This window comes from Amycolatopsis sp. CFH S0740, from assembly GCF_004522315.1.
GTDB lineage: Bacteria > Actinomycetota > Actinomycetes > Mycobacteriales > Pseudonocardiaceae > Amycolatopsis > Amycolatopsis nivea.
In genome coordinates, this window is record NZ_SDLS01000010.1 from 166,382 (window position 1) to 221,533 (window position 55,152).

Here is a 55,152-nt window from a genome sequence, read left to right on the forward strand (position 1 = left end):
CCGTGTCGACCTCGGGCGGGCACGGGTTCGCCGCGATGAGCCGCAAGCGGCTGCTCGCGATCCTGCAGCAGCGGTGTCGCGAAATGGGCATCGATGTCCGATTCCGCACTGTCGCGCCGGATCCCGCCGAACTGGCCGCTTCGTCGGACCTCGTGGTCGCGGCGGACGGCGTGAACTCCGCGGTGCGCACGGCGTTCGCCGATTCGTTCCGGCCGAGCGTCGAGACCCGGCAGTGCCGCTACATCTGGCTCGGCACCGACCTCGTGTTCGACGCGTTCAAGTTCTACGTGCTCGAAACCCCGCACGGCATCATGCAGGTCCACGGCTATCCGTACGGCCGCGACGGCAGCACGTTCATCCTGGAGATGCACGAGGACGTGTGGCAGCGGGCATTCGGGCCGATCGCCGCCACCGGACTCGGTCCGGGCGAAAGCGACGAGAAGTCGATCGAGCTGATCCGCGAACTGTGCGGCGACATTTTCGACGGACATCAGTTGCTGGCCAACAACTCCAAGTGGGCCACCTTCGGCACGGTTCGTTGCGATAACTGGGTCCACGACAATGTCGTGCTGCTCGGCGACGCGGCGCACACCGCGCATTTTTCGATCGGATCGGGCACGAAGCTCGCGATGGAGGACGCGCTCGCGCTCGCCGCGTGCCTGCACGAACAGCCGACTGTTCCGGAAGCCCTTGCCGCGTATGAAGAAGAGCGCCGTCCGGTCGTCGCTTCCACGCAGCGTGCGGCGCAGGCGAGCCTGGAGTGGTTCGAGAATCTGGCGCAGTACACGCATCAGGAACCGGAGCAGTTCGCGTTCAACCTGCTTACCCGCAGCCGTCGCGTCACCTACGACAACTTGAAGCTGCGGGACAAGGAATTCGCTGCCTCGCTGGATCAGTGGTTCGCCGATTCGCTCGGCACGTCCGTCGCGCCGCCGATGTTCCAGCCGGTGCGGATCGGTTCGCTGGAATTGCCGAACCGGATCGTCGTGTCGCCGATGGACATGTACTCCGCGGTCGACGGCGTGCCCGGCGAATTCCACTTGGTGCACCTGGGAAGCAAGGCACTCGGCGGAGCCGGGATGGTCATGACCGAGATGATCTGCGTGTCCGCCGAAGGCCGGATCACGCCGGGTTGCCCCGGGTTGTACAACTCCGAGCAGGAAGCCGCGTGGAAGCGGATCGTCGAGTTCGTGCACCGCGAAACCCCGGCGAAGATCGGGTTGCAGCTGGGGCATTCCGGCCGCAAGGGCTCCACGAAACTGATGTGGGAAGGCATCGACGACCCGCTGCCGGAGGGCAACTGGGAGGTCTGCGCGCCGTCCGCGCTGCCGTACTCGCCGAACAACCAGACGCCGCGCGAGCTGTCCGTCGCCGAACTGGGCGAGATCAAGGACCAGTTCGTGTCGGCCGCGGAAGCCGCCGCACGCGCCGGGTTCGATTTGCTGGAACTGCACTGCGCGCACGGCTATCTGCTGTCGTCCTTCCTGTCCCCGCTCACCAACCAGCGCACCGATTCCTACGGCGGCTCCCCGGAAAACCGGCTGCGCTTCCCGCTGGAAGTCTTCGACGCGGTCCGCGCCGTGTGGCCGGATGATCGTCCGCTGACCGTCCGGATCTCCGCCACCGACTGGTTCGAGGGCGGCAATGACGCCGACGAAGCCGTGGCCATCGCGCAAGCTTTTGCCGAGCATGGTGCGGCCGCGATCGACGTGTCGACCGGCCAGGTGGTCAGCGAGGAGAAGCCGAAGTTCGGCCGCAGCTACCAAACGCCGTACGCCGACCGGATCCGCAACGAAGTCGGCCGCCGCTACGGCACCGCGGTGATCGCTGTGGGCGCGATTTCCTCTTACGACGACGTGAACTCGCTCATCCTGGCGGGCCGCGCCGATCTGTGCGCACTCGGCCGCACCCACCTGTTCAATCCACAATGGACCCTGCACGCGGCCGCCGCGCAGGAGTATCCGGTGGCGTGGCCGAAACAGTGGGCAGCGGGCAAGCGCCCGCCGCAGACCGGCCGCACCGACGGTCCGGAACCACGCCTCGACCTGGTCCGCACCGGCGGCCACCAGACCGCCCATGCCCGCTGGCGACCGGAGGACGCCCGATGAACGCTTTCGCCTTCACTCCGGAACAGACCGCGTACGCCGCTTCCGTCCGGAAAATCGCCGCCGAGCAACTCGTCGAACTGGCCGCCGCCGGTGCCGAAGGCGCGGTAAACCGTCCGCTGCTCAAGGCGATGGGCTCACACGGTTTGCTCGCCCGGCTGTTCCCCGGAGTCGAAAGCGGACAGCCGACCCGGCAAGCCGCCGCCACCGATCTGTGCCTGCTGCGCGAAGCCCTCGCCACCCAAAGCACCGAAGCCGAAACCGCTTTGGCGTTGCAGGGCTTGGGCAGCTACCCGGTACTCCAGTCCGGTTTGGACGAACAGGTCCAGCGCTGGCTCCCCGCCGTCGCAGCCGGTGACGCCGTCGCCGCGTTCGCGCTGACCGAACCGGACGCGGGATCCGACGCCGCTGCATTGCAGCTCGCCGCCGAACCGGACGGGGACGGCTGGCGGCTCACCGGCACGAAAATGTGGATCTCGAACGCCCCGGAAGCCGACTTCTACACAGTCTTCGCCCGCACCACTCCCGACGCCGGATCCCGCGGCGTCAGCGCGTTCGTCGTCCCCGGCGATCGCGCTGGACTCAGCGGTGAGCACCTGGATTTGGTGAGCCCGCACCCCATCGGCACGGTGGTATTCGACGGCGTCCGAGTGAATCGCGACGAACTGCTCGGCGAGGAGAACCGCGGTTTCGCCGTAGCCATGCGGACGTTGGACTTGTTCCGTCCGAGCGTCGGCGCTTTCGCGGTCGGCATGGCACAAGCCGCCCTCGACGCGACCGTGGAGTACACGGCTTCGCGCGAAGCATTCGGCGGCCCGTTGGTGAAACAGCAGACCGTAGCGCACACGCTGGCCGAAATGGCGACGCGGACCGAAGCCGGCCGTCTGCTGGTGTACGCCGCGGCAGCCGCTTACGACGCGGGCGAGCAGAACCTTGCCGGTCGCGCGGCAATGGCGAAGTTGTTCGCGACCGAGGCCGCGCAATACGTCGTGGATCAAGCGGTGCAATTGCACGGCGCACGAGCATTGCGGCGGGGGCATTTGCTGGAGCATCTCTACCGAGAGGTCCGGGCGCCGCGCATTTACGAAGGCGCGTCCGAGATCCAGCGGACGATCATCGCGCGGTCGTTGCAGCGGCGCGGATGAGCCGTCGCGCCGCCTGCTGGTTTTCTGACCAGCAGGCGGCGCGGACACCACACTATTCAGCCAGGGCTAAACACTCGCGCGGCGTTTCGGCTTCCGGTCGAGCCACAGCTGCGCCGCGATCAGAGCGACGGTCCAGCTCACCCACGCCCCGAGCGCCGCGATCGACTGGCCCAGCGCGATCTCGCTGCCGCCGAACGTGGTGGCGAGCTGCGGTCCGAGGAAGATCGCCGCGATCGGGCCGATGAGCCGGTTGAGAATGATCGACATCGTCAACGCGAAACTGCGGACCATCCAGCGCCGGTGATCGCCGAACCGGCGTTCGCGAGCGGCGCGGTAACCCGCCCACGTCGTACCGAGCCACAAGACCGCGAGCAGCACGTCGCTGGCCCGGGTCACCGGCCCGAACGGGGTCGCCGCGCCGATCGTCAGCGCCAGCAGCCCGGACGGCAGCACCCCGGCGAACACGTACGCGCGGCCGGAATAGCGGTGCAGCACCGGGTGCTTGCGCCGGATCCACGGCCAGACCTGCAGCAACGCGGTCACCATCGCGATGGACCCGAACACCACGTGCCCCACCAGGAACAGGTAGTGCGCGGGGAAGGTCGACGGCACCCGCGAGAGCGCCGGGTCGAACGCCAGGTACGGCGGCAGCGCATACGCCAGGAACGCGACCGCCACCAGTCCCAGCGGCGCGATCCACGGCCGCCGCCACCAGTGCTTTCCCGGCTCGACCCGTATGGTTCGCTCCGCTGCGGGCTGCACCCGCGGTGGTCGAAGATCCGTCCCCGCCGTCATGTCGGCCTCTCTCCCGTGTTCGGTCTCGGCTGGCACTTCCGAACGTAGGACGGGGGCTTCCGGCGAACCATGGTGCCGACTGGCGTCCCGGCGGTGGGGGCAGCCTTACCCTCGGCCAGGTGACCCCGCGAGCCGTCCGTGAAGGCCTCCTTCGCCGGACCTGAGGGGAACCCTGAGGGAATCTGATTCCCTCAGGGTTCCCCTCACGTACCTTCACCGGGGTCATGCGGCCCGGGCAGCCCCGACTCAACCGCGCCCGCGACCTCGCGGCCCATTGCCGCAGAGGTCCAGACCAGGCATACTTCTCCTACTTTGTTGCCCGCCACAACAAAGCGCTCCCTCGCTCTAGGTTCCTCCCCGAAACCGAGGTGACCAAGCATGTCCAGTTTCCTGAGACGTCTCCCCACCGCCCTCGCCGCGGCCGCGCTGCTGGCGCTCGGCCTCCAAGCCGCGCCCGCCGTCCTGGCCCCGCCCACCGCGGCGGCCGCCGAAAGTTTCACCGACGATTTCAACGGCCCCGCCGGAGCCGCCGCCGACGCGTCGAAATGGACCTACGAAACCGGCGACAACAACGGCAACAACCACGAACGCCAGTGGTACACCGCGGGAGCCGCGAACGGCGCCCTCGACGGCCAGGGCCACCTGGTGATCACCGCGAAACGCGAGAACTCCGGCCACACCTGCTGGTACGGCACCTGCCAGTACACCTCCGCCCGGCTCAACACCGCCGGGAAATTCAGCCAGGCGTACGGGCACGTCGAAACCCGGATGAAGATCCCGCGCGGCCAGGGCATGTGGCCCGCGTTCTGGATGCTCGGCGGCGGAAACTGGCCTAACGACGGCGAAATCGACGTCATGGAGAACATCGGCAAGGAGCCGAACACCGTGCACGGCACCATCCACGGCCCCGGCTACTCCGGCGCCGGCGGCATCGGCGCGGCGTACAACGGCCCGGTCTTCGCCGACGCTTTCCACACCTACGCGGTCGACTGGTCGCCGAACAAGATCGTCTGGTCGGTCGACGGCAACGCCTACGAGACCCGCACCCCCGCCGATCTGAACGGCAACCGCTGGGTCTTCGACCACCCCTTCTACCTGATCCTGAACCTCGCGGTCGGCGGCGACTGGCCCGGCGATCCGGACGGGAGCACACAATTCCCGCAGCAGCTGGTCGTCGACTACGTGCACGTGACCACGAGCGGCACCGGCGGGTCGAGCGGCCGGATCATCGGCATCGGCGGCAAATGCGTCGACGTGCCCTGGGCCAATCCGGCGAACTTCACCCAGCTGCAGATCACCGACTGCAACGGCAACGCGGCGCAGGACTGGACGGTCGGCAGCGACGGGACCATTCGCGCACTCGGCAAGTGCATAGACGTGAAGTACTCCGGCACCGCCGACGGCACCCCGGTCCAGATGTACGACTGCAACGGCAGCAACGCACAGCAGTGGGTCGTGACCGCCGCGCACGACATCGTCAACCCGCACGCGAACAAATGCCTCGACGCCGCCGGGGTCAGTTCGGCCAACGGGACGAAACTGCAGCTGTGGACGTGCACCGGGAACGTCAACCAGAAATGGTCGGTGAACCAGTAGCCGTCCACTGTGGACACTGTGGACAGCGTCGGCCAAGAATGAGCGGTGGGCCGTAACCACCCCCCGGTGGCCACGGCCCGCCGCGGACACCGCGCGGGCCGGGCGGGAACCAAGATCTGCCGCCCGGCCACAGGCCGCCTTCCGCGCGTCGGCTGGGGGTCCCGGCGCCCGGGGCGGCACGCTCACGCGGCCTACTGCCGAAGGTAGCCAGACCGCGTGCGCCGTGGAGCCTCCGGAGGACAGGAGGGGCCGAACGGCCATGCTCGCTGCCTTCCCGGGCAAACCGGCCGGTTTCGGCCGAACCGCTCAGCGGGTCTCGGCCAGCTCCGCGTAGGCCTCGACCAGCTGCGCCTCGGCGTCGTCGAGGTAGACCGCGAGCATCTCCGCCGTACGGATCCCGTCGCCGGTCACGAGCACATCCAGGATTTCGTGGTTGCGCGGCAGATACCGCTCATGGAAGCGGCGCGGGTCGGCCATCACATGGAACACCAGCCGCAGCTCCGCGGCGAGCGCCTGCATCAGCTCGACAATGCGCTCGCTGCCGGTGAGCGCCGCCAGTTCCGCGTGGAAGCGGATGTTCGCGGTGCCCAGGTCCTGCCACTGCGCCTGCTTCGCCGCGCGATCGCCGTCCGCGACCGTGCTGGCGATCTTTTCGTACGCCGCCGGCTTCTCGGTCACGTCGCGGACCGCCGCACACTCGATGATCTTGCGGACGCGGTAGATGTCGCGCACGTCATCGACGCTCGGCACGCGCACGAACACGCCGCGGTTCAGCTCGTGCACCAGCAGCCGTTCGTGAGTCAGCAGCCGGAAAGCTTCACGGAGCGTGTTGCGGGATACCCCGAGCGCGCTGCCGATGTCCTGCTCCGAAAGCCGTACTCCGGGCAGGAAGTACCCCTCGGAAACGCGCGTGCGCAGCACGCCCGCGACGCGTTCCGCGGTGCTCGTCCGGCCAAGCAGGCCGCGATCCGCTTCCAGGCCCATCGGCTCTCCGTCGGTGACCACGTCGCCCAGCGTAGCCAGCGGACGATGAACAATAAAATGAGGGACTTGTGGGATTGTTGAACGATCCGTACGGTAGTGGCCATGTGACTCGTGCCACCATGAGTTCGTCCCCCTGTGAGGTGCCCTATGAACGTCAACGTCGCCGACGGCACCGCGAACGCGGCCCGCCCGTTCGGCTGGTATCGCTCGCTCGGCCACAAGGGCCGCCGCGCCTTCCTCGGCGCGTTCGGCGGCTACGGCCTCGATTCGTTCGACTACCAGACCCTGCCCTTCGGCCTGGCCGCGATCACCGCCTACTTCGGCATCACGTCCGGAGAAGCGGGCCTGCTCAGCACCGTCACGCTGGTCGTGTCCGCGATCGGCGGCGTCGGAGCCGGCGTGCTCGCCGACCGCATCGGCCGCGTCCGCACGCTGCAGCTCACCATCGCGATGTACACGATCTTCACGGTGCTCTGCGGTTTCGCGCCGAACTTCGAAACGCTGCTGATCTTCCGCGGCCTGCAGGGCCTCGGGTTCGGCGGCGAATGGGCGGTCGGCGCCGCGCTGGTCGCCGAGTACTGCTCGGCCAAGTACCGCGGCCGCACGGTGGCGTTCGTGCAGAGCGCGTGGGCGGTCGGCTGGGGCCTGCTGGTGATCGTCTACACGGTGCTGTTCAGCGTGCTCGACCAGGACATCGCCTGGCGCGTGCTGTTCTGGGTCGGCGTCATTCCGGCGCTGCTCGTGCTGTGGGTGCGGCGCAGCGTCGAAGACGCGCCAGAGGCCGCCGAACGGCGGGTTTCCGCGAAAGTCAAAGGCTCGCTCGCCGGGATTTTCCGGCCGAATCTCTTGCGCACCACGGTGTTCGCCGCGCTCCTCGCGACCGGCGTCCAGGGCGGCTACTACACGCTGTTCACCTGGATGCCGAAGTACCTGCAGAGCAGCCGCGGCCTGTCCGTGGTGAACACCGGCGGCTACTTCGCGCTGCTGATCCCGGGCGCGTTCATCGGTTACGTCTGCGGCGGCTATCTCACCGACCTGCTCGGCCGGAAGAAGACGTTCCTGCTGTTCTCCGTCGTGTCCGCGCTGCTGATCGTGCTGTTCGTGCAGCTGCCCTACGGCGCGAACGGCCTGATGCTGCTGATCAGTTTCCCGCTCGGCTTCTCGACTTCGGCGATCTTCAGCGGCTTCGGCGCGTACCTCGCCGAGCTGTACCCGACCGCCCTGCGCGCCACCGGACAGGGCTTCACCTACAACTTCGGCCGCGCGGTCGGTGCCGCTTTCCCCGCCGTGGTGGGCTTTTTGGGTGCGGGCGGCGCGATCGTGCTCGGCGCGGTCGGCTACGCGATCGCCGCGGTAGCGCTGCTCGGGCTGCCGGAAACGCGAGGCAAGGAACTGGTGGAGGTATGACGACTTCCTACGATCCTTCGACGCTCACCCCGGCCGAGGCCCGCGCGCTCTTCCGCGCCGGCACCGAACGCCCGACCACCGGCTGGGCCGACGGTTACGCCCAGACCAACCTGATCGCCGTCCCCGCGGACTGGGCCGACGACGTCCGCGAGTTCTGCGCCCGCAACCCGCGGCCGTGCCCGGTGCTCGACGTCAGCGAACCGGGCGACCCGACGACGCGGCTCGCGCCCGGCGCGGACCTGCGCACCGACCTGCCGCGCTACCGGGTGTGGCACAACGGCGCGCTGACCAGCGAAATCGCCGACGCCACCGGGGTATGGCGCAGCGACATGGTCGCGTTCTCCATCGGCTGCAGCTTCAGCTTCGAGACGCTGCTGCGTGCCGCGGGCATCCCGCTGCGGCACGTGGAGCAGGGCCGCAACGTCTCGATGTACGTGACGAACCGGCAGTGCGAACCGGCTGGCCGATTGAGCGGTCCGATGGTGGTGTCGATGCGGTACATCCCGGAAACCCTGGTCGAGGACGCGGTGCGGATCACCGCCGCGATGCCCGCGGTGCACGGCGCTCCGGTGCACGTCGGCGACCCGGCCGAACTGGGCATCGCCGACCTCGCCCGGCCGGATTTCGGCGATCCGGTCGACGCAGAGCCCGGGGACGTGCCGGTGTTCTGGGCCTGCGGCGTCACCCCGCAGGCGGCGCTGATGGCGTCCCGGCCGCCGTTCGCCGTCACGCACGCCCCCGGGTACATGTTCTTGACTGACCAACCCGATCGCGACTACCAGGTGGGATGACATGGACCTCAACAGCGACCTCGGCGAAGGCTTCGGCGCCTGGACCATGGGCGACGACGAAGCCATGCTCGACATCGTGACCAGCGCGAACATCGCGTGCGGCTTCCACGCGGGCGACGCGCGCGTGATGCGCCGCGTGTGCGAACGCGCGGCCGAACGCGGCGTCACCATCGGCGCGCACGTCGGCTACCGCGACTTGGCAGGCTTCGGCCGTCGCGCGCTCGACATCGCGCCGGAAGACCTCGCGGACGAAGTGCTGTACCAAATCGGCGCTCTCGACGCCTTCGCGCGCGCGGCGCACAGCTGCGTGCGTTACGTGAAGGCGCACGGCGCGCTGTACAACACCGCAGCTGTTGATCCGGAACAGGCGGCTGCGCTTGTCGAAGGCGTACGGCGCTATCACACCGATCTGGCACTGCTGTGTCCTCCGGACTCCGAAATGCTGCGCGCGGCTCAAGCGGCGGGCGTGCCTGCGTACGCAGAAGCGTTCGCCGACCGCGCGTACACGCCTGAAGGACGACTGGTGTCGCGCAAACTGCCGGGGGCGGTACTGCACGACGCCGACGAAGTCGCCGCGCGTGCGCTCACCATGGCGACCACCGGCGAGGTGGTCGACGCCGACGGCGGCAAGCTCACGCTACGGGCGGATTCCCTGTGCGTACACGGAGATACGCCCGGCGCGGTCGAGCTGGCCCGGCGGATTCGCGAGCTGCTCACCGAATCCGGCGTGGTGCTGAGGTCGTTCGTGTGAGCCAGACGAGCACTGTTTTGCGCTACGGCCGTTCCGCGTTGCTGGTGGAGGTCGACGACGTACTCGGTTTCCAGGCGGCCTGCGAAGCCGCCCAGCCCGAGGGCGTCGTTGAGCTCGTGCCCGCCGCACGCACTCTGCTGGTCCGGTTCGATCGGGCCCGCACCGATTCGGCCACGCTCGCTCGTTCGCTTGCTTCACTGTCCACAATGGATGTTTCCGAACGCTCAGCGGACACCGTCACCTTGCCGGTGCGTTACGACGGGGCTGACCTGGCGGACGTCGCCGAGGCCGCCGGATTGTCGGTTTCCGAGGTCGTGCAACGGCATTCGGCAGCCACCTACGTCGCGGCGTTCTGCGGTTTCGCGCCCGGTTTCGCCTACCTGACCGGCCTCGACCCGGTGTTGCACCTGCCGCGCCGCAGCACGCCGCGCACGCGCGTGCCCGCGGGTGCGGTCGCGATCGCCGGCGAGTACAGCGCGGTCTACCCGCATCCGTCACCCGGCGGCTGGAACCTGCTCGGCCACAGCGACGCGCAGGTCTGGGACGTCGGCCGCGAGCAGCCGAACCTGCTGGTCCCGGGCACCCGGGTGCGGTTCGAGGCGATCCGGTGACCGGGAAGATCGAGATCCTCGCGCCCGGTCCGTTCGCGACCGTGCAAGACCTCGGCCGCCCGGGATACGCGGCAGTCGGCGTCGGCCGGTCCGGCGCGGCCGACCGGGGTTCGTTGAAACTGGCGAACCGGCTCGTCGGCAATCCGGAAACGCACGCGGCGCTCGAGGTCACCCTCGGCGGCCTGCGGCTGCGGGTTTCGGAGCACACCGTCGTCGCGGTCACCGGCGCGCAGCTGCCGATCCGCGCTGGCGGACGGGCCGCGGCCGTCGGTGCGCCGATCGTCCTGCGCCCTGGCGAAGAACTCGAACTCGGCGTCGCGTCGCTCGGCCTGCGCAGCTACCTCGCGGTGCGCGGCGGCCTGGACGTACCGCCGGTGCTCGGCGCGCGAGCCACCGACACGCTGGGCAAACTCGGCCCGCCCGTCCTCGCGGCGGGAATGACGCTGCCGATCGGTTCGGTGATCGAGCGCGACCCTTGTGTCGATCTCGCCCCGCTGCGCCAGCTCGCGGAAGAACCGGTGCTGCGCCTGGAACCCGGCCCGCGGCTGGACTGGTTCACCCCGTCCGCACTGTCCACTTTGCTCACTGCCGCCTACACCGTGACCAGCGACCTCGACCGCGTCGGCGTCCGGCTGGACGGCCCCGCGCTGACCCGCGCCCGCGTCGGCGAACTGGCCCCGGAAGCCGCCGTGCCCGGGGCGCTCCAGGTGCCGCCTTCCGGAGTGCCGATCCTGTTCCTGGCCGACCATCCGGTGACCGGCGGCTATCCCGTCGCCGCCGTCGTGGACGAGGACGATCTGGATCTCGCCGCCCAGCTCCGGCCCGGGCAGCGGGTCCGGTTCACTTCCCCGACACCCGCAACGTCAGGTTGAGCCGCCCGGTCAAGCCAAGATCCGGATCCGCCGTGCCGGGGAGGGTTTTCGGCACCCCGTGAAACGCCAGCCGCGCCGGGCCGCCGAACACGAACAGGTCGCCCGAATGCAGCTCGACATCGGTGTACGGCCGGTTGCGATGCTCGGTGTTGCCGAAGCGGAACACGCACGTGTCGCCGAGGCTCAGCGAGACCACCGGGTCCGTCGAGAGCTCGTCTTTGTCCTGGTGCATGCCCATTTTCGCGGTGGCGTCGTAGTAGTTCACGAGTGCCACGTCGGGCTGGTAGTCGTCGGCGGGCCGGTCGTAGGCGTCGGCGAGCGCGCGGCGGCCGAGCTCGGCCAGCCAGTCCGGGAACGGCTCCACCGGCGAACCGTCCTCGCGCAGCCGCTCGTAGCGGTACGGCCGCCACTGCCAGCCCAAGCAGACCGTGCGCACCGACATCACTCCGCCGCCGGGAAGCCGGGTCGCCCGGTAACCGCGCCAGCCGCGACAGGCCGTGACGAGGTCGCGTTGTTCTTGCTCGGTGAGCCAATCCGGGACGTGCACCGCGCCCGGGGAGATTTCCCGGCGCGGACGCGGCAGCAGCTCCATCACGCCGCCCCGGGGCCGGCGGCCGCAGGAGTCACCCGGACGGGCGCTCCTGCGGCGGATTCCCCTCGCCACTTGCCGCCAAGCTTCGGAGAATTCCACACCGCCGAGGGTCCCGCCAGGTCTCGATCAGCTACAACTCGGACTCGCCACCCAGGGTGTATGCCGGTCACCATTCGTCACCCGAACTCGACGACAGTCACCCCGGCCCGGGCAGGCACCGGGTCACTCATCGCAGCGAGCGCCGCTGGCACCCCGTCCAGCCCGATCCGCGTGCCGATCAACCCGGCCAGATCGATGCCGGACCGCTCCACCACGCCCAGCAGCTCGGGATACTCATACGCCTGCAGCCCATGAACCCCGACGATTTCCAACTCGCCGCCGACCACCCGATGCATCGGAATCGGCGGCACCCCCTGGCTGGGTGGCATCAGCCCGGCCTGCACGTGGCGGCCGCGCTTGCGCAAGCTGCCCACCGAAGCCGCACAGGTGGCCGGTGAACCGAGACAGTCCAGCGACACGTGCGTACCGCCGTCAGTGCGCTCACGGACGTACGCGGCCAGCGCTTCGGGCCCGTCGAACGCGCTGGCGTCGACGCTCAACACTGCGCCAGCACGCTCCGCCGCGGCACGCGCCTTCGGCGAGACGTCAACCGCAACCACCTTCGCGCCCGCAGCAGTCGCCAGGAGGACCGCGGAGATGCCTACGCCGCCACAGCCGTACACAGAGACCCACTGCCCCGCGCGTACGCCGCCCTGGCGCAACACTGCGCGAAAGGCCGTCCCGAAGCGGCAACCGAGCGCAGCAGCTTCCGCCGACGACATCGAGTCCGGCAACGCGACCAGGTTCGTCTGCGCGTGCTCGATGGCGACCTTCTCGGCGAAGGAACCCCAGTGGGTCGCACCGGGCTGGAACTCGTCGTCGCAGATCTGCTGGTCGCCCTTGGCGCACTGGGCACAGACGCCGCACGCGCACACGAACGGGACAGTGACCCGGTCGCCCTTCGTCCAGCCAACGACACCCGCACCGACCTCGACGATCCGCCCCGCGAGCTCGTGCCCGGCGACGTGCGGCAGCCGGACCGCCTCGTCGTGCCCCTGCCAGGTATGCCAATCGCTGCGGCACACCCCGGTCGCTTCGACCGCGATGACGACCCCGCCGTCCGAGGCCACCGGATCCGGTACCTCCCGCACTTCGGGAAGCACGCCGAACTCTTCGATCACGACCGCACGCATGGGGCCGATAGTAGAAGCCGCCTCGCGGACGGCTGGCTTCGCCGCCGCTTCCGACGTACCGCCACGTCCCGTCGGCCTTCCGGGAAAACCGCATCGGGTTTATCCATGCGCGGATCTTGCGAACGCGGCGGACGACGGTGCGTAAGCGTCGGGATACGCCTGCGCACTGCGCCGTCCGCCGCGGCCGGGCGCGCTCAGGAGAGCGGCTGGCCCGGCTGGTGGAACTGGCCGCGCGGACGCGGCGGGCCGAGCAGCCTGCGCAACGACCCGTCCGGGACGCCGAGGATCTGCTCGAGATTTCGCAATGCCCGCAACGATTCCGGGCGTTCCGGACGGCAGCGGCCGGATTGCCAGTGGCTCAATGTCGCGAGACTGACCGTGGTTCCCCTTCCCCGCAGCCGATATCTGATGCGTTCGAGGCCGAGCCCGCGGGCCCGGATGGCCGCGCGCAGCGCTTCGGCGAACGGGCCGGTTTCGAGCAATTGCCCGAGATCCCGTCCCGCAATACTCCCCCGGTCGATCGTCGGTGTTCGCTGACCGGTCATCGCACACGCTCCGAACCACGTCGCTGGGAAACCTCGGAGCGTAGGCCGGACACCGCATGATCGGAAGGGCTTTCACCCTTGTGCGGAGAGTGCCCGGGCAATCGCGGCGAACGGTTCGGCGTAGCCGGAATTGACCGTGACACAGGAAATCCCCCACCGCTCGCGCCAGCGGAGAAGCATTTCCCCGGCGGCGTCAGGGTTTTCCGGCACCACGGTGACCGCTTTCTCCTCGACCAGCTGCGGCACGTCGACCCCGGTGTAGCGGGCGAGCTGCGGGGACGACTTGTCCCCGATCGCGGTGAGGTTCACCGCCAATTCGACGTCCCGGCTTCCCGCGAACGAGCGAAAAGTGTCCACAATGGAGTCAGCTTGGTCCTCGGTCGTGCGCGGCCCCCAGGAAAACGTCACGACGTCGGCGGTGCGCGCGGCGAGCGCGAGCATTTTGGGCCCGGACCCCGCGAGCAATAACCGCGGCCGCTCGGGGCGCTCCGAAAGCACCTCGATGGTTTCCGCCAACCGGGCGACGCGTTCACCCGGCGAAAGAAACTCGCGGCCCAGCGTCGCGGCGTGCTTGCCCGCCCCGGGATGCCCGACGCCCAGCCCCAGCAGGAAGCGGCCGCCAGTCGCCTGATGCAGTGAATCGGCCTGCCACGCGAGGTTCCGGGCGTCGCGGAACGGATCGGCCAGCACGAAGGTGCCGACGGTGAGCGTGCTCGTGACCGCGGCGGCGGCCGGAACGAGCGTCAACGGGTCGAGCCCGCCGACCGGGTCGGTCGCGAACATCGTGTCGAGCCCGAGCTCCTCGATCCGGCGAGCCTGCGCGGTCCAGGACTCCAGATCCGGGGCGAACCCGGCGACGATGCCGAAACGGAACGGCTTGGTAGTGGTCATGCGACCCATCGTCGGCGGGTTAGCTGCCGGACACATCCGCCCAGCAGCGACACTCGCGCGTACGCCCCTCAGCGCAGGGTGACCGACAACGCCTGCGCGATCTCCTTGCCGATAGCGTGCGTAGCGGCGTCCGGCGGCTGGCCGACCTTCACCACCATCGGCCCGCCGAACGGCTGCCGCTCGACGACCTCGATCCGTTCGCCGAGCCCGATCGCGTGCTCGGTGAGGTAGCGAAGCAGGTCCGGATCGGTGTCCCACACGCGGACGATCTCGCCGACCGCACCGGGCGGCAGGTCGTCCAGGATGCGCATCGGAAGCTCCTCGACGCTGCCGTCCGGAGCCGGGATCGGATCCCCGTGCGGATCGCGAACGGGGTTGCCGAGCTTGGCCGCGATCCGGTCGACAAGCCGATCGGAAACGGCGTGCTCCAGCGCGTCGGCCTCGGCGTGGACCTCGTCCCAGGTGTAGCCGAGTTCGGAGACCAGGTACGTCTCGATCAGCCGGTGCCTGCGCAGCACCGACCGGGCGAGCTGCCGCCCCTCGGAGGTCAGCTCGATGCCGCGGTAGGGCACGTGCGCGACCAGGCCGAGCTGGGAAAGCTTGGTGACCATCCCCGACGCCGACGACGGACTCACCTCAAGCCGCCCGGCCAGCGACGCGTTGGTGACCGCCTCGCCCCGTTCGACCAGCCCGTAGATCACGCGCACGTAGTCCTCGACCGACGACGACCTCCGGACGGAACCATCTCCCATGCCGCATACGATACGGGGCCAAGCCTGCCGGGGTCGCCCGGTCAGGGGCGGTGGGGGTCGGCCGGGGGTTGTTGTCGCGGGACTGCGGTCGGTGGGAGCGTTGGTCGGCTCCCTGGTGCTCGGTCAGGTCCTAGGCGGCTGTCCGGATGCCGCTCTTCATTCTTCCCAGCTGGCAGGTCGGCGTGCGCGTTCCGCGGCGGAGGCACCCGGCCATCCGCCGCCGGTGTCCCTGCCGTTCGCGATCGCGCTGTTCTCCGCAGCCGCCCGGTGACAGCTGTCGCGTGCTTATCGACGCGACGCCCCGACTGTCAGATCACGGCCGCCAGCGGTAGCGGATCCAGCCCGGCACCGGTTCCGCGCCGAGTTGCGCGTAGAACGCCTCCGCCTTGGCGTTGCCAGCCTGCATGTCCCACTCGACGCGCCCCGTCGTGCGGGCGCGCAGTGCGTCGAGCAGTTCCCTGCCCAGCCCGTGCCTGCGGTGCTCCGGGCGGATGAACAGGTCATCGAGCCAAATACCGGGGCGTCCCTCCCACGTGGAGAAATTCCAGCTGCAGAAGGCGAACCCGGCAACGACGTCCGGACGTCCCGGCGGCGTGCACATCAGCACCCACGCCTTCGGTTCCGGACCGAACAGGTGGCTGCTCATCTCGGCGCGGTCGAGTTTGAGGTCGTGCTTGTCCTCGTAGACCGCGTGTTCCTCGATGAGGCTGCAGATCTCCTCGACATCCTCGAAGACGGCGTCGCGAACGGGCATCGGGCACCCCTTTTTTGTCGGTGGTGGCGGCTACGGTGCAGGTATCAGAGCAGGGCAATGGAAATCCGGCGCGGCGGAGCCGGTGTGGAGCGGTACGAGAGGGAAGGAGTTGGTGACGGTTGATCGGTGAATCGACAAGTGAATAGGCGCAGGATTCGGCCGGGGAGCCGTCGAGCAGTGGTGACCGCCCACCCCAACTGGCAGGCAACCCAGCCCACCAGCCGACCGCACGACGGGCCTCCCCATCACGAGGCCTCGTACCGGAGTTCTCCGCCCACCGCGGTGCCGAGCACGCGGGCGTCCTCCACAGTGGACAGTGGGTCCGCGGACAGCACCACGAAGTCCGCGAGCTTGCCCGGCTCCAGGGTGCCCAGGTAGCTCTCCGCGAAGGTCGCGTAGGCGGAGCCGTAGGTGTAAGCGCGCAGGGCCTCCGCCGGGGTCAGCGCTTCCTCTACCGCGAACGGTTCGCCGGTGGACGTGCGGCGGTGGACCATGTCGGCGAGGCCGAGCAGTGGGGCGCCGTCGACGACGGGGCGGTCTGAGCTGGCTGGCAGGACGCAGCCGGCGTCGAGGACGCTGCGGAGGCGGTAGCACCACGGCACCCGCGCTTCGCCGAGGGCTGCGCGCATGCCGTCGCCCAGTTCGTTCACGAAGCGGCCTTGCGGGGACGCGATCAGGCCCAGCGCGGCCAGGCGGGTCAGTTCCGCGGGCGGGAGCACGGCGCAGTGTTCGATGCGGTGCCGGTGGTCCGGGCGCGGGTTGGCGGCCAGGGCGGCTTCGTAGGCGTCCAGGACGACCGTGATGGCTCGGTCGCCGATGGCGTGGGTCGCGATTTGCCAGCCGGCGTCGTGGGCTCGGCGGATGGTGGCTGTCAGCTCGTCCTCGGGCACCTGGAAGTAGCCGCGGTTGTCCGGTTCGCCGTCGAACGGTTCGTGCATCGCGCAGGTGCGGCCGACTAGCGAACCGTCGGCGAAGAGTTTCATCGGGCCGATCCGCAGCCACTCGTCGCCTAGGCCGGTGCGCAGGCCTAGGTCCAGGCCGAAGCCGGCGCCGTCGGGCAGGTCGTGCAGGACGCTCGCGGCGACCATCACCGTGCTGCGGACTCGCAGGACGCCGCGTTCGCGCGCGAGCTGGTACGCGGCCAGCTCCGCGGGCGTCTCGCCGACCAGGCCGCCGCCGATGCCGGCTTCCTGGACGCTCGTGATGCCCTCGGACAGGTACTGCCGGCTCGCCCGGTCGAGGCCTCGGACTACCGATTCGAGCGGCGTCGGGTACGTCAGCGGGCGCAACAGCAACTGCGCCTGCTCGCGCAGCAAACCGGTCGGCGAGCCGTCGGCCGACTGGACTACGTCGCCGCCGACGGGGACGTTCGCGAGGTCCAGCTGGTCCAGCACCGCGGAGTTGACCAGCGTCATGTGGCCGGACGTGTGCTTGAGCCGCACGAGCATGCCGGGGGCGGCGCGGTCGAGGCCGTGCCGGTCGGGGTGCTCGCCGCCGGCGAGTTTGTTCTGGTCGTAGCCGCTGCCGACGACCCAGCTCCCGGCGGGCAGCTCGGCCGCGCGCCGCGCCACCGCGTCGTACACCTCGTCGACGCTGCGGCAGTCGCTGAGCGGCACGTCGTCCAGGCCCATGCCGAACCAGGCCATGTGGTTGTGCGCGTCGTGGAACCCGGGTGCGACGAAACCCCCGCCGAGGTCCACCCGGCGGCGGGCGGACAGTTCGCGCGCGTCGTCGCCCAGCGCCACGATCCGGCCGTGCAGCACCGCCAGCGCGGTGTCGCCGGTGACCAGCCTGGCGTTCTCGTACACCGCGTCAACCTGCATGCCCTGGACACTATCGATCGATCGATCGAACGTCTAGGCTCCCCTCCATGAGCACCGTTGACCTGGCCCTCGAGGGCGGCATCGCGCAGATCCGGCTGAACCGGCCCGAGCGGCTCAACGCCGTCGCGCCCGTGCTGGTGGACGACTTCCTCACCGCGCTGGAGGAGGTCGCGCACAGCGAAGCCCGCGTCGTCCTCCTCACCGGCAACGGCCGCGCCTTCTGCGCCGGGCACGACCTGAAGGAACCCACCCCGGAGGGTGACTCCCGGGCGAGGCTGGAGCGGCTCCAGGACGTCACGCGCCGGCTGCGCGCGCTGCGGCAGCCGGTGATCGCCGCCGTGCACGGGTACGCGATCGGCGCGGGCGCGGAGTTCGCGCTGGGCTGCGACCTGATCCTGGCCGCCGAGGACGCGGTGTTCGCGTTCCCCGAGGTGTCGCTGGGGCTGAGCGTCACCGGTGCCGCGTCGAGGCTGCTCCCGCTGCTGGTCGGGCCGATCAAGGCGAAGGAACTGCTGCTGCTCGGCGACCGGTTCGACGGCCGGCGCGCGCACGATCTCGGCCTCGTCAACGCCGCCGTGCCAGCGGACGAGCTGATGCCCCTCGCGCTCGGCTGGGCGGAGAAGATCGCCCATCACCCGCCGGAGGCCGCCACGATGGCGAAGCGTGCGCTGGACGCCGGGATCGACCACGCCTTCGACTCGGCGCTCGAACTCGAGGTCACCCACGCCCTGATCACCGAGCACTCGGCCGCCGTCCGCGAGTCGACCGAAGCGTTCCGGAGCCGGGCGTGACGCCGCTGCAGAACGTCGACACGCTGGTCGCCCTGGTCACGCGCGCCGCGCAGCTCTGGCCGGAGCGCACCGCGTGGATCTTCGACAGCACCGGCACCAGGTTCACCTTCGCCGAGGTCGACGACCGCAGCGGACGCCTGGCTAAAGCGCTCCAGGAACAAGGCGTCCAGGCAGGCGATCGCGTCGCGGTGATGCTCCGCAACGAGCCGGAATTCCCGCTCATGTGGCTCGCGCTCGCCAAACTCGGCGCCGTTCTGGTTCCGGTGAACATCAACTACCGCGAATTCGACGGCGCGCACGTCCTGCGCCACTCCGGCGCGCGCTTGGCGGTAGCCGCCGAAGAGTTCGTGGAACTGCTGGAGAAAATCGCGCCGGAAACAGCCGTGGAACGCGTCCTCGCACCGGACGCGCTCAAGTCGGAAACACGCTGTGAACCTGAATTGGTGGTGGCCGAACAGCCGGTCAACATCCAGTACACCTCCGGCACCACCGGCGCGCCGAAGGGCTGCGTGCTGCCGCACCGGTACTGGACCACGCTCGCGATCGGACTCGCCACCGACTTCCCCGCCGTCGGCGAAGACGACATTCTGCTTACCGCACAACCGTTCCACTACATTGATCCACAGTGGAATGTCGCGCTCGCGCTGGCCGCCGGAGCGACGCTCGTCGTACTGGACCGCTTCCACCCCTCCACGTTCTGGGCGAAGGTCCGCGAGTACGAGGTCACCTGGTTCTACTGCCTCGGCCTGATGCCGACGCTGCTGCTGCGCCAGCCGCCGCATCCGGACGACCGGAACCACCGCGTCCGCGCGATCAGCGCGTCGGCGATCCCGCCGGACCTGCACGCTCAGCTGGAAGAACGCTGGGGCGTGCCGTGGTACGAGGCGTTCGGGATGACCGAGACCGGCGGGGACATCCGGGTTTCCGAGTCCGACCACGACGCCGCGGTGGGCACCGGCTGCATCGGACGGCCGACCCGCGACCGCGAAGCGATGATCGCCGGCGAGGGCGGGAAACCGTTGCCTCGTGGGGAAACCGGCGAGCTGCTGATCCGCGGCATCGGGCTGATGCACGGCTACCACGAGGATCCCGAAGCGACCGCGCGCGCGTTCGCCGGCGGCTGGTTCCACACCGGCGACCTCGCCCGGATGGACGACGAAGGCCGCGTCTACTACCTCGGCCGCACCAAGGACATGATCCGGCGCAGCGGCGAGAACATCTCCGCCGACGAGGTCGAGCGCGCGCTGCTGCAACATCCGAAGGTGCAGCTCGCGGCCGTCCTCGCGGTGCCGGACGAACTGCGCGGCGAGGAAGTGAAGGCGTACGTCGTGTGCGGCGAGAACCGGCCGTCGCCCGAGGAGCTGGCGGAGTTCTGCGCGCAGCAACTGGCGTACTTCAAGGTGCCGCGCTTCTGGGCCTTCGCGGACGACCTGCCGCGCACGCCGTCCGAACGCGTCGCGAAGGGCGAACTGCGGAAGGTCGCCGACCTGCGCGCCGGTTCCTGGGACCGCAGCACCGGGGAGTGGCGATGAGCAGCGCCGAACGCGTCCGGGCGGCCGCCGTGAAACTGTTCGCCACCAAGGGTTTCCACGGCACAGGCATTCGGGATCTGGCCCTGGAAGCCGAACTTTCTTCGGCGACGCTCTACCACTACATGGGTACCAAGGAAGATCTTCTTGTCGAGATCATGACGACCTCGCTGCACCGCCTGATCGACGCGGTCGCGAAGGCCACCGCGGGCAGCGACGATCCGGTGGCCCGGATGCGCACGCTGGTCGCGCTGCACGTCCTCGCGCACGCCGCCCAGCCGGGCGAAACCCGGGTGGTGGACAACGAAGTCGACGCGCTTTCGGCTCCGGCGCGTGCCCAGGTCGTCGCGCTGCGGGACGCATACGAGCAGTTCTGGGCGAAGGCGATCGAAGACGGCGCCGCGGCGAACGTGTTCCACACCGCACAACCGGCCGTGACGCGGCTCGCATTGCTGGAAATGTGCAGCGGCGTGGCCCGGTGGTATTCCCCGAAGGGCCCGCTCAAGCTCGAAGACCTGGCCACGCACTACGCGGAGCTGGCATTGCGGGCCCTCGGACATCCGGTCGCGGTGCGTGCGCACGACCTCCGGCAATGCCTCGAAGTGGTCGCCCAGGTGTGGGACTTGCCTGTCCAAGAGGGCTTTTAGCGCCGTACGCCTTGCTCAGACGGCGAACGTGGGGGACGCTCGAAGGGTGACTGAGCAAACGATCCAACTCGAACTGGACGACTCGGGTCTCTCTCCTGGCCTGCCCGCGCCTTCAAACCCGCGCGATCAGGTCCAGGACGTGCCGTATCGACCAGTCGAGTTTCGTGACGACGACCTGCCCAGCGCGCTCGAGCGCTGCGCAGTCTGGCTGCGCCAAGCGCAGGAGTGGCTGGGAGAACCGCTCGACGTCCTCGCGATCCACCTAGACTACGACGAGCGACAGGGTTCGCCCTACTACGACGTGAAATTGCTGTGCAACGAGGAGGACCTAGCCGGGGTCCCGATCGCGATGCGCGACAAGAACAAGTCTTAGCACTCGTCATCTCCGCCGCGAAGGCCCTCTCGGACTCCGAGGGGGCCTTCGCCGCGTTCGGGATAGGGGCATGACAAACCTCGGCGCGCCCGGGCAAGATCGGAGGCGGACGAGGGAGGGTATGCCGGTGACCGAAATCGTGGTGCGCTGGTCCGAACCGCTGCCCGCGGAGGACCGCTACCTGAAGCTGCTGGACGACCTGGAGAGAGGCCGCTACGACGCGTACCGGCTCGAAATCGACCAGCGCCGCTTCCTGACCGGCCGGGTGCTCGCGAAGACCCTCGTCGCGGAACGGCTCGGCGGCGGGGCGGAGTCCGTGCGCTTCGACGCGACCTGCGACGACTGCGGCAAACCGCACGGCCGTCCGCGCGTGCCGGGTTCGGACCTCGTGCTGTCGATCTCGCATTCGGGCAATCTGATCGGCCTCGCGGTCGCCGACGGCGTGCCGGTAGGCCTCGACGTCGAAACCGCCAGCCGCAAGGCGGACGCGTCGCTCGTGGAGTACGCGCTGAGCCCGGCCGAACGGGAAGCCGTCGCGGGCCTGTCGGACGAGGAGCGTTCGGCGGCCTTCTTCATCTACTGGACGCGCAAGGAAGCGGTGATGAAGGCCACCGGCAAGGGGCTGAAGATCCCGCTGCAGAGCATCACGTTCTCCCGCTACGACGCTCCCGCCGAGCTGATGGCCTCCGGTGACGAGGCGCTGGATCCGGCGCGCACCCGGCTAGCCGACCTCAAGGCGGCGGACGGGCACCGGGCGGCGGTCGCGGCGTTGACCTCGGACAGCCTGAGCGTCACCGAGGAGCACTGGCTGCCGTAAGCCTCAGGACGCGCTGTCGTCCAGCCCCATCGCGCCGAGCAGGGTGCGGAACTTCGCGATCGTCTCCTGGTACTCGGTGTCCGGGTCCGACGCGGGCACGATGCCGCCGCCCGCGAAGAGCCGCATCGACTTCTCGGCCACCTCGGCGCAGCGGATCGCGACGGCCCACTCGCCGTCTCCCGCAGCGTCGACCCAGCCGACCGCGCCCGCGTAGTACCCGCGGTCGAACGGCTCCAGTTCCTGCACCAGGTCGCGCGCGGCGACGGTCGGGGTGCCGCAGACGGCCGGGGTCGGGTGCATGGCGGCAGCGAGGTCGAGGGCGGTCACCGAGCGGTCCGCCAGCTCGCCGGTGATGGACGTCCGCAGGTGCCAGATGGCGGGTGTGGAGACCAGCTCAGGGCCGGCCGGGACGTCGAGTTTGCGGCAGAACGGCCGCAGCGACTCGACGACGTAGTCGATCACCAGGTCGTGCTCTTCCCGGTCCTTCGCGGACGCGAGGAGGGCTTCGCCGTTGGCCCGGTCGGTCTCCGGGTCGGCCGAACGCGGCATCGACCCGGCGTGCGGGGTCGTGAACACGGAGTCACCCGTGCGGGAAAGCAGCAGCTCAGGGGTGGCCCCGACGAGCGTGCGGCCGCCGGGCAGTTCGGCGGCGTAAGTGAAGTGGCGCGGGTTGCCGCGCGCGAGGTTGCGCACGATCGCCTCGACCGGGATCGGGGCGTCGAACTCCAGCTCGAGCGCACGGGCCAGCACGGCTTTGCGCAGGTCACGGTCGCGCAGAGCGGCGACGGCCGCCCGCACGTTCTCGCGGTGGCCGTCGGCGGAGGGAAGCCGCCGGGTGGCCGCCGGGGCGGGCAGGTCGGCGGCGGGCGGCGCGGCCGAGGCCTCGCCTTGGGCGCGGTGCACCGTCCGGGGCAGCACGAGGTGCCCCGGCGAGGCAGCGCCGGGTCCAGTGTCGAACGGCAGCACGCCGACGGCGAGCGGCACGCCGGAACGGTCCAGCTCAGCGGCAGCCGAGCGGGCGAGGCGGCGTGGGTCGGCGTCGGTGACTGTCCCGAGCGCGCCGCGGGCGAGCAGGGCGCGCCGGGCGGTCGCGAACAAGAAGTCGCCACGCTGGTAGCGGACGGTGGTCTCGGCCGGGGTCGCCGGCGCGGTACTGGTCGTCACTTCACCAGCGTCTCAGGATCCGGGAGCGCCGCGGGGAAAGTGTCGCCGGTGCAACACCTCGCGCCACCTTCCCCGCGGCCGCCGGATCAGCGTTACTTGAGCGCGTCGATCAGCGCTTCGCGCTGCCGTTCGCCCAGGCCAGCGGCCCGGCGGTCGGGGTCGATCCCCGCCTGCTCGAGCAGCGCGGCGACCTTGACCGCGCCCAGGCCGGGCACCGCCTTGAGAAGCTGCGTGACCTTCGTCTTGCCGACGGTCTTGTTCTCCTTGGCCCGCTTGAGCACCGACTCGATGCTCTCCTTGCCGGACTTGATCGAAGCGAGCAGCTCCGAACGCGCCTTACGAGCCTCTGCCGCCTTGGCGAGGGCCTCGGCGCGCTGCTCCGGAGTCAACGTGGGCAGAGCCAACGTAATGTCCTTTCCTCTCAGGTCTCCGCTTTCGCGGCCGACGGTCTCAGCCGATGCTTGCAGCTGCAAGCGCTGGCCAGCCATCACTTACCACGGCCCCAGTAAACGCCACGTGCCCGCAGTACGCGCAACCGACACGCACTTATCACCCGTCGACGGGCGCGGCGGACCTGCGCGAGGGGACCCCTCGCGACCTGTGAAAACGGCCTCGATGGGCTCATTTCCACCCCCATTACCTCACCCGAACGAGAGTGTATTTCACCGCAGTTAACACAACGCATTTTCTTGTCCCGCAACGGGAATCGCGACAGAAGTGGATCATGGAAGCGCGGGGCCGCCACCCGATGGCGGGAGAGGGCCGACAAGCCGTGACCGAACTTGTTCGTGCCCGATCCGGCGGATCCGCATTAGAGTCGGGCGCACCCCAGTTCACCGGCGAACGAGCACCACGGGAGTCACCCATGTTGAGCACGATGCAGGACGGACAGCTGTCGCTCGCGAAGCTGCTGCGCCACGGCACGAAGGTGCACGCGAAGAGCGAAGTCGTCACCTGGACCGGTTCAGAAGCCCGCCGGGAGACCTATGCGGAGCTCGGCAAGCACGCCGCCCGGCTCGCGAACGCGCTGCGCGGTCTCGGCGTCACCGGCGACCAGCGGGTCGGCACGTTCATGTGGAACAACGCCGAGCACCTCGCGGCCTACCTGGCAGTGCCCGCCATGGGCGCGGTGCTGCACACGCTGAACATCCGGCTGTTCCCGGAGCAGCTGGTCTTCGTGGCGAACCACGCGGAAGACCACGTCATCATCGTCGACGGCACGCTCGTGCCGCTGCTGGCGAGCAACCTGCCGGGGATGAAGACGGTCAAGCACGTGATCGTGGCCAACGGCGACGCGTCCGCGCTGACCGCGCCCGAGGGCGTCACCGTGCACTCCTACGACGAGCTGCTGGCCGGGCAGTCCGACGAGTTCGACTGGCCGGAGATCGACGAGCGGGCCGCCGCCGCGATGTGCTACACCTCCGGCACCACGGGCGACCCGAAGGGCGTCGTCTACTCGCACCGGTCGATCTGGCTGCACTCGATGCAGGTCTGCATGACCGACAGCATGCGGCTCGCCCAGGAAGACCTGGCGCTGGCGATCGTGCCGATGTTCCACGCGATGTCGTGGGGCCTGCCGTACGCGGCGATGATGGTCGGCGCCTCGCTGCTGATGCCGGACCGGTTCCTGCAGCCCGCCCCGATCGCCGCGCTGCTGGCCGCGGAGAAGCCGACCTTCGCCGCCGCGGTGCCGACGATCTGGCAGGGCCTGCTCGCGCACCTGGACGCGAACCCGCAGGACATCAGCCACGTGCGCGAGGTGGTCGTCGGCGGGTCGGCCGCGCCGCCGTCGCTGATGCACGCCTTCGAGGAGCGCTACAACGTGCCGATCCTGCACGCGTGGGGCATGACCGAGACGTCGCCGCTCGGCAGCGTCGCGCGTCCGCCGGCCAGCGCGACCGGCGAGGAGCGCTGGGCCTACCGCTACACCCAGGGCCGCTTCCCGGCGTCCGTGGCGGCCCGGCTGATCGGCGACGACGGCGAGGAACTGCCGTGGGACAACGAGGCGGTCGGCGAACTGGAGGTGTCCGGTCCGTGGATCGCCGGCGCCTACCACGGCGGGTCGGACATCGACCCGGAGAAGTTCCACGACGGCTGGCTGCGCACCGGTGACGTCGGCAAGATCAGCCCGGACGGCTTCCTCACGCTCACCGACCGCGCCAAGGACGTGATCAAGTCCGGCGGCGAGTGGATCTCGTCGGTGGACCTGGAGAACGCGGTGATGGGCCATCCGGCGGTCGCCGAGGCGGCGGTCGTCGGCATCCCGGACGAGAAGTGGGACGAACGCCCGCTGGTCGCCGTCGTGGTCAAGGAGGGCCAGCAGGCCACCGCCGAGGAACTGCGCGAGTACCTGTCGGACAAGGTCGCGAAGTGGCAGCTGCCGGAGAACTGGACGTTCGTGGAGGAGGTGCCCAAGACGAGCGTCGGCAAGTTCGACAAGAAGCGGCTGCGCGCGTCCTACTCCGAGGGAAAGCTCGACATCTCACACCTCTGAGCGGTAAATCTCCGGCGAGTTGTCGGCCTGGGAAGGGCTTCGTGAGGGAATCTGTTGCAGGCAAGGAGCCCTTCCCAGCACGTCGGAGGAGAACTGGGGATGCAGCAGCGGAGCAGGAGGTCGTTCCTGTCGTTGGCGGGAACGGCGGCGGTGGGCGCGGTCGCGGCCGCGTGCGGGTCGAACACCGGGCGTCCGGGGGATCCGCCGCCGTCCACGGCGATGTCGGCGGGAGCCTCGACCCCGTCGCAGGCCCCGAAGGTCACGCTGCAGCAGTGGTACCACGCCTACGGCGAGGACGGCGTGCAGCAAGCCGTCAAGAACTACGCGGCCAGCTATCCGGGCGCGAAGGTCAACGTGGTGTGGAACCCCGGCGACTACGACTCGAAGATCGTCACCGCGCTGCAGAACAGCCCGGTGCCGGACGTTTTCGAGGCGCAGGTGAAGATCGACTGGGTCCGGCAGAACCAGGTGGTGGCGCTCGACGACATCATCGGACCGGTCAAGAACGACTTCAGCCCCGCAGTGCTCGCCGCGCAGACCGTGGAGGGCAAGGTCTACGGCATTCCGCAGGCCACCGACACGCAGGTCCTCTTCTACCGCAAGAGCATGCTGCAGGCCGCCGGTGTGCAGCCGCCGCAGACCGTGGACGAGCTGATCGACGCCGCGAGCAAGCTGTCGAAGGACGGCGTGAAGGGGTTCTTCGCGGGCAATGACGGCGGGGTCGGCACGCTCACCGGGCCGCTCATGTGGTCGGCCGGGCTCGACTACCTGAAGAACAACAACCGCGAGGTCGGCTTCGACGATCCGCGCGCGGCCGCCGCGTTCAGCAAGCTGCACACGTTGAACGCCAACGGTTCCCTGCTGCTCGGCGCGCCCGCCGACTGGTCGGATCCGGGCGCGTTCGTCGACGGGCTCTGCGCGATGCAGTGGACCGGGCTGTGGAACGTCCCGAAGATCCGCGACGCGCTCAACGACGACTTCGGCGTGCTGCCGTTCCCGAAGCTGGACGACAGCGGCAAGCCGTCGGTCCCGGTCGGCGCGTACGGCGCGATGGTCAACGCGAAGAGCGCGCACGTCAACGAGGCCAAGGCGTTCGTGAAGTGGCTGTGGATCGACCAGACCGACAGCCAGCTGGAGTTCGCCACCCGCTACGGCTTCCACGTGCCCGCCCGGCAGAGCCTCATCGACAAAGCGCAGACGCTGCAAAGCGGTCCGGCCGCGGACGTGGTGAAGTTCGTCAAGGAGAACAGCCACCTCATCGGCGGTCCGGTGTGGACGCAGACGTCGAACACCGCGTTGTCGGACGCGGTCGCGAAGATCGCCAAGGAGGGCGCGGACCCGGTGGCGCAGACGAAGGCCGCGGTCACCGTCGCGCAGGCCGAGCTGAAACGCCTGTTCGGATGAAGCTGTCCCGGAAAACCCGGGACACGCTGGCGTTCTGGGGGTTCGTGGGTCCGTTCCTGCTCGGCCTGGCGATCTTCGCCTACGTGCCGATCGGGTGGAGCCTGTACCTGTCGTTCTTCGACGCGCGCAACACGGTCACCCCCAGCGTCTTCGTCGGACTGGACAACTACGCGCACATGCTCTCCGACGGCCCGTTCGTCGCGAGCCTCGGCACGTTCAGCGTGTTCGCCCTGTTCATCGTCCCGCTGACGTTCGTGCTGTCGCTGGCCTTGGCGGTCGGCGTGAACCAGCTGCGGTTCGCGAAGGCGTTCTTCCGTTCGGTGTTCTTCCTGCCGTTCGCGTGTTCGTACGTGGTGGCGTCGCTGATCTGGAAGACGTCGCTGTTCTCCGGCGTCCGCTACGGTCTCGCGAACACCGTGCTCGGCGTCTTCGGCATCGACCCGGTGGCGTGGACCGGCACCGTGCACCCGCCGCTGTACTGGGTCGTGCTGGTGACCGCCCGGCTGTGGCTGCAGCTCGGCTTCTACATGATCCTTTTCCTCGCCGCGCTGCAGCGGATTCCGCAGCATCTGTACGAGGCGGCGTGGCTCGACGGCGCGAAGCCGGGATGGCAGGTTTTCCGGCACATCACGCTGCCGCAGCTGCGCGCGACGTCGGTGGCCGTGCTGCTGCTGAATCTGATCAACGCCTACCAGGCGTTCGACGAGTTCTACAACGTCATGGGCGATTCCCGGGGTTATCCGCCGTTCGCGCGGCCGCCGCTGGTGTACCTCTACTACACCTCGCTCGGCTCCGGCGGCCAGGATCTCGGCCGCGGCAGCGCGGGCGCGATCATCCTGGCGCTGCTGATCGCCGTGGTCACCCTCCTCCAGGGCAAGCTCTTCCGGTTCGATCGGAGCGCGACATGATCCGCGCGGTGCTTCGCTGGACAGCGCTCACAGTGTCCGCGATTCTCTTTCTGCTGCCGTTCTACCTGTTGCTGCGCAACGGTCTCGCGTCGCGCGCGGAGCTCACCGCGCCGGGTTGGACTTTGTGGCCGAAGGAGATCCACTGGGAGAACTTCACGAAGCTGTTCGACCAGCAGGACGTGCCGTTCGCGCGCAGCATCGTGAACTCGGTCGTCGTCGCGGTGCTGCAAACCGTGGGCCTGTTGGTGGTGTGCTCGCTCGCCGGCTACGGCCTGGCGCGGGTGCCGTACCGGTACTCGAAGCCGGTGTTCTACGCGGTGCTGGCGACCCTGATGATCCCGACGTCGGTGACGTTCGTGCCGAGTTTCGTAGTGGTGTCGACGCTCGGCTGGCTCTCGGATTTCCGCGGCCTGGTCATCCCTGGCCTGTTCAGCGCGTTCAGCGTTTTCCTGTTCCGGCAGTACTTCCTGGACTTCCCGAAGGAACTGGAAGACGCCGGCCGCGTCGACGGCCTGTCCCGCTGGGGCGTCTTCCGCAAGATCGTGGTGCCGAACTCGCGGGGCTTCTTCGCCGCGATCGCGGTGATCACCGTGATCGGCAGCTGGAACGCGTTCCTGTGGCCGCTGATCATCGCGCAGTCGCCGGACTCGTGGACGGTGCAGGTCGCCCTGTCCGGGCTGCTGACCGCGCAGAACCCGCAGCTGAACCTGCTGTTCCTGGCCGCGGTGCTGTCGATCGTGCCGATCGTCCTGCTCTTCGCGTTCCTCCAGCGATATCTGGTACGCGGGGTCACCGAATCCGGGTTGAAAGGCTGAAAACCGTCACATCGACCCGCGACCGCGCGTAACGTTTCGCCGTTAGCCGCCGACGACTCACCGTCGCGACAGTCGCAGCAGGAGTGCACCCATGACGGACCCGTATCAGCAGCAGCCTTACCCCGGCCAGGACCCGGCGCAGGGGCATCCCTCCGGACCGGTGCCCGCGCCGGGGTATCCGGCCACGCCTGGATACGGTCAGGCGCCGGTGCCCTACGGGGCGCCGATGTACGGAGCGCCGTACGCGGCTCCGTATCCCGGGGTCACGCCGTTGAAGACCAGCGGGCTCGCGATCGCCGGGATGGTGGTCGGGATCGTCGCGTTGATCTTCTTCTGGGTTCCGTTCTTCGACGTGGTCGCGGCGATTACGGCGATCGGGTTGTCGTGGGCCGGGATGGTGCAGGGCGGGAAGCCTGGGTGGACCGGGCAGGGGATGGGGATCGCCGGGCTGGTGTGCGGGATCTTGGCGGCTATTCCTGCGGTGATCTTTTTGGTTTGGTTCTTTGTGTCGTTGTCCGCGGTGGGGGCTACTTGCGCGTTTTACTGCTGACGGTCGGTGCGGCTCGTCGCCTGGCGGCGACATTGCGCACGGGGGGTTGCGTGGGGCACCCCGAAGCTTGATTGTGATGACGGTCTGAGGGTGCTTGTCAAGGCTGGAAAGATGCCTTGACAAGCACCCTCAGACCGCATTTTGGCTTCGTATCGGGGTGCGGGGGTGGTGTGGGTGCAACGCTCGTTGGGTGCATCGGCGGCGGTTTCGTTCGGGGTGGGGCTTGCGCCCCAATGTGGCGTTGGGTGCATCTGACGCACCCAATGTGGCGTTCGGTGCGTGGGACGCAACCAATGCCGCATTGGGGCGCATCCCGGGCGGCGACGGGGCGAGCCGAGGGCCGTGAAGGGCCCCTTCGGGGAATCTAAGTCCCTCAAGGAGCCCCTCACGGACTGCCGGGCGCGGGTCGTGAGGGGAACCCTGCAGGAATCAGCGGCCGTGAGGGTGGCCCTCACGTACGACTGCCGCCGTGATCTCGCCCTCCGTTCGGCGGTAGTGGCATGCCTCTCGGATGTGACAGAGTCTCCCGCATTGTCACGGCAAATGTGAGAGACCTTCGCGTTCTGCTTCGGCTTAGTTCACCGGCCCGTCATGGGCGTCCGGGAGCGTCGAGGGGCGGCGAGACGGGGAGTGAAAAACATGGCGGAACTGACCAGGCGGGCGTTCACCACCGCGGGGGCGGCTGGGGTGGGGTTGTTGCTGTGCACTCCCACGGCCAACGCGCTGGATCGGGCGTTGAGGCGGACCACGCAGCGGGCCGTGCGGACTGCTGGGACCACGCTTGACCAGGCTTCTTCCGGGGCGTCCACCGGGTACTCGCGGTTGTCCGCCGGGCCTGGGTGGCCGGTTGCGGTCCGGGCGGATCTCGTGGAGGGCAAGGCCGGGCGCGACGATCGGCGGACTGCGCTCGGGGCGTTCGTGCAGTTCACTGACCTGCATATCACCGACACTGAATCGCCTGCTCGGTTCGAGTATCTGCACCCGTTCATCGGGTCCGCGCATCGGCCGCAGGAAACGCTGGGGACCGTCGCGACCAGTGCGCTCGTCAAGCGGGTCAACAGCCTCCGCGCGGGGCCGTTCACCGGGCGGCAGTTCGACTTCGTCATGACTACCGGCGACAACACCGACAACCACGAGCTGCTTGAGCTCGACTGGTTCCTCACCACGCTCAACGGCGGCGCGATCACGCCCAACTCCGGCGATCCGAACCGCTACGAGGGGGTGCAGGCGTCGGGCAATCCGGAGTTCTGGAATCCGGGCACGCGGCTCGCCGACGACTACACCAAGAAGGGCTTTCCGCAGATCCCCGGGCTGCTCGAAGCCGGGATCGCGCCGTTCACCGCGCCTGGGTTGAACCTGCCCTGGTACTGCACGTTCGGCAATCACGACGACAGCGTCGTCGGCACGTTGCCGGAGGGCATCCCGGGCATCGAGGGCTGGTACACCGGCAAATACAAGGTCATCGGCAAGGACGAGAGCAGCGCGCGCAAGCTTGGCACCGCCATCCAACAAGGCAAGAGTGTGCCGCTCGGCGAGTTGTTCGGCGGCGGCACCATTCGCGAGGTCACGCCGGATGCGCGGCGGCGTCCGTTCAGCACTTCGGAGTTCGTCAAGGCGCATCTGGCCGCGAAGAACACTGGACCCGGGCCGGTCGGGCACGGCTTTACCGATGCCAACTCCGACGGGCGCAACGTCTACTACACCTTCCGGATCGCGCCCGGCGTCACCGGGATCAGCCTCGACACCACCACGCAGGGCGGGTTCGCCGACGGTTCGATCGGGCTCGCGCAGTTCAACTGGGTCGAGGCGACGCTCAAGCGCAACAGCTCGACGTACTACGACTTCTTCGGCCGCAAGGTCACCCACTCCGTCACCGACGAGCTGTTCGTCCTCTTCAGCCACCACACCAGCGGCACCATGGGCAACCTCCTGCCCGACGCCCGCCACTTGCTCGACCCGCGGCTGGGCGGCGACACGTTCGTCGCGATGCTGCAGCGCTTCCCGAACGTCGTGGCGTGGGTCAACGGGCACACCCACCTCAACAAGATCACCCCGCACGTCGGCAAAACTCGGGCGCAGAGCTTCTGGGAGATCAACACCGCCAGCCACATCGACTTCCCGCAGCACGCGCGGATCATCGAACTGGCCGACAACCACGACGGCACGCTGTCGGTGTTCACCACGCTCATCGAGGCCGACGCCCCGTACGCCGTGGACTACTCCGCCCGAACCCCCGACGCGCTCGCCTCGATGTACCGCGAGTTCTCCTACAACGACATCCACGCGAACCTCAGCCACGTCGGCGACGCGGGGGACCGCAACACCGAGCTGCTGCTGACTAACCCGCTCAGCTGATTACCTTCGAGGTAATCGACGCCACGCGCCCGGCTGCGGTTGACTGCTCGGCATGACCGACGTCGAAGGCACGCAGCTGTTCCACCAAACGATGCCGTTCAGCGAGCGGCTCGGCATCGAGGTGCTGGAGCACGGCCCGGACCTGGTCCGCAGCCGGCTCGCGTGGGACGAATCGCTGTGCACGCTCGGCGGCGTGCTGCACGGCGGGGCGCTGATGGCGCTGGCCGATTCGACCGGCGCCGTCTGCGCGTTCCTCAATCTTCCCGAGGGCGCGCAGGGCACGACGACGCTGGAGTCCAAGACGAACTTCCTGCGCGGCGTCCGTTCGGGGTACGCCACCGCGTCGTCCAGACCACTGCACGCTGGACGCCGCGTCGTGGTCGTCGAGACCGAAATCCGCGACGACGACGGCAAGCTCGCCGCGAAAATCACCCAGACGCAAGCAGTGTTGTAGCGGCGGCTCTTTACTTACCCGCTCCGGAAGGCGAAAATCTTTGGCTACCACTGGGGTCTGGGGACGGAGCCGGAATGCGGGTTCGCGGGTTGGTCACGTTACTGTCCATCGTCATGCTCACGGCTGGTGCGGCTCAGGCCGCCGCGGAACCGCGGCACGCGCGTAACGACGAGGCCATCGACTACCACGAATGGTCGTCCGGCTCGTTCTTCGCGGGCAGGCTCGACGGGCTCGGCTTCGGCTACGGCGGGCTGCGGATCACGCATCCGGCCGGCAGCGTCGCGCACACCGAACCGGGGCTCGGCACCACGCGCACCTACGACTACGGCACCTGGACGTCGCCGAAGTACCGGCAGGGCTTCGACGCGACGCAGCTGATCGCGTCGTGGAACGCGCGCACCCCGGCCAAGACGTGGCTCGAGGTGCAGGCCCGCGGCCGGACTTCCGCCGGGGCCGAGACCACTTGGTACACGATGGGCCGCTGGGCCAGCGGGGACGCGGACATCCACCGCACCAGCGTCGACGGGCAGAGCGACGACAACGCCTCGGTCGACGTCGACACGCTCGCCACGAAGGCAGGCGTCACGCTGCGCTCGTACCAGCTGCGCGTGACGCTCTACCGCGAGCAGGGTTCGCCGACCACGCCGACGCTGTCCTCGCTCGGCGCGATGACCTCGAACGTCCCGGACCGGTTCGACGTACAGACCACCAAGCCCGGCCGGGCGCGCGGGATCGAGCTGAAGGTGCCGCCGTTCGCCCAGAACATCCACAAAGGACAGTTCCCGCAGTACGGCGGCGGCGGGGAAGCCTGGTGCAGCCCGACCTCGACCGAGATGGTCGCCGAGTACTGGGGCCGCAAGCCGACCGAGCAGCAGATGGACTGGATCCCGGCGGACTACCAGGACCGGTCGGTCGTCTACGCCGCGCGCGGCACCTACGACTACGCGTACGACGGCACCGGCAACTGGCCGTTCAACACCGCGTACGCCGCTTCGCTCGGGTTGCGCGGACACATCACGCGACTGCACGACCTCAACGAACTCGAGGACTACATCGCGCGCGGCATCCCGGTGATCACCTCGCAGTCGTTCCTGGCCAGCGAACTCGACGGCGCGGGCTACGGCACGGCCGGCCACCTGATGGTCGTCGTCGGCTTCACCCAGGCGGGCGACGTGATCGCGAACGACCCGGCGTCCAGCTCGGACGGACGCGTGCGCACGGTGTACAAGCGGGACCAGTTCGAGAAGATCTGGCAGCGCACGAAGCGGCACACCGAAAGCGGCGCGGTGGCCGGCGGTCCGGGCGGGGTCGTTTACCTCATCACGCCGTGATTATTGGCTGGTTCGCCCGGCCGCGACGGGGTTAGGGTGCCGTCCGTGACCGAGCCTCCGGACAGCCTGTCGGACCCCCGCGAGCTGCTGCTCGCTTACCTCGACTACTACCGCGACACACTGCTGCGCAAGCTGGACGGCCTGTCCGACGACGAGTTGCGCACCAGCAGGCTGCCGTCGGGCTGGACTCCGCTCGAACTGCTCAAGCACCTCGCGTTCGTGGAGCGCCGGTGGCTGCGCTGGGGATTCCTGGGCGAGCACATCGATCCGGTCTGGGGAGAGAACGACCCCGAGACCGGGAAGTGGTCGGTCGGCGCGGAGGAATCGGCGGACCAGATCCGGGCGCTCTTCCTGGACGCGTGCGCGGACTCCCGGTCGATCGTGTCCGGTGCGCAGCTCCAGGACATCGCCCGCGGCGGCGGTCGCTTCGATTCTCCGGAGCGGCCCCCGGCATTGAGTTGGATCCTCTTCCACGTGCTGCAGGAGTACGCGCGGCATGTGGGGCAGTTGGATGTGGTCCGCGAGCTCGCCGACGGCGCGACTGGCGAGTAGTGGAACCGATCCGGGCTATGGCGATATGCGCATGATCCGTGATTAGCTGCGCTCGAGAACGCCGTCGCGGTGAAAGGTTGTGCGCATGCCGTACGAGGTCCAGGGAGTGGTGTCACGGGCCAAGGGTGAGCCGGTCACGCTCGAGACAGTGGTGGTGCCGGATCCCGGACCCGGCGAGGCGGTCGTCTCGGTGCAGGCGTGCGGGGTGTGCCACACCGACCTGCACTATCGCGAGGGCGGGATCAACGACGAGTTCCCGTTCCTGCTCGGGCACGAGGCCGCGGGGCGGGTCGACAAGGTCGGCGCGGGCGTCACCGATCTCGCGCCCGGCAACTACGTGATCCTCAACTGGCGTGCGGTCTGCGGCACCTGCCGGGCCTGCAAACGCGGCAAGCCCTGGTACTGCTTCTCGACTTTCAACGCCGAGCAGCCGATGACCCTCACCGACGGCACGAAGCTGTCCCCCGCGCTGGGCGTCGGCGCGTTCCTCGGGAAGACACTCGTCCACAGTGGACAGTGCACCAAGGTTGACGAGCGGGCCGAACCCGCCGTCGCCGGGCTGCTGGGCTGCGGCGTGATGGCCGGGCTCGGTGCGGCGATCAACACCGGCTCGGTCGGGCGCGGCGATTCGGTCGCGGTGATCGGGTGCGGCGGCGTCGGCGACGCGGCCATCGCGGGTGCGCAGCTGGCCGGGGCGACCACGATCGTCGCCATCGACACCGACGACCGGAAACTCCAGTGGGCCAAGGACTTCGGGGCCACGCACACGGTCAACAGCCGCGGCCTGAGCGAGGAGGACGTGGTCGCCGCGATGCAGGACGCGACGAACTCGTTCGGCCCGGACGTCGTGATCGACGCGGTCGGCCGCCCGGAGACCTGGCGGCAGGCGTTCTACGGCCGTGACCTCGCCGGCACCGTCGTGCTGGTCGGCGTGCCCACGCCGGACATGAAGCTCAACGACCTGCCGCTGATCGACTTCTTCTCGCGCGGCGGTTCGCTGAAGTCGTCGTGGTACGGCGACTGCCTGCCGTCGCGGGACTTCCCGATGCTGGTCGACCTGTACCTGCAGGGCAGGCTGCCGCTGGACAAGTTCGTCACGGAGCGGATCGGCGTCGACGGCGTGGAGCAGGCTTTCGAGCGAATGCACCACGGCGACGTGCTGCGCAGCGTGGTGGAGTTCTGATCCTTTTCGCCGACGCGGACTATCCGGCCGACCCGTACCCGGGAACCCGGCCGGATTGTTCGTTCGTGCACCTCGACGGCGCCGGCCACGCCCTGGACACCGCGCCGCCGGGGTGGCGTTCGCGCACGCCGGTGCTCGCGTACGGGTCGAACGCGTGCCCGTCGAAGATCACCTGGCTGCGCAGCCAGCTCGGCCTGACCGGGCCGGTCGTCGCGGCGCGCGTGCAGTGCACCGGGCTCGCCGCCGTGTGGGCCGCCGGGTTGCGGCAACGCGACGGCCAGCGCCCGGCAACGCTCACCGCGCTGCCGGGCGTGACGGAGGACCACTTCGTCTGGTTCGCGACGCCGGAACAGCTGGCGGTGCTGGACGTCTGCGAGGGCCGCGGCAATCGGTACGACCTGGCGATGCTGGACCACGCCGACATCCGGCTGGACGGCGTGCTGCTGTCCGGAGTGCACGCTTACGTCGGTGCCTCGCCGATCCGGTTTCCATTGCTGGTCAACGGATCCCCGGTCCGCGTCGCCGACGTCGCCCAGGCGGATGCGGCCTCGCTTATCGGCGAACCGGCGGCTGGACACGGTCTCGCCTGCACCGTCCTGCCGCCGGAGCGCACCTTTAGCTGACCCGCGGAATCGCGCGCACGGTGAGGAAGCCGAGCGGTTCCCGGGCGAGCCGGGCGTGCCGCTCCGGATCGACCAAGGCAGCCTCGTCGGACGGACGTCCCTCGCGCAGCTGCTCGATCAGGAACCCGGCCTCGCGCAATTCCTCGCAGGTGCGTTCCAGCGGAGCCAGCCAGTACCGCACCTTCCAGCCGCGGCTCCAGACCTCCTCGATCACCCGGACGTCGAAGTAGTTGCCGCCGTGCCGGAGCCAGTCGCCGGTCGGATGCTGCCTCGACAGCACCAGCGCGCCGCCCGGCCGCAGCACCCGGCGGAACTCGCGCAGCGCGCCGACCCGGTCGTCCACGTACTCCAGCGCGAGGGCGAAGAGCACCTGGTCCACCGACGCGTCCGGCAGCCAGCTCAGCGGTTCGGCCAGGTCCTGAACGCGGAACTCGCCCGCCGGCACGCGCTCGCGGCTCAGCTCGACCATGCGCGGGCTGAGGTCGAAGCCGGTCACTCGTGCGCCGCGGGCGGTCAGTTCTTCGGCGTAGAGACCGGGACCGCACGCGGCGTCGAGGACGTGCTGCCCGGCGACGTCGCCCAGTAATTCGAGGCAGGCCGGACGGTCGTAGTGCGCGTTGTAGAACCCGTTCTGCGCGTGGTCGAGGAATTCGTCGGCGAACACTTCGTATTGCGGAAAGGAACCCACTGCATCGCTCACCCGCGCCAGTCTGCCCGCGCGGGCGCGTTCAGCCGAGCAGTTTTCCGGGGTTCAGGATCCCGGTCGGGTCCACCGCGGACTTCGCCGCGCGCAGCACGTCCAGCCCGATCCGGCCGATCTCCGCCTCCAGGTACGGCGCGTGGTCGACCCCGACCGCGTGGTGGTGGCTGATCGTCCCGATGCCGGTGATCGCCTCGCACGCCGCTGCTTTCGCGCGCTGCCACTGTCCGACCGGATCGGTGTCGTCGCGCGAGGTCAGCACGGTGAAGTACAGCGAGGCACCGGTTTCGTAAGCGTGCGAAACGTGGCACATCACGATCGCCCGGCCCAGCGAGGCCACCAATGCCGCGCGCACCGCGTCGTGCAGTTCGTCCAAATTGGACCAATACGCCGCGGTCTCGAGGGTTTCCACGCACACGCCCAGATCCAGCAACGCGTCCCGCTGCCGAGGGCCGTTGAACCGGCCGTGCCGCCAGGATTCGCCGAGCACCTTGCCGATCCGCACGGCACCGGAACACTTCAGCATGGCTGACGTCCGGCGGCGACGCCGAGCGACGTCTCCTTCCCAGCCGACGATCAGCAGGCACGGGTTCTTGATCCGGCGCGCCGCCAGGTACGTCTTCAGTGCCGTGGTCTTCAGCCCGGCGTTGAGCGAGAACGACACGTTCGTCTCGTCCACATCGGACAGCCGGGTGACGTCCGCCAGCGCGTGGTCCTGCGCGAGCTTCCGCACCGCCGCCGCTCCGGCCTCCCAGCCGTCGACGATCCAGCCCTCGTAATGCCGCTGCTCGGGCAACGGACGGACCCGCAGCGCGACCTCGGTGATCACGCCGAGCGTGCCCTCGCTGCCGACCGCGAGCTGCCGCAGATCCGGTCCGGCCGCGGACGCCGGCGCGACGCCGAGCCGCCACTCGCCCTTCGGCGTGGCCAGCCGGACCCCGGCGACCATGTCCTCGAACCGGCCGTAACCGGACGACGCCTGCCCGGCCGAACGCGTGGCCGCGAAGCCGCCGATGGTCGCGCGCTCGAACGACTGCGGCACGTGGCCGAGCGTGTATCCGTGCGCCGCGAGCAGCCGTTCCGCCTCCGGACCGCGCACGCCGGCCTGCAGCACCGCGATCCGCGACACCGGGTCCACCGACACCAGCTCGTCGAGCCGCACCAGGTCCAGCACCACCACCGCGGCCTTGTCGCCGCGCAGCGCCGCGACCCCGCCGACCACCGACGTGCCGCCGCCGAACGGGACCACCCCGATGTCGTGCCGCACGCAGACGTCCAGCACGGCCTGCACCTGGTCCGGGTCCGCGGGCAGCAGCACCGCGTCCGGCACCGGCACCTCGTCGCCTGCCCGCGCGTGCAGCAGGTCCAGATAGGACAGACCACCGGTGCGGCCGAGCCGCTCCTGAGGATCGACCAGCACGTGGTCCGCGCCGAGAAGTTCCTCGAACTCGGTACGGACGGGCACAGTCAGCGCGGAGTCCGCGACTGGCCGCGGAGCGCTGGTTTTCTCTCCTCGATCCGGGCCGACCTGGCCGATACGCTGGCCAAGCCACCGGACGGCGCGGTCGGGCAGACCGGCCGAGGCCGCGCCTTGTTCGGTCCACGAACGCCGGATGCGGTGGTTGATGAGATCGCTCACGACTACAGTGTGACACATGGACGTCAAACGTCACTCCCGCCCGGGAGCGGCCCCCTCCGCGCTCGCGGACGCCCGCAGCCGCCCGACCTCGGCTCGCGTCGCCGACGACGAGCTCCTCGACGCCGCGCGCCAGTGCGTGCTCGCGGTCGGCGTCCGGCGCACCACGCTGGCCGAAATCGCCCGAACCGCACAGGTCAGCCGCATGACGGTGTACCGGCGGTTCCCCGATGTCCGCAGTGTCCTCGCCGCGCTGATGACGCGCGAGTTCAGCGGCCTGCTGCAACGGGTGACCGAGACCGGCGACCAGACCGCGCACGCGCGCGACCGCATCGTGCACCTGGCTGCGGCCAGCGTCGGGGCGCTCTCCGCCGATCCGCTGTTCCGGACGCTGCTGGACGTCGACGCCGAACTGGTGCTGCCGTACATCGTGGAGCGGCTCGGTGCGACTCAGCACTTCGCCGAGCACGTGCTCCGAAGCCTGCTCGAAGAAGGGCACCGAGACGGCTCGGTGCGCGTCGCCGGGGTCGCCGCGCAGGCGCGATCGGTGCTGCTGGTCGTGCAGTCGTTCGCGTTCTCGCTGCGCCCGGCCACCGCCGACGTCGACGAGGCCGCGCTGCTCGCCGAATTCCGGCACCTGGTCGAATCGGGGTTGAAACCATGAGCACCGGATCCCTCAACGCGCGCCGCCGCGAGCGCGAACTGTCCCGGCTGGTCGACGGCGAACGCGTCGACATCCTGGTGGTCGGCGGCGGGGTCACCGGCGCGGGCATCGCGCTCGACGCGGCCGCGCGGGGGCTCTCCGTCGCGCTGGTGGAAGCGCACGACCTCGCGTTCGGTACGTCACGCTGGTCCAGCAAGCTCGTGCACGGCGGATTGCGGTACCTCGCGAAGGGTGAACTCGGGCTTGCCCACGAGAGCGCCGTGGAGCGCGGGATCCTCATGACGCGCACCGCGCCGCACCTCACGCGCGCGATGCCGCAGCTCTTTCCGCTCTACCCCGGCACTTCCGCCGCGCAGCAGGCGTTGATCGCCGCCGGTCTCCGGGCAGGCGACGGGTTGCGGCGGGCCGCGCGTACCCCGTCGTCCGTGCTGCCCGGGCCGCGCCGGATCCCCGCTGCCGAGGCGCTGGCCCTGTCCCCCGGCCTCGCCCCCGGAGGGCTTCGCGGTGCCCTGCTGGCGTACGACGGCGCGTTGGTTGACGACGCGCGCCTCGTGGTCAACATCGCCCGTACCGCAGCCTTGCTCGGCGCTCGGATTCTCCCGCGTTTGTCGGCGGTTTCCTTGTCTGGCAACGAGGCTCAGGTAAGTGATGGCACTTCGTCGTACACGCTGCGCGCGCGGCAGGTCATCAACGCGACCGGTGTCTGGGCAGACACCCTGACTGACTCTGTGCAGCTGCGCCCCTCCCGCGGATCGCACCTGGTGCTCGCGCCGGACACCGTCCGGGTCGGAGCGACGTCGGTCAACATCCCGGTTCCCGGCGAGACCAACCGGTTCGTGTTCCTGCTGCCGCAACTCGACGGACGGGTCTACTTAGGACTCACCGACGAGCCGGTATCCGGCGGCGTTCCGGACGTCCCGACTGTTCCCGAGTCCGATGTGGACTTCCTGCTGTCGACAGCGTCTTCGGTCCTGGACCGCCCGTTGACCGCTTCCGACGTGATCGGTTCCTATGCCGGGCTGCGACCGCTGGTCTCCGGTTCCGCCGGACGCAGCGCGGATCTCTCGCGGAAACACGCGGTCGTCACCGGTTCCGACGGCGTGCTCACCGTGGTCGGCGGGAAGCTGACGACGTACCGACGCATGGCCGAGGACGCCGTCGATGCCGCCCTGACGCACGCCGGATTGCCCGCAGGCCCGTCGCGGACCTCGAAGCTGCCGCTGCTCGGTGCCGCACCACGCTCGCGACTGTCGCTTGTGGACGCTCCAGCGCGGTTGGTGGCCAAGTACGGCACTGAAGCACCCCGCGTGGCAGCGCTCGGCGAACTGGAGCCGGAATTCGCGGCCCCGCTGTGCGCGTCGACGGAAATCACCGCGGCCGAGGTGGTGTGGGCCGTCCGCCACGAGGGCGCGACGACCGTCGAGGATGTCCTCGAACGCCGCACCCGGTTGGCGCTCGTCCCGGCCGACGCTGAAGCCGCTCGTGAGCGGGTGGCGGAACTGGTGGAGAAAACGCTGACCGGACTGTCCTGACCCTTCCCGGCCCGCACCGCGCCAATGCCGTCTTCTCGGTAGCGTGGTGCTGGTGAGGTACGTGAGGGGAACCCTGAGGGAATCTGATTCCCTCAGGGTTCCCCTCACGTACGTTCGCCCAGTCCGCTCGGGGTGAGGAGGAGACTGCATTGGGGCGGACAACTACCGGCAAGGCAGCTTGACGGGTCGTTGGGTTTTTGCAACAGTGCGGTCCATGAGCCCGGTGCGGCGTGGCAAGGTGCTGCCGATCCACAACCGGCTGGCGGGGTTGCGTGCGGAGCGCGGGATGAGCCGGGCGGAGCTCGCCGGGGCGGTCGAGGTCAATCCGCAGACGATCGGGGCGCTGGAGCGCGGGGACCATTACCCCAGTCTCGACCTGGCGTTGCGCATCTGCGCGGTGTTCGACCTGCCGGTGGAGGCCGTGTTCAGCCGTGCGCCGCTGGAGGGGGACGCGTGACGCTGGAGATCGACCGGATCAGCAAGCGGTTCGGCACGAAGACCGCGCTCGACGGCGTGAGTTTCACCGCGGCTCCCGGCGAGCTGTTCGGGTTCGTCGGCAGCAACGGGGCAGGCAAGACCACCACGATGCGGATCGCGCTCGGCGTGCTGGCCGCCGACTCCGGCGAGGTGCGGTTCGCCGGGCGGCCGGTCACGCACGACACCCGCGCGCAGATCGGGTACATGCCCGAAGAGCGCGGTCTGTACCCGAAAATGAAGGTCATCGACCAGCTCGTCTACCTCGCCGAACTGCACGGCCTCAGCACCAACGACGCACACCGCGCCGCCGAGTTGTGGATCGCGCGGCTTGGGCTCGGGCCGCGGCGCAAGGACGACATCCAGAAGCTCAGCCTCGGCAATCAGCAACGCGTGCAGCTTGCCGCCGCGCTGGTGCACGACCCGGCGCTGCTCGTGCTCGACGAGCCGTTTTCCGGTCTCGACCCGCTCGCCGTCGACGTGCTGAGCGGCGTGTTGCGCGAGAAGGCGGCGACGGGCGTGCCGGTGGTGTTTTCCAGCCATCAGCTCGACCTCGTGGAGCGGCTGTGCGACCGGGTCGGCATCATCCGCGACGGCCGGATGGTCGCGGTCGGCACCGTGGACGAGCTGACCCGCGACGCCGCGCGCCGGTTGGTGGTCACCGCGCCCAGCGCCAATCCTGGTTGGGCGACAACGGTTCCCGGTGCCCGCGTCGTCGAAAACCGCGGCAGTACGACGGTGCTGGAGCTGTCGCCGAGTGCCGACGACCAGGCCGTGCTCGCCGCCGCGCTGGCCACTGGCCCGGTGACGGAATTCAGCCACCGCCGCCGTACGCTGGCCGAGCTGTTCCGTGATTCCGTCGCCACGCCGGGAGCACCTCGATGAACCGGATCCGTCCCACCCGCGCGGTGCGGCTGGTGGCCAAACGGGAACTCAACGCGCGGCTGCGCACCCGGTCCTTTGTGGTCAGCACCGCGGTGATGCTGTTGCTCCTGCTGGGTTACGTCACGCTGCAAGTGTTCCTCGCCCACGACCGGTCGACCACGAAAGTCGCGCTCGCCGGGCAAGCGCAGGGCATCGCCACGCAACTGGAGAACAACGACCGGAACCTCAAGATCGTCCTCGTACAGTCCGAATCGGACGGACTCAACCAGGTCCGCGACGGCGACGTCGACGCGCTCGTGTCCGGCAGCGCCTCCCGGCCAAGGGTGACCGTGAAGTCCACTTTGGACTCTAAGCTGCGGACGGCGCTGGACGCCATCGCACAGCAACAGGTCCTGGACGCTCAGCTGTACTCCGCGAACCTCGACCCCGCGGCCGTGCACCAGGCCGTGTCCGCCACCCACGCCGACGTCCAGGCTCTCGAACCGGCGGATCCGCAAGCCGGGACGAAACTCGTGACCGGGATCGTGGTCGCGATTCTGTTGTACGTCAGCATCATGACGTATGGAATGTTCGTCGCGCAGGGCGTGGTCGAGGAGAAATCCAGCTGCGTGGTGGAGATCCTGCTCGCGACAGTCCGGCCGGTGCATTTGCTGCTGGGCAAGGTCATCGGGCTCGGCTTGGTCGGGTTGACCCAGCTCGCGATCCTCGCCGTGGCGGGTTTGGTGGCCGGCGGCGTTTCCGGAGTGTTCTCGATTTCCAGCGTCGCGTTGGGGACGCTGGGTTGGGGACTCGTCTGGTATCTGCTGGGCTTCCTCCTCTACGCCATGCTGTACGGCGCGGCTGGTGCTCTCGTGTCCCGCCAGGAGGACACGCAGGCCGTCGTCGGGCCGGTGAATATCGCGCTGGTCATCGGGTTTGTCGCGGGGATCAACCTGCTGACACAAGCACCGCAGGGGGCGGCGACGCGGATCGTGTCGCTGATCCCGTTGCTGTCGCCGGTTCTGATGCCTGCCCGGATCGCGCTCGGCACGGTCGAGGCTTGGGAAATCGCGCTGTCGCTGGTGCTGACGGTCGCGCTGATCGCGGTGGTCACCTGGGCGGGGGCGCGGGTCTACCGGAACGGGGTACTGCGCGTGGGCAGCCGGGTGCGGCTGGTTGACGCGTTGCGCCGTTAGGACCCGTGGACAGTCCCGGGGCCAAGGAGGACCGGGTGAGTTCCGATCCGGCGGACGTGCTCAGTCAGACACTGCCAGTACGCACACGACTGGCGGATCCAAGTCGAGCATTTCGGTGCGGAGCCGGGAAAAGCCAGCCTCCGCGAGTACCCCGGTCAACTCCTCGACCACCGCAGCCGAGGTGACACCAGGCTGCCGTGGTTGAGATACCAGTGCAATGCGCCCGCCAGGACGCAACAACCGGGTCAGTTCTCTCAGCCGGGCAACCGGCTCCGGCCACATGCCCAGCGTGTTGACGGCCAACGCGGCGTCGAACGGCCCTTCGCCGAACGCCAGATTCTCGACCGAAGCGCACACCAAACGCACCCGTCCGGCCCGGACCGCCGACCGGTTTCGGTGCCGTGCTTGCCGAATCATCACCGACGAATGGTCGACGCCGACCACCAGCGCCGCCCGGTCCGCCAGTGCGACAACGGCCACGCCCGGACCGCAGCCGAGTTCGAGAACCCGTTCGGACGGCTGGATGTCGAGCAACCGCACCGCCCACCGATTACGCGTCACATTCGACGACCGCCGCCCCATGATCAATCCGGCGACGTGTCCCGGAATCCCGGTCGGCCGGTGAAACTGCGCGATCCCGCCACGCGGGCCCCACCAGCGCAGAGCGCGCTCCAAAACGTTCATGGGGCGAGCGAACCACTTCGAGTACGCTTGAAGTCAAATGACTGCGACCCTGTCCATCGGCGAACTGGCCGAGCGCACCGGCGTGCCGACGAGCGCGCTGCGTTACTACGACGAACTCGGTCTCGTGCGCCCGGCGGAACGGGAAGCGGGCCGGCGGCGTTACGCCGAGTCCGCGGTCAAGGACGTCGGCGTGCTGCTGTTCTTCCAGGAAATCGGCTTCACGCTGTCCGAAATCGGCCGTTTCCTCACCGGCGAACAATCCGGCCGCCAGGAAATGATCGACGGCAAACTCGCCGAACTGACCGAGCAGCAACGCCGGATCGAAGTCGCCCGAGCCGCGCTCGAACACGGACGGCACTGCCCGGCCAGTGATCCGCTGAAGTGCCCGCGATTCTGGTCGATCATCGAGGAACGGCAACGCGGCCTATCGCTGGCGGAAAGCCACGAACGAGCACACCGCACTAAGACCCCGTAATCGCCCCATACCGCTGCAGCGCGACCTGCCGCTCCTCCGCGTGGTCCACGATCGGGTCCGGATACTCCTCCGGCCGCTCCTTCAGCACGTGCACCGCTTTCCCTTCCACCCCGCGCAATTCCGGCACATACCGGCGCACGTAATCGCCCTGCGGGTCGAATTTCTGGCCCTGCGTGGTCGGGTTGAAGATGCGGAAGTACGGCGCGGCATCCGTCCCGGAACCGGCGACCCATTGCCAGTTCAGCTGATTCGACGCCAGATCGCCGTCCACCAGATGCTTCATGAAGTGCCGCGCACCCCACCACCACGGCAGATGCAGGTCCTTCACCAGGAAACTCGCCACGATCATCCGGACCCGGTTGTGCATCCAGCCCTCGGCCAGCAACTGCCGCATCCCGGCGTCGACGATCGGGTAGCCGGTCCGCCCCTCGCGCCACAGCGCGAACATCTCCTGAGCGGTTTCCCCGGTGTCGTAACGCATTCCGTCGAACCGCCGGTCATAGTTCTGCCGCGCGGTTTCCGGCCGGTTCCACAGGACGTCGGCGTGGAACTCGCGCCAGCACAGTTCGGACCGCAACGCCTGCGCGCCCTCGGACCGTTTTCCGGCCAGGTCGGCCAACATCGTCCGCGGATGGATCGCGCCCCAGCGCAGATAGGGCGAAAGCTTTGTGGTGCCAGCATGATCCGGACGATCGCGTTCGGCCGCGTAATCCGTGAGACCGTCGGAAAGGAACTCCTGCCACACGGACAGCGCGGCTTCCTCCCCCGCTGGCGGAAGCTCGCACTCCACCTCCGGGGTTTCCGGCAAAGGGTCCGAAGCAGAAGGCTTAACCCAGTCCACAATAGACACATCGGTGTCCGCCGGGCGAGGCCAGCCGTGCTGCGCCCAAGCGCGGTAGAACGGAGTGAATACCCGATACGGGGTACCGTCCGGCTTGGTGACCCGCCCCGGCGTCACGGCATACGGAGACCCCGTCGGCACCCACTGAATTCGATGCTCTGCCAGGGCCTCAGCCACGGCATCGTCACGCTCGCGTCCGTATGGTGCAGTATCCGCGGAGACGTGCACCGCCGCCGCCCGGATCTCCCGTGCCGCGGCCACGACCTCCCGCACCGGATCGCCGTAGCGCACCATCAGCCGGCCGGACAACGCTTTGTCCAGTTCCCGCAGGGAATTCAGCAGGAACGCGACCCGCGGCGAACCAGCTGGTTTGAGGAGCCGGTCGTCCAGCACGTACAGCGCCAGAATGTGCTTGCTGTGCTTGGCCGCCTCGAACAGCGCGGCATGGTCCCGCAACCGCAGATCCCGGCGGAACCACAGTACGACCGGCGCTTCCATCGTCATGCCGCACAACGATAAACGCCCCGCCGCGCGAAGGCACGGCGGGGCGTTTCACGAAGCAGCGGTTCAGCGCTCCGACATCGGGGTGTAGTCCCGGGAGGCGTAGCCGGTGTAGATCTGGCGCGGGCGGCCGATCTTCGTCTGCGGGTCGTTGATCATCTCGCGCCAGTGCGCGATCCAGCCGGGGAGCCGGCCGAGCGCGAACAGCACGGTGAAGAACTTCGTCGGGAACCCGAGCGCGCGGTAGATCAGACCGGTGTAGAAGTCCACGTTCGGGTACAGCTTGCGCTCGACGAAGTAGTCGTCGGAAAGGGCGGTTTCCTCGAGCTTCTTGGCGATGTCGAGCAGCTGGTCGCCGCCCTTGAGCTTGCCGAGGATCTCGTCCGCGGTGTTCTTGATGATCTTCGCGCGCGGGTCGTAGTTCTTGTAGACCCGGTGCCCGAAGCCCATGAGCTTGACACCCTGCTCTTTGTTCTTCACGCGGTTGACGAACGTCGCGACATCGCCGCCGTCGTCGCGGATGCCCTCGAGCATCTCCAGCACCGCCGCGTTCGCACCGCCGTGCAGCGGGCCGAACAGCGCGTTGATGCCCGCCGAGATGCTGGCGAACAGGTTCGCCTCGGACGAGCCGACGAGCCGCACCGTGGAGGTGGAGCAGTTCTGCTCGTGGTCGGCGTGCAGGATGAACAGCAGGTCGAGCGCCTTCGCGACGTCCGGGTCGACCTCGTACGGCTCGGCCGGGAAGCCGAACGTCATCCGCAGGAAGTTCTCCACCAGGCCCAGCGAGTTGTCCGGGTACAGCAGCGGCTGCCCGACGGACTTCTTGTACGCGTACGCCGCGAGCGTCGGCACCTTCGCCAGCAGGCGGATGGTGGACAGCTCGACGTTGGGCTCGTCGAACGGGTTCAGCGAGTCCTGGTAGAAGGTCGACAGCGCGGAAACGGCGCTGGACAGCACCGGCATCGGGTGCGCGTCGCGCGGGAAGCCGGAGAAGAACGCCTTGAGGTCCTCGTGCAGCAGGGTGTGCCGCTGGATCCGCTCGGTGAAGTCGGCCAGCTGGGCCTCCGTCGGCAGCTCGCCGTAGATGAGCAGGTAGGACACCTCGATGAAGGTGGACTTCTCCGCCAGCTGCTCGATCGGGTAGCCGCGGTAGCGCAGGATGCCCGCATCACCGTCGATGTAGGTGATGGCCGACGACGCGGCGCCGGTGTTGACGAACCCGGGGTCGTAGGTGATGTACCCCGTCTGCGCCAGCAGCTTTCCCAGCTCGATCCCCGGCGCGCCCTCGACCGGGTTGACGACCTTGAACTCGTGCTCGCCACTCGGCAGGCGCAGCGTCGCGGTTTCGCCGCCGGACTGCCCCGCATTCGTCGCGTCGGACATGCAGGTCCCTCTCACGTTGGGCACGGGACGGCGGCGCCTGCAAGGTTCCGCAGTAGCCACGTGTTCACGCGAGGAAACACGCGCCTCGCTGCACACCGCCCCGCTGGGTATGAATTCACCACTACGCTAGTCGAAGGGTGGGTCAGTCCGCACTCGCTGCGTTGCCCCAAAAGGCCCCATTGGGACCAGGTTCACACGGTGGCCGCCATTTCCGCGGCGGTCGGCGGCTCCGCGCCGCTGCGGGAGACCGTGATCGACGCCGCTTTCGCCGCATAAGCAAGCGCTTCGGTCCACGCGCCGGCGTCGAGTGCGGCCAGGTCGCGCACGGTGCGCTCGTGCAGCCAGGCCAGCAACGCGCCCTGCACGGTGTCGCCGGCGCCGATCGTGTCCGCGACCGCGACCTTGCGGGAGGGAACGTGTGCCAGCTCACCAGCCGAAGTGATCACAGACAAGCCGTCCGCGCCCCGGGTGAGCACGACGGCGTCCACACCGGACTCCACCCACGATTTCGCGGCGGCCACCGGGTCGGCCCCTTCGGCGAGCCACGCGGCGTCGTCGTCGGAGATCTTCAGCAGCCGCACGTCGGGCAGCCACGACGCGAAACGCGCGCGGTAGGCCGCCGGGTCGGCGATGAGCGCCTCCCGGATGTTCGGGTCGAGCACCGTCAGGGTCCCACGCGCGGATTCGCGGCGCAGAATTCGCTCGTACGCGCTCGCGCCGGGTTCCAGCACCATGCCGAGCGTTCCGAGCGACAGCGCGGTGGTTTCTTCCGGCAGCGCACCGGGATCGGAAACCAGCCGATCGGCGGTTCCCTCGACGTAGAAGGTGTATTGCGCGGCGCCGCGTTCGTCGAGCGCGACGACGGCGAGCGTCGTCGGCTCGTTGCCGCGCTGCAGCAAGGAAGTGTCGACGTTCGAAGCGGTAAGGCGATTCGCCAACGCGACGCCGAACCGGTCGGTGGAAATCCGGGACAGGAACGACGCGGGAACGCCGAGCCGGGCCGCGGCGAGCGCGACGTTGTATGGACCACCGCCGAGCCGGGGCAGCAGCGCACGCAGCCCACCGTCCACAGTGGAATCCAACGGTTCGCCAGGAACGAGGTCGACCAGCGCCTCTCCACCCACCACGATCACAAGCGGCGAGTGTAGAGGAACGGGCGCTGACAATTCCTGTCCCGATGCGGACAAATCAGTTCTTGTCGAGCCCGCCGAGCAGAAGTTCGCCGAGCGCGGTGAAAGCCTCCGCGTCGGACACGTCGGTGCGCCTGCCGAGCACGCCGGTCTGAATGCCCTCGATGATCAGTCCGGTCATTTCGGCCACGAGCCGCGCGTGCACGTCGCGGAACACTCCGTCGGCGACGCCCTTGTCGATGAACGCGCGGATCCGGCGCGCGGCGGCGCGGCTGTTGAGCTGATAGGTGTCGCGGGCGGGTGCGAAGGCGGCGATGTCGGCCATGAACTCCGGCGACGCCCGGTTCAGGTGCTCGGAGACGCCGGAGAGGTACTCGCCGATCAGCTCGCGCGCGTCGTCGATGCCCGCGATCCGCTTTTCCAGGCGTTCGGCGGCGTCGCGGAAGAAGTGCGCGACGACCTTGACCGCGAGCTGCTCCTTGCTCGGCGCGAGCGCGTACAGCGTCGACTTCGAGCAGCGGAGCCGGGCGGCCAGGTCGTCGAGCGTGAAGCCGGCGAAGCCCTCCGCCAGGAACAACGCCTCGAGCTCGCGCAGCAGCGCCTGCTGCCGCGCGGTGGGCCGGCGACGGGCTTCAGGGGTGGACATCACGTCACTATCTCCTACCGATCAGGGGCAGCCCCGCTCCGGATACGGTACTCTCAATCATCCGTCAGTACTGTTTTCAGTACCGCCGCCTGGGAGGAAGCCATGCCGGTCGACCGTCTGCTGCCGACGCCGGAGTCCGAAGACCTGCTCGCACTCGTCACGGAAATCGCCCGTGACGAGCTGAAACCGCGCGCCGCGGCCGACGAGGAGGCCGAGAAGTTCCCGCGCGACCTGTTCACGCTGATGGGCAAGTCCGGGCTGCTGGGTCTGCCGTACCCGGAGCGCTGGGGCGGTGCCGAGCAGCCGTACGAGGTCTACCTGCAGGCGCTCGAGGAGATCGCCGCCGCGTGGATGAGCGTGGGCGTCGGGCTGTCGGTGCACACGATGTCCTGCTACGCGCTGGCGCACTACGGCACGGAAGAACAGCAGGACCGCTGGATGCCGGACATGCTGGGCGGCTCGCTGCTCGGCGCGTACGCCCTGTCCGAAACGCACGCCGGCTCGGACGCGGCCGCGCTGTCCACCCGCGCGCGGCTTTCCGAGGACGAGTACGTCGTCAACGGCACGAAAGCGTGGATCACCCACGCCGGGGTCGCAGATTTCTACACGACGATGGTCCGCACGAGCGACGACGGCGGGCACGGCATCTCGTGTCTCCTGGTCGACTCGTCGACTCCGGGCCTGTCGGCTGCTCCGCGCGAGCGGAAAATGGGCCTCACCGGGTCCCCGACGGCGCAGATGCTGTTCGAGGACGCCCGGGTCCCGGCCGACCGGCTCATCGGCGGCGAGGGTGCCGGCCTGAAGATCGCACTGTCGTCGCTCAGCTCGGGACGGCTCGGGATCGCCGCGTGCGCGGTGGGCCTGGCGCAGGCGGCCCTGGACGAGGCCGTGGAGTACGCGAAGGGCCGCACGCAGTTCGGCCGCCCGATCGCGGATTTCCAGGGCTTGGAGTTCCTGCTGGCGGACATGGCGGCGACAGTCGAATCGGCCCGCGCGACCTACCTGGACGCCGCTCGCCGCCGCGACCGCGGGCTGGACTTCCAGCGGCATTCGTCGATCGCGAAGCTGGTGGCGACGGACGGCGCGATGAAGGTGACGACGGACGCGGTCCAGGTCCTCGGCGGTGCCGGGTACACGCGAGACTTCCCGGTGGAGCGGTACATGCGGGAGGCGAAGGTGCCACAGATCTTCGAGGGGACGAACCAGATCCAGCGGATGGTGATCGCGCGTTCTCTGAAGAACGCCTAGTCTTTTCTGTCGTCATAAGCCGCGCGGGCGGCCTGCACGCGGCCCGCGTTGGCTTTCGACCAGTCGGCGATCGCGCCGGTCAAGGCCCCGACGTCCCGGCCCAGATCGGTCAGCGCGTACTCCACGCGCGGCGGGATCGTCGGGTAGATCGTGCGGGTGACCATTCCGTCGCGTTCGAGGTTGCGCAGCACCTGGGTGAGCGATTTCTGCGTCACGCCTTCGACGCCGCGGCGCAGTTCAGTGAACCGCAGCGGGCGTTCGTACTGGCGGAGCAGGCCGAGGACGTAGAGCGTCCACTTGTTCGCCAGCACGTCCATCACGGTGCGCGAGGGGCACGCTTTCGCATACTTGGTATCCATTGGGTACCTATGGTTCGTTGAGGTTCCTTCTTCACAAACGATACTGGTGGCGAGCAGTCTTGGTCGCATGATCTTGGTTACCGGTGCTACCGGAAAAATCGGCAGCGAAGCCGTCCGCCTGCTCGGACCTGCCCGGACGCTCGTCCGCACCCCTTCGGGCGGCACCGATGAGGTAGTCGGCGATTTCGACCGGCCGGACACCCTCGACGCGGCACTGCGCGGGGTCGACACGCTCGTGCTGATCGGACCCGCGGTGACGTCGCAGCTGACGGTGCTCGATCGCGCGGTCGCGAACGGGGTGCGGCACGTCGTGCGGGTCACCAACCACAAGGCTGTTGACGATTCGCCAGTCACCCGGCGGCGGGTGCACGCGCGGATTGACGCGCACCTCAAGGCGTCCGGGATGGAGTACACGCTGCTGGCGCCGAACTTCTTTATGCAAAATCTGCTCGCCCTCGCGCCGGAGATCGCCGCGACGGGCGGCTTTTCTTCGTCCGTGGGCGATGGCCGGATCGGCATGGTCGACGCCCGAGACGTCGCGGCCGCGGCTGCCACGATCGCGACGGCCCCGGCGGAGCATGCCGGTCGGACGTATCTGCTGACTGGGCCGGAGTTGGTCACGTTCGCCGACGTGGCCCGCGAGTGGGCTGCGGTTACCGGCCGCCCGGTGGAGTACCGGCGGATTTCGGCTGCGGAGCACCAGGCGGTGATGGAGTCGAAGGGGGTACCGGAGGCGGGGTCGAACGCGCAGGTCTTCGAACTGCTGGCGGAGGGGGACGGGGCTTGGCTGAGCGACGATTTCGCCGCGGTGACCGGGGGTTCGCCGCGGGGGTTGGGGACGTTCCTGGCGGACTGTGTTGGCGGAAAGTGTCGTACCCCTCGCTTACCGTGAGCGGCATGGACACCAGGACACTTCCGCGGCAGTTGCTCTCGATCAAGGAATACCTCGCGCTCGGCGAGGTCGAGCCGGGATTCACCGAACTCGTCGAAGGCCGTCTGGTCTTCTCTCCGTCGCCGGGCGCATGGCACAACCACGCGACGTACGCGCTCGCCTTCCAACTGCATGATCAGCTGCCGGACGAGTTTTCCGTGGTGCCACGCGTGGATATCGATCTAGGGCTCGCGCCGGACGGGGCACCGGGTTTTTCCCGGTGCCCCGATCTCCTGGTCACCACATCAGCCGCGATCGCCCGGACTCCCGAGGAAGACGCACTACGCGCCGAAGACCTCGTCTTGGTGGTCGAAGTCACGACGCCGGGGTCGAAACGCACCGACTACGTCACGAAGCACAAGGAGTACTCCGACGCCGGAATCCCGTTCTACTGGATCCTCGACCTCGACGATCCGGTCTCCCTTGTCGCCTGCCACCAGGCCGGGGAACTCGGCTATCGGAACTCCCCCGCCGTCACAGGGAAATTCCGCACCGCCGAGCCGTTCCCGTTCGAATTGGACCTCACCGCGCTGCTCGATTGAGGCGGCCGGTCAGGCCGCCTCAACCAACCTCAGCGAGCTTCCCGGTACCGCCGATCCGCCGAAACGCCCTCGCCGGTCGTCTCGTCGAAGTGGTAGACCTCCTGGCCCCGCACGAACACCCGCATCGCGCGGTTCATTACGTCCAGCGGGTCGCCGGACCACAGCACCACGTCCGCGTCCAGGCCGGGGGTCAGGGTGCCGATCCGGTCGTCCAGGCCGAGCATCTGGGCCGGGTGCAGGGTCAAGGCCTTCAGCGCGGTCTCCGGGTCCAGGCCGTCCTTCACCGCCAGTGCGGCTTGGTACACCAAGAAGTTGATCGGGATGACCGGGTGGTCCGTGGTGATCGCGATCTTCACCCCGGCGCGCGCGAGGATTCCGGCCGAGCGCAGGGTGCGGTTGCGCAGTTCCACCTTGGACTTCGTGGTGAAGAGCGGGCCGAGAATCACCGGGATGTCGCGTTCGGCCAGCAGGTCCGCGATCAGGTGGCCTTCGGTGCCGTGGTTGATCACCAGTTTGTAGCCGAATTCGTCGGCCAGCCGGATCGCGGTCACCATGTCGTCGGCGCGGTGCACGTGCTGGTCCCAGTACAGCTCGCCGTCGAGGACCTTCGCCAGGGTTTCGTTCGTCAGGTCCGTTTCGAACGGTTTGCCCTCGGACCGCGTGTGCTCGCGCTTTTCCTGGTAGTTGCGGGCCTTCGTGAACGCCTCGCGCAGAATCGCGGCCACCCCGAGCCTGGTCGAAGGCGTGACCTTCTTCTCCCCGTAAACCCGCTTCGGGTTCTCGCCCAGCGCGCTCTTCACGCTCACCTGCTCGGCGAACACCATGTCCAGAATGGACCGGCCCCACGTCTTCACGCCGATGGTCTGCCCGCCGATCGGGTTGCCCGACCCCGGCTTGATCACCACGCTCGTGACGCCGCCGGCCAGCGCGTCGTCGAAGCCCGGCTCGTACGGGTCGATCCCGTCGATCGCACGGAAGCGGGCGCCGTTCGGGTCGGTCATTTCGTTGGTGTCGTTGCCCGCCCAGCCCTCGCCGTCCTCGTGGACGCCGAGGTGCGCGTGCGCGTCGATGAATCCCGGCAAGACCCAGCTGCCGGACGCGTCCACCAGTTCCGCGTCCTCCGGCACCTCGACGTCGGCCTCAGCCCCGACGTGGGTGATCCGGCCGTCTTCGATGAGCACGGTGCCGCCCTCGATCGGAGCGGCGCCGACGGGGACCACATAGCCCCCGACAATCGCCTTGTAAGCCATAGTTTGACACGCTAACGAACTCACCCGGGTTCGCGCATCCGGGGTTTTTCCAGGTGCACCAACTGATAGTCCGCCTCCGGCGACCGATGCGTCTCGCGGTAACCGAGCTTTCGGTACAAATAGAGCGGCCCGGCCGAACGTTCGCCGGTGAACAGCCGGAACACCGTCACCTCCGCCGGGGTCGCCTCCTCCGCGGCCGCCAGCAGCGCGGTGCCGAGTCCCTCGCCCTGGCGATCCGGCGCCACCACGAGCCTGCCGATCTCGCCGACCGGGCCGGACACTCGCATCCGCACGCTCGCCACGAGCCTGCCGCCGTCGAGGAATCCCCAGACCATGATCGACGGGTCGGCGATGGCCGCGCGCACGTCGTCGAGGGTGTCCAGCAACGGCGGCAGGTCGAAGTTCTGGTGCGCCCGCGCCTCGGTGATGTACGCGGCTTGCTGCAGGGTCAGCAGTTCGCCCGCGGCGGCCTCGGTCAGCAGTTCGAGTTTCACGGGACCCGGATTCCCCAGCTGCCCGTCCACGACGTCGCCGGTTCCAGTTCGATCAGGTCGGTGCCGGTGTTGAGCGCGTCCGCCGGGCAGGTCATCGGCTCCATCGCGACCGCGCGGCCGCGGCCGACCAGGTCATCCGGCGTGAACACCTGCACCCAGCGGAAGTCCGGACCGGTCCAGACCACCAGCTGGCGGTCGCCGTGGGACAGCACGTAGTGGTGGGTGCCGTCCGCGGCCAGTTCCAGCCCGCCGAACGCGGTGTCCAGGTCGACGCCTTCGAGCAGCTTGCCCTGCCGGAAGTCGTATTCGGTGCCCTCGACGTCCTGCTCGTCCGCGTACGGCATCTGCTGCTCGCCCTCGTACGGCCGGACGCGCGTGGCGGGCAGCGTGAGGGTCAGCTCGTCGGTCGGCGCGTCGCCGATCCGGAAGTACGGGTGGGTGCCGACGCCGACGCCGATCGGCTTCTCCCCCTCGTTGCGGATTTCGTGGGTGATCACGAGCTCGCGCGGCTGCAGGTCGTAGGTGATCGTCGCGCGCAGCGGCACCGGCCAGCCGGGCTGGACCTCGACGTCGATGGCGAGCGTGATCGAGGTTTCGGCGTGTTCCAGCAGTTCCCATTCCTGGTGCCGGGTCAGGCCGTGGATGGCGTTGCCGCGCGCTTCCTCGGTGATCTCCAGCTGCTGCTCTTCACCCTCGAACTCCCACTTGCCGCCCTTGGTGCGGTTCGGCCACGGCAGCAGCACCTGGCCGAGTCCCTTCGGCGGCTTCTCGTCCTCGGCGAACGTCTCGACATACGGCACTCCGCTGATCTCGAACGCGCGCAGTCCGGCACCGATCTCGGTGATGACGGCGCGCGCGTTGCCGCGGGTGATCTCGAACTGTTCTCCGGTGGGGTTCGCCATGGCGCTGAGATTACCGATCGGCCGCGCCGCGCGGGCACGCCTCGAAACTAACTAGACCGGTCGTCATAGTTTGAGCTACGGTAGGCGCATGGTCAACCGCACCGACACGCGCCGCCGGATGCTCGAATCGGCGGCTGAGCTGTTTCGCACCCAGGGCTACCACGCCACCGGGATGACCCAGCTCGTGTCCGAAAGCCGGGCCCCGAAGGGCTCGCTGTACTTCCATTTCCCCGGCGGCAAGGAACAGCTGGCCGCCGAGGCGGTGCAGCTTTCCGGGGAGCGGCTGGCCGGGCAGTTCCGCGAAATCACCGCTGGCGCCCCGGATCCGGCCACTGCCATCGATCTCATCGTCGCCGCACTCGCCACCTCACTGTCCGAATCGGACTATCGCTGCGGCTGTCCCATCGCGACTGTCGCGTTGGAAGCCGCCGACAGCGAGCCGATCCGTGCCGCCTGCGACCAGGGTTACGAAGGCTGGCTGCGGGATATCTCCGCCTACTTCACCTCGCACGGCCTCGCCGAGGACCGTGCCGCTTCGCTGGCGACGATCGTGCTGTCCGCGATCGAAGGCGCGCTGCTGCTCGCGCGCACTCGGCGGGATACCGCGCCGCTGCAGGCCGTCGCCGCTCACCTGCACACCACCGTCGAACGGGAGTTCGCCTAATGCGCGTACACCACTTCAACTGCGGCACCATGCGTCCGATCGGCGGCAAGCTGGTCGACGGAAAACCCGGGCTGCTGCGCCGCGCCACCCTCGTGTGCCACTGCATGCTGGTCGAAACCGGCACCGGACTGACTCTCATCGAGACCGGAATGGGTTCGCCCACCGTCACCGATGCCGCGCGCTGGCTCGGTCCGCGCTTCCTGCGCACGTCGAATCCGATGACGGACGAAAGCGAAACCGCGCTGAGCCGCATCCGCGCGCTGGGCTTCGACCCGGCCGACGTCCGCGACATCGTCCTCACTCACCTCGACCTCGACCACGCCGGCGGGCTCGTCGACTTCCCGCAGGCGCGCGTGCACGTCTACGGCAAGGAACTCGACGCCTACCGCGCCGGAAACCC

At 68.9% G+C, this 55,152-nt stretch carries 57 protein-coding genes (2 of these 57 only partly in view); 35 read left to right on the forward strand and 22 right to left on the reverse strand.

The features are described 5' to 3' along the window. Both EIZ45_RS19390 and EIZ45_RS19395 read left to right on the forward strand, forming a co-directional pair. Positions 1-2,108, forward strand: the 3' portion of a protein-coding gene (locus EIZ45_RS19390) for a bifunctional salicylyl-CoA 5-hydroxylase/oxidoreductase (RefSeq protein WP_134665285.1). It extends 244 nt beyond the left edge of the window; 2,108 of the gene's 2,352 nt are visible here — the last part of the coding sequence; the start codon falls outside the window, past its left edge; the stop codon is at positions 2,106-2,108. After that, complete coding sequence (locus EIZ45_RS19395) at positions 2,105-3,250, forward strand: acyl-CoA dehydrogenase family protein (protein ID WP_134665287.1); 1,146 nt, start codon at positions 2,105-2,107, stop codon at positions 3,248-3,250. The genes EIZ45_RS19390 and EIZ45_RS19395 overlap by 4 nt, the downstream gene beginning before the upstream one ends. A gap of 66 nt (positions 3,251-3,316) precedes the next feature. Here EIZ45_RS19395 and EIZ45_RS19400 read toward each other — a convergent pair whose 3' ends face one another. Further along, complete coding sequence (locus EIZ45_RS19400) at positions 3,317-4,045, reverse strand: DUF2306 domain-containing protein (protein ID WP_134665289.1); 729 nt, start codon at positions 4,043-4,045, stop codon at positions 3,317-3,319. A 378-nt stretch (positions 4,046-4,423) separates the two neighbouring features. Between EIZ45_RS19400 and EIZ45_RS19405 the strand changes: the two genes are divergently transcribed. Next, positions 4,424-5,641, forward strand: a complete 1,218-nt coding sequence (locus EIZ45_RS19405; RefSeq protein WP_134665292.1) for a glycoside hydrolase family 16 protein — start codon at positions 4,424-4,426, stop codon at positions 5,639-5,641. A gap of 306 nt (positions 5,642-5,947) precedes the next feature. Here EIZ45_RS19405 and EIZ45_RS19410 read toward each other — a convergent pair whose 3' ends face one another. Further along, positions 5,948-6,625, reverse strand: a complete 678-nt coding sequence (locus EIZ45_RS19410) for a GntR family transcriptional regulator (protein ID WP_037811018.1) — start codon at positions 6,623-6,625, stop codon at positions 5,948-5,950. Between the two features lie 147 nt (positions 6,626-6,772). On the opposite strand from EIZ45_RS19410, the gene EIZ45_RS19415 reads away from it, so the two are divergent. Genes EIZ45_RS19415 through EIZ45_RS19435 form a run of 5 tightly spaced genes read left to right on the forward strand, consistent with a single transcriptional unit; the run spans position 6,773 to position 11,057 of the window. Continuing rightward, positions 6,773-8,032: an MFS transporter gene (locus tag EIZ45_RS19415; RefSeq protein WP_134665294.1), complete on the forward strand. Its 1,260-nt coding sequence runs from the start codon at positions 6,773-6,775 to the stop codon at positions 8,030-8,032. Beyond that, on the forward strand, positions 8,029-8,823 hold the full coding sequence (locus tag EIZ45_RS19420; protein WP_134665296.1) for a putative hydro-lyase: 795 nt from the start codon (positions 8,029-8,031) through the stop codon (positions 8,821-8,823). The genes EIZ45_RS19415 and EIZ45_RS19420 overlap by 4 nt, the downstream gene beginning before the upstream one ends. 1 nt (position 8,824) lies before the next feature. Then, on the forward strand, positions 8,825-9,574 hold the full coding sequence (locus EIZ45_RS19425; protein WP_043830637.1) for a LamB/YcsF family protein: 750 nt from the start codon (positions 8,825-8,827) through the stop codon (positions 9,572-9,574). Beyond that, positions 9,571-10,185, forward strand: coding sequence for an allophanate hydrolase subunit 1 (locus EIZ45_RS19430; RefSeq protein ID WP_043830631.1), 615 nt, complete (start codon positions 9,571-9,573; stop codon positions 10,183-10,185). Before EIZ45_RS19425 ends, EIZ45_RS19430 begins: the two co-directional genes overlap by 4 nt. Next, positions 10,182-11,057 carry a biotin-dependent carboxyltransferase family protein gene (locus EIZ45_RS19435; RefSeq protein ID WP_134665298.1) on the forward strand — a complete coding sequence of 292 codons (876 nt, stop codon included), beginning with the start codon at positions 10,182-10,184 and terminating at the stop codon, positions 11,055-11,057. The genes EIZ45_RS19430 and EIZ45_RS19435 overlap by 4 nt, the downstream gene beginning before the upstream one ends. Here EIZ45_RS19435 and EIZ45_RS19440 read toward each other — a convergent pair. The 7 genes from EIZ45_RS19440 to EIZ45_RS19470 form a co-directional block, all read right to left on the reverse strand. After that, positions 11,026-11,649 (reverse strand): alpha-ketoglutarate-dependent dioxygenase AlkB, encoded by a 624-nt coding sequence (locus tag EIZ45_RS19440; protein ID WP_370318153.1) that lies wholly within the window; start codon positions 11,647-11,649, stop codon positions 11,026-11,028. The two genes, EIZ45_RS19435 and EIZ45_RS19440, sit on opposite strands and share 32 nt — an antisense overlap. A 176-nt stretch (positions 11,650-11,825) precedes the next feature. Further along, complete coding sequence (locus tag EIZ45_RS19445) at positions 11,826-12,881, reverse strand: alcohol dehydrogenase catalytic domain-containing protein (RefSeq protein ID WP_134665302.1); 1,056 nt, start codon at positions 12,879-12,881, stop codon at positions 11,826-11,828. Between the two features lie 194 nt (positions 12,882-13,075). Beyond that, positions 13,076-13,426, reverse strand: coding sequence for a hypothetical protein (locus tag EIZ45_RS19450; RefSeq protein WP_037811001.1), 351 nt, complete (start codon positions 13,424-13,426; stop codon positions 13,076-13,078). A 72-nt stretch (positions 13,427-13,498) separates the two neighbouring features. Next, the gene (locus EIZ45_RS19455; RefSeq protein ID WP_167756495.1) at positions 13,499-14,317 is read right to left on the reverse strand and encodes an LLM class flavin-dependent oxidoreductase; all 819 of its coding nucleotides are present in this window, start codon (positions 14,315-14,317) and stop codon (positions 13,499-13,501) included. Between the two features lie 68 nt (positions 14,318-14,385). Beyond that, the gene (locus tag EIZ45_RS19460; protein WP_009083739.1) at positions 14,386-15,069 is read right to left on the reverse strand and encodes a metal-dependent transcriptional regulator; all 684 of its coding nucleotides are present in this window, start codon (positions 15,067-15,069) and stop codon (positions 14,386-14,388) included. Between the two features lie 313 nt (positions 15,070-15,382). Beyond that, positions 15,383-15,823, reverse strand: a complete 441-nt coding sequence (locus EIZ45_RS19465; protein WP_043830620.1) for a GNAT family N-acetyltransferase — start codon at positions 15,821-15,823, stop codon at positions 15,383-15,385. A 245-nt stretch (positions 15,824-16,068) separates the two neighbouring features. Next, positions 16,069-17,646 carry an amidohydrolase gene (locus tag EIZ45_RS19470; RefSeq protein WP_134665306.1) on the reverse strand — a complete coding sequence of 526 codons (1,578 nt, stop codon included), beginning with the start codon at positions 17,644-17,646 and terminating at the stop codon, positions 16,069-16,071. A 47-nt stretch (positions 17,647-17,693) separates the two neighbouring features. Between EIZ45_RS19470 and EIZ45_RS19475 the strand changes: the two genes are divergently transcribed. The 5 genes from EIZ45_RS19475 (at position 17,694) to EIZ45_RS19495 (ending at position 21,803) form a co-directional block, all read left to right on the forward strand. Continuing rightward, on the forward strand, positions 17,694-18,437 hold the full coding sequence (locus tag EIZ45_RS19475) for an enoyl-CoA hydratase/isomerase family protein (protein ID WP_134665308.1): 744 nt from the start codon (positions 17,694-17,696) through the stop codon (positions 18,435-18,437). Beyond that, a complete protein-coding gene (locus tag EIZ45_RS19480; RefSeq protein ID WP_134665310.1) occupies positions 18,434-19,969 on the forward strand; it encodes an ATP-dependent acyl-CoA ligase in 1,536 nt (511 codons plus the stop codon). Before EIZ45_RS19475 ends, EIZ45_RS19480 begins: the two co-directional genes overlap by 4 nt. Next, the gene (locus tag EIZ45_RS19485) at positions 19,966-20,613 is read left to right on the forward strand and encodes a TetR/AcrR family transcriptional regulator (protein WP_134665312.1); all 648 of its coding nucleotides are present in this window, start codon (positions 19,966-19,968) and stop codon (positions 20,611-20,613) included. Before EIZ45_RS19480 ends, EIZ45_RS19485 begins: the two co-directional genes overlap by 4 nt. Positions 20,614-20,659: 46 nt before the next feature. Next, entirely contained in the window at positions 20,660-20,986 is a 327-nt protein-coding gene (locus tag EIZ45_RS19490) for a hypothetical protein (protein WP_037810987.1), read from the forward strand. A 127-nt stretch (positions 20,987-21,113) separates the two neighbouring features. Next, positions 21,114-21,803 (forward strand): 4'-phosphopantetheinyl transferase superfamily protein, encoded by a 690-nt coding sequence (locus tag EIZ45_RS19495; protein ID WP_037811207.1) that lies wholly within the window; start codon positions 21,114-21,116, stop codon positions 21,801-21,803. A 3-nt stretch (positions 21,804-21,806) separates the two neighbouring features. On the opposite strand, the gene EIZ45_RS19500 is transcribed toward EIZ45_RS19495, so the two are convergent. Together EIZ45_RS19500 and mihF are read right to left on the reverse strand one after the other, a co-directional pair. Further along, complete coding sequence (locus EIZ45_RS19500; RefSeq protein ID WP_134665314.1) at positions 21,807-22,967, reverse strand: isochorismate synthase MenF; 1,161 nt, start codon at positions 22,965-22,967, stop codon at positions 21,807-21,809. Between the two features lie 92 nt (positions 22,968-23,059). Then, on the reverse strand, positions 23,060-23,371 hold the full coding sequence (gene mihF / locus EIZ45_RS19505) for an integration host factor, actinobacterial type (protein WP_020664542.1): 312 nt from the start codon (positions 23,369-23,371) through the stop codon (positions 23,060-23,062). A gap of 461 nt (positions 23,372-23,832) precedes the next feature. On the opposite strand from mihF, the gene EIZ45_RS19510 reads away from it, so the two are divergent. From EIZ45_RS19510 to EIZ45_RS19565, 11 genes are all read left to right on the forward strand, one after another. Continuing rightward, complete coding sequence (locus tag EIZ45_RS19510) at positions 23,833-25,461, forward strand: long-chain fatty acid--CoA ligase (RefSeq protein ID WP_134665316.1); 1,629 nt, start codon at positions 23,833-23,835, stop codon at positions 25,459-25,461. Between the two features lie 99 nt (positions 25,462-25,560). Beyond that, complete coding sequence (locus EIZ45_RS19515) at positions 25,561-26,865, forward strand: ABC transporter substrate-binding protein (protein ID WP_134665318.1); 1,305 nt, start codon at positions 25,561-25,563, stop codon at positions 26,863-26,865. Further along, positions 26,862-27,773, forward strand: a complete 912-nt coding sequence (locus EIZ45_RS19520; protein WP_134665320.1) for a carbohydrate ABC transporter permease — start codon at positions 26,862-26,864, stop codon at positions 27,771-27,773. The genes EIZ45_RS19515 and EIZ45_RS19520 overlap by 4 nt, the downstream gene beginning before the upstream one ends. After that, positions 27,770-28,588 (forward strand): carbohydrate ABC transporter permease, encoded by an 819-nt coding sequence (locus EIZ45_RS19525; protein ID WP_037810977.1) that lies wholly within the window; start codon positions 27,770-27,772, stop codon positions 28,586-28,588. Before EIZ45_RS19520 ends, EIZ45_RS19525 begins: the two co-directional genes overlap by 4 nt. A 91-nt stretch (positions 28,589-28,679) precedes the next feature. Then, positions 28,680-29,138 (forward strand): DUF4190 domain-containing protein, encoded by a 459-nt coding sequence (locus EIZ45_RS19530; protein WP_037810976.1) that lies wholly within the window; start codon positions 28,680-28,682, stop codon positions 29,136-29,138. 639 nt (positions 29,139-29,777) lie between these two features. Beyond that, a complete protein-coding gene (locus tag EIZ45_RS19540; RefSeq protein WP_134665324.1) occupies positions 29,778-31,493 on the forward strand; it encodes a TIGR03767 family metallophosphoesterase in 1,716 nt (571 codons plus the stop codon). Positions 31,494-31,545: 52 nt separating this feature from the next. After that, entirely contained in the window at positions 31,546-31,947 is a 402-nt protein-coding gene (locus EIZ45_RS19545; RefSeq protein ID WP_037810973.1) for a PaaI family thioesterase, read from the forward strand. A gap of 74 nt (positions 31,948-32,021) precedes the next feature. After that, complete coding sequence (locus EIZ45_RS19550; RefSeq protein ID WP_199817516.1) at positions 32,022-33,278, forward strand: peptidase C39 family protein; 1,257 nt, start codon at positions 32,022-32,024, stop codon at positions 33,276-33,278. A 45-nt stretch (positions 33,279-33,323) separates the two neighbouring features. Continuing rightward, a complete protein-coding gene (locus tag EIZ45_RS19555; RefSeq protein ID WP_240690737.1) occupies positions 33,324-33,830 on the forward strand; it encodes a DinB family protein in 507 nt (168 codons plus the stop codon). Positions 33,831-33,915: 85 nt separating this feature from the next. Then, entirely contained in the window at positions 33,916-35,013 is a 1,098-nt protein-coding gene (locus EIZ45_RS19560; RefSeq protein ID WP_134665326.1) for an S-(hydroxymethyl)mycothiol dehydrogenase, read from the forward strand. 65 nt (positions 35,014-35,078) lie between these two features. Beyond that, positions 35,079-35,636 (forward strand): hypothetical protein, encoded by a 558-nt coding sequence (locus EIZ45_RS19565; RefSeq protein WP_037810969.1) that lies wholly within the window; start codon positions 35,079-35,081, stop codon positions 35,634-35,636. On the opposite strand, the gene EIZ45_RS19570 is transcribed toward EIZ45_RS19565, so the two are convergent. Beyond that, positions 35,629-36,336, reverse strand: coding sequence for a class I SAM-dependent methyltransferase (locus EIZ45_RS19570; protein ID WP_134665328.1), 708 nt, complete (start codon positions 36,334-36,336; stop codon positions 35,629-35,631). The genes EIZ45_RS19565 and EIZ45_RS19570 overlap by 8 nt on opposite strands. Positions 36,337-36,364: 28 nt before the next feature. Continuing rightward, positions 36,365-37,975 (reverse strand): FAD-binding oxidoreductase, encoded by a 1,611-nt coding sequence (locus tag EIZ45_RS19575; RefSeq protein ID WP_205670057.1) that lies wholly within the window; start codon positions 37,973-37,975, stop codon positions 36,365-36,367. 16 nt (positions 37,976-37,991) lie between these two features. Between EIZ45_RS19575 and EIZ45_RS19580 the strand changes: the two genes are divergently transcribed. The 5 genes from EIZ45_RS19580 to EIZ45_RS19600 all read left to right on the forward strand — a co-directional run bounded on the left by EIZ45_RS19580 (position 37,992) and on the right by EIZ45_RS19600 (position 42,702). Next, positions 37,992-38,636, forward strand: coding sequence for a TetR/AcrR family transcriptional regulator (locus EIZ45_RS19580; protein ID WP_037810967.1), 645 nt, complete (start codon positions 37,992-37,994; stop codon positions 38,634-38,636). After that, entirely contained in the window at positions 38,633-40,168 is a 1,536-nt protein-coding gene (locus EIZ45_RS19585) for a glycerol-3-phosphate dehydrogenase/oxidase (RefSeq protein ID WP_134665330.1), read from the forward strand. Before EIZ45_RS19580 ends, EIZ45_RS19585 begins: the two co-directional genes overlap by 4 nt. Positions 40,169-40,382: 214 nt before the next feature. Further along, complete coding sequence (locus EIZ45_RS19590) at positions 40,383-40,625, forward strand: helix-turn-helix transcriptional regulator (protein ID WP_037819875.1); 243 nt, start codon at positions 40,383-40,385, stop codon at positions 40,623-40,625. 2 nt (positions 40,626-40,627) lie between these two features. Then, positions 40,628-41,527, forward strand: coding sequence for an ABC transporter ATP-binding protein (locus EIZ45_RS19595; RefSeq protein WP_205670063.1), 900 nt, complete (start codon positions 40,628-40,630; stop codon positions 41,525-41,527). Further along, the gene (locus EIZ45_RS19600; protein ID WP_134665332.1) at positions 41,524-42,702 is read left to right on the forward strand and encodes an ABC transporter permease; all 1,179 of its coding nucleotides are present in this window, start codon (positions 41,524-41,526) and stop codon (positions 42,700-42,702) included. Before EIZ45_RS19595 ends, EIZ45_RS19600 begins: the two co-directional genes overlap by 4 nt. A gap of 60 nt (positions 42,703-42,762) precedes the next feature. Here the strand turns inward: EIZ45_RS19600 and EIZ45_RS19605 are convergent, their stop codons facing one another. Beyond that, positions 42,763-43,386, reverse strand: coding sequence for a class I SAM-dependent methyltransferase (locus EIZ45_RS19605; RefSeq protein ID WP_134665334.1), 624 nt, complete (start codon positions 43,384-43,386; stop codon positions 42,763-42,765). 37 nt (positions 43,387-43,423) lie between these two features. Between EIZ45_RS19605 and EIZ45_RS19610 the strand changes: the two genes are divergently transcribed. Beyond that, entirely contained in the window at positions 43,424-43,861 is a 438-nt protein-coding gene (locus EIZ45_RS19610) for a MerR family transcriptional regulator (RefSeq protein WP_134665336.1), read from the forward strand. Here the strand turns inward: EIZ45_RS19610 and EIZ45_RS19615 are convergent. The 4 genes from EIZ45_RS19615 to EIZ45_RS19630 all read right to left on the reverse strand — a co-directional run bounded on the left by EIZ45_RS19615 (position 43,848) and on the right by EIZ45_RS19630 (position 48,362). Beyond that, on the reverse strand, positions 43,848-45,206 hold the full coding sequence (locus EIZ45_RS19615) for a deoxyribodipyrimidine photo-lyase (RefSeq protein WP_134665338.1): 1,359 nt from the start codon (positions 45,204-45,206) through the stop codon (positions 43,848-43,850). The genes EIZ45_RS19610 and EIZ45_RS19615 overlap by 14 nt on opposite strands. 63 nt (positions 45,207-45,269) lie before the next feature. Next, positions 45,270-46,586: a citrate synthase gene (locus tag EIZ45_RS19620; RefSeq protein ID WP_134665340.1), complete on the reverse strand. Its 1,317-nt coding sequence runs from the start codon at positions 46,584-46,586 to the stop codon at positions 45,270-45,272. Between the two features lie 191 nt (positions 46,587-46,777). Further along, positions 46,778-47,719, reverse strand: a complete 942-nt coding sequence (locus EIZ45_RS19625) for a carbohydrate kinase (protein WP_134665342.1) — start codon at positions 47,717-47,719, stop codon at positions 46,778-46,780. 55 nt (positions 47,720-47,774) lie between these two features. Beyond that, the gene (locus EIZ45_RS19630) at positions 47,775-48,362 is read right to left on the reverse strand and encodes a TetR/AcrR family transcriptional regulator (RefSeq protein WP_037369544.1); all 588 of its coding nucleotides are present in this window, start codon (positions 48,360-48,362) and stop codon (positions 47,775-47,777) included. 102 nt (positions 48,363-48,464) lie between these two features. On the opposite strand from EIZ45_RS19630, the gene EIZ45_RS19635 reads away from it, so the two are divergent. Further along, the gene (locus EIZ45_RS19635) at positions 48,465-49,610 is read left to right on the forward strand and encodes an acyl-CoA dehydrogenase family protein (protein WP_134665345.1); all 1,146 of its coding nucleotides are present in this window, start codon (positions 48,465-48,467) and stop codon (positions 49,608-49,610) included. On the opposite strand, the gene EIZ45_RS19640 is transcribed toward EIZ45_RS19635, so the two are convergent. Then, positions 49,607-49,969, reverse strand: coding sequence for a helix-turn-helix domain-containing protein (locus EIZ45_RS19640; protein ID WP_134665347.1), 363 nt, complete (start codon positions 49,967-49,969; stop codon positions 49,607-49,609). The genes EIZ45_RS19635 and EIZ45_RS19640 overlap by 4 nt on opposite strands. 67 nt (positions 49,970-50,036) lie before the next feature. On the opposite strand from EIZ45_RS19640, the gene EIZ45_RS19645 reads away from it, so the two are divergent. Together EIZ45_RS19645 and EIZ45_RS19650 are read left to right on the forward strand one after the other, a co-directional pair. After that, the gene (locus EIZ45_RS19645) at positions 50,037-50,861 is read left to right on the forward strand and encodes an NmrA family NAD(P)-binding protein (RefSeq protein ID WP_134665349.1); all 825 of its coding nucleotides are present in this window, start codon (positions 50,037-50,039) and stop codon (positions 50,859-50,861) included. Between the two features lie 5 nt (positions 50,862-50,866). Further along, the gene (locus EIZ45_RS19650) at positions 50,867-51,442 is read left to right on the forward strand and encodes a Uma2 family endonuclease (protein WP_134665351.1); all 576 of its coding nucleotides are present in this window, start codon (positions 50,867-50,869) and stop codon (positions 51,440-51,442) included. Positions 51,443-51,471: 29 nt separating this feature from the next. Here the strand turns inward: EIZ45_RS19650 and EIZ45_RS19655 are convergent, their stop codons facing one another. The 3 genes from EIZ45_RS19655 to EIZ45_RS19665 are packed head-to-tail and all read right to left on the reverse strand — an operon-like array spanning position 51,472 to position 54,088. Next, positions 51,472-52,692: an amidohydrolase gene (locus EIZ45_RS19655; RefSeq protein WP_134665353.1), complete on the reverse strand. Its 1,221-nt coding sequence runs from the start codon at positions 52,690-52,692 to the stop codon at positions 51,472-51,474. Between the two features lie 20 nt (positions 52,693-52,712). Beyond that, positions 52,713-53,216: a GNAT family N-acetyltransferase gene (locus EIZ45_RS19660; RefSeq protein WP_134665355.1), complete on the reverse strand. Its 504-nt coding sequence runs from the start codon at positions 53,214-53,216 to the stop codon at positions 52,713-52,715. Further along, a complete protein-coding gene (locus EIZ45_RS19665) occupies positions 53,183-54,088 on the reverse strand; it encodes an aldose 1-epimerase family protein (RefSeq protein WP_134665357.1) in 906 nt (301 codons plus the stop codon). The genes EIZ45_RS19660 and EIZ45_RS19665 overlap by 34 nt, the downstream gene beginning before the upstream one ends. An 88-nt stretch (positions 54,089-54,176) precedes the next feature. Between EIZ45_RS19665 and EIZ45_RS19670 the strand changes: the two genes are divergently transcribed. Then, positions 54,177-54,752 (forward strand): TetR/AcrR family transcriptional regulator, encoded by a 576-nt coding sequence (locus EIZ45_RS19670; protein WP_134665359.1) that lies wholly within the window; start codon positions 54,177-54,179, stop codon positions 54,750-54,752. After that, a protein-coding gene (locus EIZ45_RS19675) for an MBL fold metallo-hydrolase (RefSeq protein ID WP_134665361.1) crosses the window boundary here: on the forward strand, positions 54,752-55,152 show its start. Its footprint extends 415 nt past the window's final position; 401 of the gene's 816 nt are visible here — the first part of the coding sequence; the start codon lies at positions 54,752-54,754; its stop codon lies off the right edge, out of view. Before EIZ45_RS19670 ends, EIZ45_RS19675 begins: the two co-directional genes overlap by 1 nt.

What these genes read in the sequence shown, in the direction of transcription:
- EIZ45_RS19395 (WP_134665287.1), top strand. Translation starts at nt 2,105, where the DNA reads ATGAACGCTTTCGCCTTCACTCCGGAACAGACCGCGTACGCCGCTTCC.
- EIZ45_RS19400 (WP_134665289.1), bottom strand. Translation starts at nt 4,045, where the DNA reads ATGACGGCGGGGACGGATCTTCGACCACCGCGGGTGCAGCCCGCAGCG.
- EIZ45_RS19405 (WP_134665292.1), top strand. Translation starts at nt 4,424, where the DNA reads ATGTCCAGTTTCCTGAGACGTCTCCCCACCGCCCTCGCCGCGGCCGCG.
- EIZ45_RS19410 (WP_037811018.1), bottom strand. Translation starts at nt 6,625, where the DNA reads ATGGGCCTGGAAGCGGATCGCGGCCTGCTTGGCCGGACGAGCACCGCG.
- EIZ45_RS19415 (WP_134665294.1), top strand. Translation starts at nt 6,773, where the DNA reads ATGAACGTCAACGTCGCCGACGGCACCGCGAACGCGGCCCGCCCGTTC.
- EIZ45_RS19420 (WP_134665296.1), top strand. Translation starts at nt 8,029, where the DNA reads ATGACGACTTCCTACGATCCTTCGACGCTCACCCCGGCCGAGGCCCGC.
- EIZ45_RS19425 (WP_043830637.1), top strand. Translation starts at nt 8,825, where the DNA reads ATGGACCTCAACAGCGACCTCGGCGAAGGCTTCGGCGCCTGGACCATG.
- EIZ45_RS19440 (WP_370318153.1), bottom strand. Translation starts at nt 11,649, where the DNA reads ATGGAGCTGCTGCCGCGTCCGCGCCGGGAAATCTCCCCGGGCGCGGTG.
- EIZ45_RS19445 (WP_134665302.1), bottom strand. Translation starts at nt 12,881, where the DNA reads ATGCGTGCGGTCGTGATCGAAGAGTTCGGCGTGCTTCCCGAAGTGCGG.
- EIZ45_RS19450 (WP_037811001.1), bottom strand. Translation starts at nt 13,426, where the DNA reads ATGACCGGTCAGCGAACACCGACGATCGACCGGGGGAGTATTGCGGGA.
- EIZ45_RS19455 (WP_167756495.1), bottom strand. Translation starts at nt 14,317, where the DNA reads ATGACCACTACCAAGCCGTTCCGTTTCGGCATCGTCGCCGGGTTCGCC.
- EIZ45_RS19460 (WP_009083739.1), bottom strand. Translation starts at nt 15,069, where the DNA reads ATGGGAGATGGTTCCGTCCGGAGGTCGTCGTCGGTCGAGGACTACGTG.
- EIZ45_RS19465 (WP_043830620.1), bottom strand. Translation starts at nt 15,823, where the DNA reads ATGCCCGTTCGCGACGCCGTCTTCGAGGATGTCGAGGAGATCTGCAGC.
- EIZ45_RS19470 (WP_134665306.1), bottom strand. Translation starts at nt 17,646, where the DNA reads ATGCAGGTTGACGCGGTGTACGAGAACGCCAGGCTGGTCACCGGCGAC.
- EIZ45_RS19475 (WP_134665308.1), top strand. Translation starts at nt 17,694, where the DNA reads ATGAGCACCGTTGACCTGGCCCTCGAGGGCGGCATCGCGCAGATCCGG.
- EIZ45_RS19485 (WP_134665312.1), top strand. Translation starts at nt 19,966, where the DNA reads ATGAGCAGCGCCGAACGCGTCCGGGCGGCCGCCGTGAAACTGTTCGCC.
- EIZ45_RS19510 (WP_134665316.1), top strand. Translation starts at nt 23,833, where the DNA reads ATGTTGAGCACGATGCAGGACGGACAGCTGTCGCTCGCGAAGCTGCTG.
- EIZ45_RS19515 (WP_134665318.1), top strand. Translation starts at nt 25,561, where the DNA reads ATGCAGCAGCGGAGCAGGAGGTCGTTCCTGTCGTTGGCGGGAACGGCG.
- EIZ45_RS19520 (WP_134665320.1), top strand. Translation starts at nt 26,862, where the DNA reads ATGAAGCTGTCCCGGAAAACCCGGGACACGCTGGCGTTCTGGGGGTTC.
- EIZ45_RS19525 (WP_037810977.1), top strand. Translation starts at nt 27,770, where the DNA reads ATGATCCGCGCGGTGCTTCGCTGGACAGCGCTCACAGTGTCCGCGATT.
- EIZ45_RS19530 (WP_037810976.1), top strand. Translation starts at nt 28,680, where the DNA reads ATGACGGACCCGTATCAGCAGCAGCCTTACCCCGGCCAGGACCCGGCG.
- EIZ45_RS19540 (WP_134665324.1), top strand. Translation starts at nt 29,778, where the DNA reads ATGGCGGAACTGACCAGGCGGGCGTTCACCACCGCGGGGGCGGCTGGG.
- EIZ45_RS19545 (WP_037810973.1), top strand. Translation starts at nt 31,546, where the DNA reads ATGACCGACGTCGAAGGCACGCAGCTGTTCCACCAAACGATGCCGTTC.
- EIZ45_RS19550 (WP_199817516.1), top strand. Translation starts at nt 32,022, where the DNA reads ATGCGGGTTCGCGGGTTGGTCACGTTACTGTCCATCGTCATGCTCACG.
- EIZ45_RS19560 (WP_134665326.1), top strand. Translation starts at nt 33,916, where the DNA reads ATGCCGTACGAGGTCCAGGGAGTGGTGTCACGGGCCAAGGGTGAGCCG.
- EIZ45_RS19580 (WP_037810967.1), top strand. Translation starts at nt 37,992, where the DNA reads ATGGACGTCAAACGTCACTCCCGCCCGGGAGCGGCCCCCTCCGCGCTC.
- EIZ45_RS19585 (WP_134665330.1), top strand. Translation starts at nt 38,633, where the DNA reads ATGAGCACCGGATCCCTCAACGCGCGCCGCCGCGAGCGCGAACTGTCC.
- EIZ45_RS19590 (WP_037819875.1), top strand. Translation starts at nt 40,383, where the DNA reads ATGAGCCCGGTGCGGCGTGGCAAGGTGCTGCCGATCCACAACCGGCTG.
- EIZ45_RS19600 (WP_134665332.1), top strand. Translation starts at nt 41,524, where the DNA reads ATGAACCGGATCCGTCCCACCCGCGCGGTGCGGCTGGTGGCCAAACGG.
- EIZ45_RS19605 (WP_134665334.1), bottom strand. Translation starts at nt 43,386, where the DNA reads ATGAACGTTTTGGAGCGCGCTCTGCGCTGGTGGGGCCCGCGTGGCGGG.
- EIZ45_RS19610 (WP_134665336.1), top strand. Translation starts at nt 43,424, where the DNA reads ATGACTGCGACCCTGTCCATCGGCGAACTGGCCGAGCGCACCGGCGTG.
- EIZ45_RS19615 (WP_134665338.1), bottom strand. Translation starts at nt 45,206, where the DNA reads ATGACGATGGAAGCGCCGGTCGTACTGTGGTTCCGCCGGGATCTGCGG.
- EIZ45_RS19620 (WP_134665340.1), bottom strand. Translation starts at nt 46,586, where the DNA reads ATGTCCGACGCGACGAATGCGGGGCAGTCCGGCGGCGAAACCGCGACG.
- EIZ45_RS19630 (WP_037369544.1), bottom strand. Translation starts at nt 48,362, where the DNA reads ATGTCCACCCCTGAAGCCCGTCGCCGGCCCACCGCGCGGCAGCAGGCG.
- EIZ45_RS19635 (WP_134665345.1), top strand. Translation starts at nt 48,465, where the DNA reads ATGCCGGTCGACCGTCTGCTGCCGACGCCGGAGTCCGAAGACCTGCTC.
- EIZ45_RS19640 (WP_134665347.1), bottom strand. Translation starts at nt 49,969, where the DNA reads ATGGATACCAAGTATGCGAAAGCGTGCCCCTCGCGCACCGTGATGGAC.
- EIZ45_RS19645 (WP_134665349.1), top strand. Translation starts at nt 50,037, where the DNA reads ATGATCTTGGTTACCGGTGCTACCGGAAAAATCGGCAGCGAAGCCGTC.
- EIZ45_RS19650 (WP_134665351.1), top strand. Translation starts at nt 50,867, where the DNA reads ATGGACACCAGGACACTTCCGCGGCAGTTGCTCTCGATCAAGGAATAC.
- EIZ45_RS19655 (WP_134665353.1), bottom strand. Translation starts at nt 52,692, where the DNA reads ATGGCTTACAAGGCGATTGTCGGGGGCTATGTGGTCCCCGTCGGCGCC.
- EIZ45_RS19665 (WP_134665357.1), bottom strand. Translation starts at nt 54,088, where the DNA reads ATGGCGAACCCCACCGGAGAACAGTTCGAGATCACCCGCGGCAACGCG.
- EIZ45_RS19670 (WP_134665359.1), top strand. Translation starts at nt 54,177, where the DNA reads ATGGTCAACCGCACCGACACGCGCCGCCGGATGCTCGAATCGGCGGCT.